At 32.5% G+C, this 57,671-nt stretch carries 49 protein-coding genes (1 of these 49 running past the window's edge); 25 read left to right on the forward strand and 24 right to left on the reverse strand.

Annotated elements, in window-relative coordinates; genetic code table 11:
* Positions 1-312 precede the first annotated feature (312 nt).
* Both AC1DCD_RS04370 and AC1DCD_RS04375 read right to left on the reverse strand, forming a co-directional pair.
* The gene (locus AC1DCD_RS04370) at positions 313-1,068 is read right to left on the reverse strand and encodes a porin family protein (RefSeq protein WP_464640464.1); all 756 of its coding nucleotides are present in this window, start codon (positions 1,066-1,068) and stop codon (positions 313-315) included.
* A 25-nt stretch (positions 1,069-1,093) separates the two neighbouring features.
* A complete protein-coding gene (locus tag AC1DCD_RS04375) occupies positions 1,094-2,233 on the reverse strand; it encodes a PCMD domain-containing protein (RefSeq protein WP_464640462.1) in 1,140 nt (379 codons plus the stop codon).
* A gap of 324 nt (positions 2,234-2,557) precedes the next feature.
* On the opposite strand from AC1DCD_RS04375, the gene panB reads away from it, so the two are divergent.
* On the forward strand, positions 2,558-3,376 hold the full coding sequence (panB, locus tag AC1DCD_RS04380; RefSeq protein ID WP_464640460.1) for a 3-methyl-2-oxobutanoate hydroxymethyltransferase: 819 nt from the start codon (positions 2,558-2,560) through the stop codon (positions 3,374-3,376).
* Positions 3,377-3,449: 73 nt separating this feature from the next.
* Positions 3,450-4,625 carry an MFS transporter gene (locus AC1DCD_RS04385; RefSeq protein WP_036856644.1) on the forward strand — a complete coding sequence of 392 codons (1,176 nt, stop codon included), beginning with the start codon at positions 3,450-3,452 and terminating at the stop codon, positions 4,623-4,625.
* A 27-nt stretch (positions 4,626-4,652) separates the two neighbouring features.
* Here AC1DCD_RS04385 and ispE read toward each other — a convergent pair whose 3' ends face one another.
* A complete protein-coding gene (gene ispE / locus AC1DCD_RS04390) occupies positions 4,653-5,495 on the reverse strand; it encodes a 4-(cytidine 5'-diphospho)-2-C-methyl-D-erythritol kinase (RefSeq protein WP_464640458.1) in 843 nt (280 codons plus the stop codon).
* Positions 5,496-5,644: 149 nt separating this feature from the next.
* On the opposite strand from ispE, the gene dnaB reads away from it, so the two are divergent.
* The 7 genes from dnaB (at position 5,645) to AC1DCD_RS04425 (ending at position 13,762) form a co-directional block, all read left to right on the forward strand.
* Positions 5,645-7,162, forward strand: coding sequence for a replicative DNA helicase (dnaB, locus tag AC1DCD_RS04395; protein WP_019036626.1), 1,518 nt, complete (start codon positions 5,645-5,647; stop codon positions 7,160-7,162).
* A gap of 377 nt (positions 7,163-7,539) precedes the next feature.
* The gene (locus tag AC1DCD_RS04400; protein WP_464640456.1) at positions 7,540-7,992 is read left to right on the forward strand and encodes an NfeD family protein; all 453 of its coding nucleotides are present in this window, start codon (positions 7,540-7,542) and stop codon (positions 7,990-7,992) included.
* Between the two features lie 44 nt (positions 7,993-8,036).
* Entirely contained in the window at positions 8,037-8,990 is a 954-nt protein-coding gene (locus AC1DCD_RS04405; RefSeq protein ID WP_008449913.1) for an SPFH domain-containing protein, read from the forward strand.
* A gap of 18 nt (positions 8,991-9,008) precedes the next feature.
* Positions 9,009-10,124 carry a UDP-N-acetyl glucosamine 2-epimerase gene (locus AC1DCD_RS04410; protein WP_464640454.1) on the forward strand — a complete coding sequence of 372 codons (1,116 nt, stop codon included), beginning with the start codon at positions 9,009-9,011 and terminating at the stop codon, positions 10,122-10,124.
* A 51-nt stretch (positions 10,125-10,175) separates the two neighbouring features.
* Positions 10,176-11,540: an MATE family efflux transporter gene (locus AC1DCD_RS04415; protein WP_464640452.1), complete on the forward strand. Its 1,365-nt coding sequence runs from the start codon at positions 10,176-10,178 to the stop codon at positions 11,538-11,540.
* Positions 11,541-11,602: 62 nt separating this feature from the next.
* Positions 11,603-11,818 (forward strand): cation transporter, encoded by a 216-nt coding sequence (locus AC1DCD_RS04420; protein WP_353585656.1) that lies wholly within the window; start codon positions 11,603-11,605, stop codon positions 11,816-11,818.
* A gap of 24 nt (positions 11,819-11,842) precedes the next feature.
* Positions 11,843-13,762 carry a heavy metal translocating P-type ATPase gene (locus AC1DCD_RS04425; RefSeq protein WP_464640450.1) on the forward strand — a complete coding sequence of 640 codons (1,920 nt, stop codon included), beginning with the start codon at positions 11,843-11,845 and terminating at the stop codon, positions 13,760-13,762.
* A gap of 39 nt (positions 13,763-13,801) precedes the next feature.
* On the opposite strand, the gene AC1DCD_RS04430 is transcribed toward AC1DCD_RS04425, so the two are convergent.
* The 4 genes from AC1DCD_RS04430 to ahpC all read right to left on the reverse strand — a co-directional run bounded on the left by AC1DCD_RS04430 (position 13,802) and on the right by ahpC (position 21,022).
* Positions 13,802-16,354, reverse strand: coding sequence for a DUF5686 family protein (locus tag AC1DCD_RS04430; RefSeq protein ID WP_464640448.1), 2,553 nt, complete (start codon positions 16,352-16,354; stop codon positions 13,802-13,804).
* Between the two features lie 369 nt (positions 16,355-16,723).
* Positions 16,724-18,127, reverse strand: a complete 1,404-nt coding sequence (gene dnaA / locus AC1DCD_RS04435) for a chromosomal replication initiator protein DnaA (protein ID WP_464640446.1) — start codon at positions 18,125-18,127, stop codon at positions 16,724-16,726.
* Between the two features lie 622 nt (positions 18,128-18,749).
* On the reverse strand, positions 18,750-20,312 hold the full coding sequence (ahpF, locus tag AC1DCD_RS04440; RefSeq protein WP_008449936.1) for an alkyl hydroperoxide reductase subunit F: 1,563 nt from the start codon (positions 20,310-20,312) through the stop codon (positions 18,750-18,752).
* Between the two features lie 143 nt (positions 20,313-20,455).
* Entirely contained in the window at positions 20,456-21,022 is a 567-nt protein-coding gene (ahpC, locus tag AC1DCD_RS04445) for an alkyl hydroperoxide reductase subunit C (protein WP_008449895.1), read from the reverse strand.
* A gap of 231 nt (positions 21,023-21,253) precedes the next feature.
* Between ahpC and AC1DCD_RS04450 the strand changes: the two genes are divergently transcribed.
* Positions 21,254-22,192, forward strand: a complete 939-nt coding sequence (locus AC1DCD_RS04450; protein ID WP_353585660.1) for a hydrogen peroxide-inducible genes activator — start codon at positions 21,254-21,256, stop codon at positions 22,190-22,192.
* Between the two features lie 168 nt (positions 22,193-22,360).
* Here AC1DCD_RS04450 and AC1DCD_RS04455 read toward each other — a convergent pair whose 3' ends face one another.
* Positions 22,361-23,221 (reverse strand): patatin-like phospholipase family protein, encoded by an 861-nt coding sequence (locus AC1DCD_RS04455; RefSeq protein ID WP_008449918.1) that lies wholly within the window; start codon positions 23,219-23,221, stop codon positions 22,361-22,363.
* 90 nt (positions 23,222-23,311) lie between these two features.
* On the opposite strand from AC1DCD_RS04455, the gene AC1DCD_RS04460 reads away from it, so the two are divergent.
* The 7 genes from AC1DCD_RS04460 to AC1DCD_RS04490 all read left to right on the forward strand — a co-directional run bounded on the left by AC1DCD_RS04460 (position 23,312) and on the right by AC1DCD_RS04490 (position 33,681).
* The gene (locus AC1DCD_RS04460; RefSeq protein WP_019036202.1) at positions 23,312-24,718 is read left to right on the forward strand and encodes an aminopeptidase P family protein; all 1,407 of its coding nucleotides are present in this window, start codon (positions 23,312-23,314) and stop codon (positions 24,716-24,718) included.
* An 86-nt stretch (positions 24,719-24,804) separates the two neighbouring features.
* Positions 24,805-26,010, forward strand: a complete 1,206-nt coding sequence (locus tag AC1DCD_RS04465) for a C1 family peptidase (RefSeq protein WP_464640442.1) — start codon at positions 24,805-24,807, stop codon at positions 26,008-26,010.
* Between the two features lie 91 nt (positions 26,011-26,101).
* Entirely contained in the window at positions 26,102-27,826 is a 1,725-nt protein-coding gene (gene recJ, locus AC1DCD_RS04470) for a single-stranded-DNA-specific exonuclease RecJ (RefSeq protein ID WP_464640440.1), read from the forward strand.
* 40 nt (positions 27,827-27,866) lie between these two features.
* Entirely contained in the window at positions 27,867-29,762 is a 1,896-nt protein-coding gene (locus AC1DCD_RS04475) for a RecQ family ATP-dependent DNA helicase (protein ID WP_464640438.1), read from the forward strand.
* Positions 29,763-29,910: 148 nt separating this feature from the next.
* Positions 29,911-30,897 carry a Gfo/Idh/MocA family protein gene (locus AC1DCD_RS04480; RefSeq protein WP_308532691.1) on the forward strand — a complete coding sequence of 329 codons (987 nt, stop codon included), beginning with the start codon at positions 29,911-29,913 and terminating at the stop codon, positions 30,895-30,897.
* Between the two features lie 80 nt (positions 30,898-30,977).
* Positions 30,978-32,114: a DUF4421 domain-containing protein gene (locus tag AC1DCD_RS04485; RefSeq protein WP_353585665.1), complete on the forward strand. Its 1,137-nt coding sequence runs from the start codon at positions 30,978-30,980 to the stop codon at positions 32,112-32,114.
* A 1,120-nt stretch (positions 32,115-33,234) separates the two neighbouring features.
* Complete coding sequence (locus AC1DCD_RS04490) at positions 33,235-33,681, forward strand: helix-turn-helix domain-containing protein (RefSeq protein WP_060932703.1); 447 nt, start codon at positions 33,235-33,237, stop codon at positions 33,679-33,681.
* Positions 33,682-33,823: 142 nt separating this feature from the next.
* On the opposite strand, the gene AC1DCD_RS04495 is transcribed toward AC1DCD_RS04490, so the two are convergent.
* Entirely contained in the window at positions 33,824-34,567 is a 744-nt protein-coding gene (locus AC1DCD_RS04495; protein ID WP_464640435.1) for a nitroreductase family protein, read from the reverse strand.
* A 97-nt stretch (positions 34,568-34,664) separates the two neighbouring features.
* Here AC1DCD_RS04495 and AC1DCD_RS04500 point away from each other — a divergent pair, with 97 nt between their 5' ends.
* The 4 genes from AC1DCD_RS04500 (at position 34,665) to AC1DCD_RS04515 (ending at position 40,040) form a co-directional block, all read left to right on the forward strand.
* Positions 34,665-37,271, forward strand: a complete 2,607-nt coding sequence (locus tag AC1DCD_RS04500; RefSeq protein WP_464640433.1) for an adenosylcobalamin-dependent ribonucleoside-diphosphate reductase — start codon at positions 34,665-34,667, stop codon at positions 37,269-37,271.
* Positions 37,272-37,393: 122 nt separating this feature from the next.
* The gene (gene folB, locus AC1DCD_RS04505; RefSeq protein WP_464640431.1) at positions 37,394-37,804 is read left to right on the forward strand and encodes a dihydroneopterin aldolase; all 411 of its coding nucleotides are present in this window, start codon (positions 37,394-37,396) and stop codon (positions 37,802-37,804) included.
* 25 nt (positions 37,805-37,829) lie between these two features.
* Positions 37,830-39,053 carry an N-acetylmuramoyl-L-alanine amidase family protein gene (locus AC1DCD_RS04510; RefSeq protein ID WP_464640429.1) on the forward strand — a complete coding sequence of 408 codons (1,224 nt, stop codon included), beginning with the start codon at positions 37,830-37,832 and terminating at the stop codon, positions 39,051-39,053.
* A gap of 6 nt (positions 39,054-39,059) precedes the next feature.
* Positions 39,060-40,040 carry an MlaD family protein gene (locus AC1DCD_RS04515; RefSeq protein ID WP_019036194.1) on the forward strand — a complete coding sequence of 327 codons (981 nt, stop codon included), beginning with the start codon at positions 39,060-39,062 and terminating at the stop codon, positions 40,038-40,040.
* 194 nt (positions 40,041-40,234) lie between these two features.
* Here the strand turns inward: AC1DCD_RS04515 and lpxB are convergent, their stop codons facing one another.
* On the reverse strand, positions 40,235-41,383 hold the full coding sequence (gene lpxB / locus AC1DCD_RS04520) for a lipid-A-disaccharide synthase (RefSeq protein ID WP_353585670.1): 1,149 nt from the start codon (positions 41,381-41,383) through the stop codon (positions 40,235-40,237).
* A gap of 62 nt (positions 41,384-41,445) precedes the next feature.
* Positions 41,446-42,207, reverse strand: coding sequence for a 5'/3'-nucleotidase SurE (gene surE / locus AC1DCD_RS04525; RefSeq protein WP_464640426.1), 762 nt, complete (start codon positions 42,205-42,207; stop codon positions 41,446-41,448).
* Positions 42,208-42,321: 114 nt separating this feature from the next.
* Here surE and AC1DCD_RS04530 point away from each other — a divergent pair, with 114 nt between their 5' ends.
* The 4 genes from AC1DCD_RS04530 to AC1DCD_RS04545 are packed head-to-tail and all read left to right on the forward strand — an operon-like array spanning position 42,322 to position 47,219.
* Positions 42,322-43,086 (forward strand): ParA family protein, encoded by a 765-nt coding sequence (locus AC1DCD_RS04530; RefSeq protein WP_008449946.1) that lies wholly within the window; start codon positions 42,322-42,324, stop codon positions 43,084-43,086.
* Between the two features lie 23 nt (positions 43,087-43,109).
* Positions 43,110-44,021: a ParB/RepB/Spo0J family partition protein gene (locus tag AC1DCD_RS04535; RefSeq protein ID WP_019036191.1), complete on the forward strand. Its 912-nt coding sequence runs from the start codon at positions 43,110-43,112 to the stop codon at positions 44,019-44,021.
* 52 nt (positions 44,022-44,073) lie between these two features.
* Entirely contained in the window at positions 44,074-44,868 is a 795-nt protein-coding gene (locus tag AC1DCD_RS04540; protein ID WP_019036190.1) for a DUF5683 domain-containing protein, read from the forward strand.
* A 59-nt stretch (positions 44,869-44,927) separates the two neighbouring features.
* Positions 44,928-47,219, forward strand: a complete 2,292-nt coding sequence (locus AC1DCD_RS04545; protein ID WP_464640423.1) for a RelA/SpoT family protein — start codon at positions 44,928-44,930, stop codon at positions 47,217-47,219.
* 93 nt (positions 47,220-47,312) lie between these two features.
* On the opposite strand, the gene AC1DCD_RS04550 is transcribed toward AC1DCD_RS04545, so the two are convergent.
* From AC1DCD_RS04550 to ffh, 13 genes are all read right to left on the reverse strand, one after another.
* On the reverse strand, positions 47,313-48,080 hold the full coding sequence (locus tag AC1DCD_RS04550; protein ID WP_019036188.1) for a lysophospholipid acyltransferase family protein: 768 nt from the start codon (positions 48,078-48,080) through the stop codon (positions 47,313-47,315).
* Between the two features lie 16 nt (positions 48,081-48,096).
* Entirely contained in the window at positions 48,097-49,290 is a 1,194-nt protein-coding gene (locus tag AC1DCD_RS04555) for a metallophosphoesterase (RefSeq protein WP_464640421.1), read from the reverse strand.
* An 89-nt stretch (positions 49,291-49,379) separates the two neighbouring features.
* Positions 49,380-50,729 (reverse strand): dihydroorotase, encoded by a 1,350-nt coding sequence (locus AC1DCD_RS04560; protein ID WP_464640419.1) that lies wholly within the window; start codon positions 50,727-50,729, stop codon positions 49,380-49,382.
* 37 nt (positions 50,730-50,766) lie between these two features.
* Positions 50,767-51,615, reverse strand: coding sequence for a DUF4369 domain-containing protein (locus tag AC1DCD_RS04565; RefSeq protein ID WP_008449959.1), 849 nt, complete (start codon positions 51,613-51,615; stop codon positions 50,767-50,769).
* A 108-nt stretch (positions 51,616-51,723) separates the two neighbouring features.
* Positions 51,724-52,143 (reverse strand): hypothetical protein, encoded by a 420-nt coding sequence (locus tag AC1DCD_RS04570; protein ID WP_008449923.1) that lies wholly within the window; start codon positions 52,141-52,143, stop codon positions 51,724-51,726.
* Positions 52,144-52,147: 4 nt separating this feature from the next.
* The gene (locus tag AC1DCD_RS04575) at positions 52,148-52,477 is read right to left on the reverse strand and encodes an FtsB family cell division protein (protein ID WP_008449938.1); all 330 of its coding nucleotides are present in this window, start codon (positions 52,475-52,477) and stop codon (positions 52,148-52,150) included.
* Positions 52,478-52,699: 222 nt separating this feature from the next.
* The gene (locus tag AC1DCD_RS04580; RefSeq protein WP_008449901.1) at positions 52,700-53,242 is read right to left on the reverse strand and encodes a 2-oxoacid:acceptor oxidoreductase family protein; all 543 of its coding nucleotides are present in this window, start codon (positions 53,240-53,242) and stop codon (positions 52,700-52,702) included.
* An 84-nt stretch (positions 53,243-53,326) separates the two neighbouring features.
* Positions 53,327-54,094 (reverse strand): thiamine pyrophosphate-dependent enzyme, encoded by a 768-nt coding sequence (locus AC1DCD_RS04585; RefSeq protein WP_008449961.1) that lies wholly within the window; start codon positions 54,092-54,094, stop codon positions 53,327-53,329.
* 9 nt (positions 54,095-54,103) lie between these two features.
* On the reverse strand, positions 54,104-55,192 hold the full coding sequence (locus AC1DCD_RS04590; RefSeq protein ID WP_019036184.1) for a 3-methyl-2-oxobutanoate dehydrogenase subunit VorB: 1,089 nt from the start codon (positions 55,190-55,192) through the stop codon (positions 54,104-54,106).
* Between the two features lie 3 nt (positions 55,193-55,195).
* A complete protein-coding gene (locus AC1DCD_RS04595; RefSeq protein ID WP_008449875.1) occupies positions 55,196-55,429 on the reverse strand; it encodes a 4Fe-4S dicluster domain-containing protein in 234 nt (77 codons plus the stop codon).
* A gap of 12 nt (positions 55,430-55,441) precedes the next feature.
* On the reverse strand, positions 55,442-55,621 hold the full coding sequence (locus AC1DCD_RS04600) for a tetratricopeptide repeat protein (protein WP_008449925.1): 180 nt from the start codon (positions 55,619-55,621) through the stop codon (positions 55,442-55,444).
* A 16-nt stretch (positions 55,622-55,637) separates the two neighbouring features.
* Complete coding sequence (gene folD, locus AC1DCD_RS04605; RefSeq protein WP_008449920.1) at positions 55,638-56,522, reverse strand: bifunctional methylenetetrahydrofolate dehydrogenase/methenyltetrahydrofolate cyclohydrolase FolD; 885 nt, start codon at positions 56,520-56,522, stop codon at positions 55,638-55,640.
* Positions 56,523-56,539: 17 nt separating this feature from the next.
* Positions 56,540-57,671: the 3' portion of a signal recognition particle protein gene (gene ffh / locus AC1DCD_RS04610; protein WP_008449905.1), read on the reverse strand. 239 nt of this gene lie beyond the right edge of the window; 1,132 of the gene's 1,371 nt are visible here — the last part of the coding sequence; its start codon lies beyond the right edge, outside the window — the gene reads right to left on this strand; the stop codon is at positions 56,540-56,542.

A 57,671-nucleotide genomic window follows, 5' to 3' on the forward strand; every position in this document is an offset into this window, starting at 1 on the left:
TATATTCTCTAATATATATATATTATCTTCATAGAAATTAATAAAAAAAGTATTGAATAATTATTTATAGTAAATTAAGAGCTTTTTATTTAATAAAAAGGGCTGAATTTATCCATATATAAAATGGTATTCAGCCCTTTTCTTTTTAGTTATTTATTGCATTATCTATTTGTAAGAATCTATATTTGTTTACATTATCAAATTATGAAAAGCTTTCGTATATAGATGTTTTTTTTTATAATCTTACAAAGTCTTTATTCGATTAAATATTATTCTTTTATATCTTAAAGCTCTATATATATATATAAATAATTATATTCTATACCCGACACCTAAATTTAAATAAATAGGGTATAGGTTAAAACTAATTGTTTTAAAATCTTTTTTAAATATATTAGAGAAAGTCCATGTAAAGTCTGCATTAACCCAGATGCGTTTAGCTGCTTTCCACGATCCACCTAACTGTGCTCCACAGTGGAATTTGCTAAGGTTATTGCTAAAGTTATAATCAGCTTTACTATCATTTTCAAATTCTATTTTAACTCCTATTGGTGTGCTTTCACGTAAATAGCCATCTGAGACGTAACCATCAAATTTACCATATAATCTAATAGACCCAAATATTCCTGCACGTATCTTCCAACTATCTGATATACTATAATTTGCCAATACTGGTATAGTAAGCATAGTCTCGTTATAATTTGTTTTTACGAATCCTGTATAATAACCGCTTATACTTCCTTTCCCCTGAACAATGTCAGTATGATAATTCTTCACAGTTGCTCCAGTTCTCATACCTTTTTTCTCAAGCTTTATACCGATGGAACCTCCCCATTTCTTAGATGTTCCAAACCATCGTGTAATAGTCCCTTCTATAGAGGCATTAAGCTGTGGGCTATAGTCTTCTATTTTTCTAATCTCTTGAGGCATAGGTAAAGGAGCTGCTCCACCTATATTAACACCTAATTTTAAATCTATTTCTAAATTATTGTTTGTAACAGTTTGGGCTTTTAAAGAAATTGCATTAATTGTTGCAATTAATATAATTATAAACGATCTATATAGCATAATACTATTTTTGTTAATTTATTATTTACTCTGAAAACAATTGTAATTCATCTACATATAAAGTGCTGCCTACTGCACCTTGGAAAGTAGCACCATCACGACTCGATGACATTATAATAGCCAGACTATACTTACCGTGAGCTAACTTGTCTTTGTCTACTACCTTTCCTTCTTCAGCCTTAAATGGAATAGTAAATTTCACCCATTCACTGCTTTCTTTTCTCTTTTTTAATTCTGCTTTCAGAATAATATTACTGCTTGTCAAAGAATTGGTACCGTCTAAATAAGGAGTTTTTTCTGTTCTTTCAAAGAAGACAGCATATATAGCAAAATCATCTTTCTTATTTGGTACAGATTTGTTTTTTTTATCTGTATAAACATCGCCAGCTTTATATTTATAATACCCTACAAGCATTTTTGGCATTTTGTAAAAGATTTCTCCAAAGTGAGTAGCAAGAGCACCCTTAAGCATCTGATTTTCATCAAAAGTACCCATAAATAAGTTTCCTGCGGCAATAGGCATACCAAAACCTGCACCAAAAGGACCTGTACTTATTGTCTGTAGCTTCACACATTTACCTTTAAAGCCGTTAGGATCTTGTACTGTAGGGTAGTGATTAGGATCTTTATCGTTATTCAGCAATAAAGCTAACTTTGCTCCAGCATTGCCACTTCCCCATGTCATACGTTGCCCTGCATCATTCTGCTCATATAGTATATGAAAAAGATTTACCTCATTTCCTGAAGTGTTTTTTGCTTTTTCCCAATCTAAGTTTTCAAAATGATAATTTGTAGCAATATCGTTAGTTATAAATGCTACTTTATACTCTTTTTTCCACTGTTTATCTTGTGAAGTAACAGTATAGCATTGATCCGTAGAAAAATCGCGAACGGTACCACTAACAGGTTCTATCGTTGCCCCATGGGTAAGTGTAAAGGTAGGTGCTATGCTTTTAACATCATTCCAACCATTAATATAAATCTGCACTTTATCATTTGTTATTATTGGCTGACGTAATATATCTACATTTTTCACCTGCACTGAGATAATATCCGCTTCGGCATTTAAAGCCTCATCACTAATACATGAATCTAATAAAGAAACTCCTAAAAACAAAGTTATAGATACCTTTATGGTATTCTTGCTCATCATCTTTTTTATCATTTTAGAAAATATAAATTCATTGCAAAAATACTAAAAAAGAATTAAATATAATGCTTTTTATCAATATTTTTACAATATATAGTATGTTGCTTAATATGAAAGAATGAAAAAGTTAGGGTTAAGCTACTTTTAGAATAATATTTAAATAAGTATCATTATCATGGCATAGAGTAAAGGATATTATTATTATAACAATGTTTGTACTTGTAATAATATTATGTTAGTTTTGATAAACGATTAAATTAAAGTACCTTTGCAAATAGTTTTAATGATAAAAATCAGATATATTGTACAATATATAAAGAGATATATTAGCTTACTATCATGGGTTATTTAACAACAGATAAAAAAAAGATAACAGTAAAAACCATCCTTGCAATGAAGGGTTCTGGTGAGAAAATATCGCAGCTTACAGCCTACGATTATACGACAGCTTGCATATTAGATGAGGCTGGAGTAGATAGTCTTTTAGTAGGTGATTCTGCATCTAATGTGATGTCTGGTAATATGTTTACTTTACCTATCACCATAGAGGAAATTATTTACCATGCTCGTGCAGTAGCTAAGGGTAGTAAGCATAGTTTAGTAGTATGTGATATGCCATTTGGTAGCTATCAGATTAGCAAGGAGGAAGGTGTACGAAATGCTATTCGTATAATGAAAGAAACTGGTGTAGATGCTTTAAAGCTGGAAGGTGGTGTTGAGATTATAGATACTGTGAAAGGTATTATAGCCGCAGGTATTCCTGTAGAAGGGCATTTAGGGTTAACTCCTCAGAGCGTAAATAAATTTGGCGGATATGCTTTAAGAGCAAAAGAAGAGGCTGAAGCAGAAAAGTTAATATTAGATGCTAAATGTCTTGATGACGCAGGTGTTTTTGCTATAACTTTAGAAAAGGTGCCAGCTGTTTTAGCAGCAAGGGTTACCAAAGAGGTTAAAGCAGCTACAATAGGTATAGGAGCAGGCAATGCAACAGATGGTCAGGTGCTTGTTTATGCAGATGCTTTGGGTATGTCGGATAAGTTTAAACCTAAATTTTTGCGTCATTTTGCTAATATGAAACAGTGTATGATAGATGGCGTACATGAATATATTAAATGTGTAAAAGACTCTTCTTTTCCTTCAGAGGCAGAGTCTTATTGAAAGAAATGTGCATTGTAGCTTTATTTTTATAGCTATGTTATTATAATTAATAAAAAACAAGATAGTTAGAATAATGGATACTCAAAATACTCTTATGCATATTAGGTTATGGAATAGGCATTTTTGGAGATTAGCTTTGTCTAATTTTTTTTTAGCGATATCTGCTTATATGCTTATACCATCATTGGCTCGATATTTTTCCAGTAAAGGTTATAACAATAATAGCATCGGGTGGGTAATGTTATGTTTTGCTTTAGGAGTTTTTGTGTTAGGTGGCTTTTCTGGTTACCTGATTCAGCGTTTTCGTCGTAATGTTGTATGTATTGTATCTATTTTATTAATGACAGTATGTACAGGAGCTCTTTATTACTTTGAAATACTAAAGAAAGATGCAATAAGCTATAATACATTGTTATTATTACGTTTAGTGCAAGGAGCTTTTTATGGATTGGCTCAAATGGTGTTATTGGGTACATTAGTGATAGATACGGTAGAGGCTTCTCATCGAACAGAGGCAAATTATAGCGTAACGTGGTTTGGTCGTTTAGCTTTGTCTGTTGGTCCTTTAGTTGCATTAATGTTATATAGGCAATTAGATTCTGGTAGTGCTTTCTTAGGCTCTTGTATTAGTGGGTTAATAGCGATGTTGTTGGTTTTATCTGTAAAATTTCCTTTTCGTGCTCCAGAAGAAACTATCCATATATTTTCTTTAGATAGGTTTTTGTTAATACAAGGTGGCTGGCTGTCGGTTACTTTAGTTTGCAGTGCCATGTTAGTAGGTATGGTGTTGTCTGTCTCGCAAACGCCTTTATTTTTTATCTTATTAATGATAGGTTTTTTGTTGGCAGTGTTAGCAGAACGCTTTGCTTTTGCAAATGCAGATCTCAGAAGCGAAGGCGTTACAGGATTATTATTAATAGGTATGGCTATGTTGCTAATGCTTACTCGTACACAGCATGTGGTAGATCTCATTGCTCCAGCTTTTATAGGTTTAGGTATTGGGCTGATAGGAAGCAGATTTTTATTGTTTTTTATTAAGCTTTCTAAGCATTGTCAGCGTGGAACAAGTCAAACAACTTATCTTTTATCTTGGGAGCTTGGTTTAGGGTTAGGCTTGTTCTTTGGTTATAATTTGTTAGATATGCAAAAAGAAATGATATTAGAAATAGGCATAGGCATAACAATTATAATATTATTGTTATATAGGTTTTATGTACATTCTTGGTATGTTCATCATAAAAATAGATAAGAAAAGTCTTTAGGTAAATATATTTACCTAAAGGCTACAATTATAAATAAAATTTCCTTTAAATATTTGTTCTACATTCTTAGGCTTTTTATCAAATATACCAAATATAGTACTTCCACTTCCAGACATTTGTGCATAAAGCGCCCCTTCTTCATAGAGCCTCTTTTTAATATCTTTTAGTTCTGTATATTTGGTAAAGAGAGGTTCTTCAAAGTCGTTTTTCAATTCTTCTTTCCAAGTACTTATAGGTTGTGAAATAATGTCTTTGCAACATTTTTTTGGTTGTTGCGGTTTTATGTTTGAATATGCTTCAGCTGTAGATATAGCAATGTCGGGTTTTATGAGTGTAAGGTAACATCCTTTCAAAGCGTTAATTTCTGTTTTTATAGGGGTTAATTCGTTTCCTATTCCTGTAGCAAAGGCAGCTTTAGCATTTATAAAGAAAGCGCAATCAGCACCTAATTTAGCAGCTAATTGCTGCATTTCGTCATTGCTTATTTTTAGCTGAAAGTGTTCGTTTAGCATTTTTATCATATAGGCAGCATCTGCCGAGCCTCCGCCTAATCCTGCTTGTGAGGGTATTTGTTTATAAAGATGAGCATGTATACGTGGCAAGTAGAAGTGTTTTGCCAACAGATTATAGGCTTTAACTACAAGGTTATTTTTATCTTCACAATTATTTAGATATGTCCCTGTTACCTTAATATCACAATTTAGCATAGAAGGGAAATCTTCGTGCATTTTATTTATTTCTATAACATCGTGTAAGGGAACTGGATAAAATATAGTTTCAATGTTATGGTATCCATCTTTTCGCTTGTTTACAATGTTTAAGCCGAGATTTATTTTACAACAAGGATATGCTATCATTACTTTTTTGTGATTTTTTAAATAGGTTGTTTTATATTAAATCATTTTTTTTATTTCCCAAAAGGAATAATCTGTTTCGTGCAAAGGTAAGAAAACTTATATGAGGAATATGAGTTTTTTCATAGTTTTTTTGTAATTTTGTTGCTTATATGGCAGATAAGAAAATAACCAAAAATATAAAAAAGCATCAGGCTGCACCTATAGATAACTCTTATGGGCATTTGCAACCACAAGCAATAGAGATAGAGCGTGTTGTGATAGGAGCACTGTTAATAGACAAAGATGCTTTTACTGTAGTATCAGAAATAATTCGTCCAGAAACCTTTTATGACCCTCGTCATCAGAAGATGTATGCAGCTATACAGCAGTTAAATTATGATGAGCGTCCTGTTGATATTGTTACCGTACAAGAAGAGTTGCGCCGTCTTGGTACATTAGACGAAGTTGGGGGTATAGATTACCTGGTAGATATTAGTTCTAAGGTGGCTTCTTCTGCTCATATAGAGTATCATGCACGTATTTTAGCTCAGAAGTTTTTAGCTCGTCAGTTGATAAAATTTGCATCAATGATAGAAACAGATGCTTTCGACGAAACTGTAGATGTTGATAATCTGATGCAAAAGGCGGAAAGAGAGCTTTTTGAGCTTTCACAGAAAAACATGGCACAAGATTTCGTACAGATAGATCCAGTTATAGAGGAGGCGCATAAGATATTGATGCGTGCTTCTGAAAATAAGGGGGGGCTTACTGGTGTGCCTACAGGATATACTAAATTAGATGAAATAACGTCAGGGTGGCAGCAGTCTGATCTTATTATTATAGCGGGTCGTCCTGCCATGGGTAAGACTTCTTTTGCTTTAAGTATAGCTAAGAATATAGCAGTGGATCATAGGCTTCCTGTAGCCTTTTTCTCGTTAGAGATGAATAAGGTTCAGTTAGTAGATCGTTTAATGTCAAATGTTTGTTCCATTCCCGGTAGTAAAATATTAAGTGGGCAGTTAGATGATTCAGAGTGGAAACGTTTTGATGATAAGATACGTTACTTACAAGGAGCCCCTATCTATATGGACGATACCCCAGGATTATCTATCTTTGAATTGAGAACAAAAGCACGTCGTTTAGTGCGAGAGCACGACATAAAAGTAATCATGATAGATTATTTACAGCTTATGAATGCTAATGGCGCACGTTTTGGTAGTAGGCAAGAAGAGGTTTCTACCATCAGTCGTTCTTTAAAAGGTTTAGCAAAGGAGCTAAATATCCCTATTTTAGCATTGTCTCAGTTAAATCGTTCTACAGAACAGCGTGAAGGATTAGAGGGTAAACGCCCACAGTTATCTGACTTACGTGAGTCTGGTGCTATTGAGCAAGATGCCGATATGGTGTTATTTGTACATCGTCCTGAATATTATCATATATATGCGGACGAGAAAGGACAAGACCTTCATGGCATGGCTCAAATTATTATTGCTAAGCATCGTAAAGGTGCAACAGGAGATGTTTTATTAAGTTTCCGTGGAGAATTTACTCGCTTTGCTAATCCTGAAGATAATGATTATTCTTTGCCTTTACCAACAGATGCTTTAGAAGGAGAAATTATAAGTAGCAGAATGAACAATGACCCTTCTAATGCTTTTACCCCTATTGATGGTGAGGTACCTTATTAAGACTTAGTAAAAAATGGCTATCTGTTTTATAATAAATTACTTTTATAGAAAGTAAAAGCCGTCTTTTGTTGAGGGAAAGATTATCTTTCTAAAAGAAAAATAAATTATTTTTATTGCATTTTTAATCTATTTTTTACATAAAAATAGATTAAAAATGTCTCATAGAGATTTCTTTTTTATTGTAAAATACGCTTATTTTTAGAATAAATACAGAACGTTTTTACTAAAAATCTAATGTTATTTTACTGCAATGATATGTTTATTTTGGTAATTATATCATTTTTATTATATTTATAAAAATCACTTTTTAAGAAAAATCTTTGTTTAAATAGTTTTTTTTCTTAACTTTACAACGTAACATTAATTATAACTGTTTTATGATGGATTATTTTGTACAAAACATTTGGCTGATATGGTCGCTTGTTTGCTTACTTTGCCTAATTTTAGAGCTTACTTCAGGCGACTTCTTTTTAATGTGTTTTGCTATAGCCGGTTTACTTACAGCTATATTATCTTGTTTCATAGATAGTATTGTTTTTCAGATAATTATCTTTGCGGTATGTTCTGTTTTGAGCATTATCTTTGTGCGCCCTATTATATTAAAATATTTTCATCATAATGAGAAGGTACGGCTAAGTAATGCTGATGCGCTTATTGGTCGTAAGGGGCTTATTACAGAGCCTATAAAAGCAGGAGGAGGTTTTGGTAGAGTACAGATAGATGGCGACTATTGGAAGGCATATAGCATAAGTCCTACAACAATAGAGGTAGGAGAGCAGGTGAAAATAGTAGCTCGCGATTCTATTATTGTTACTGTTGAGCGTTGTTGATAATATTCAGAAAGAAAAAATTATTCATTAAAACTTTATTTAATATGGACATTACAATTTATATCCTTATTGCTATAATATTATTAGCAATAATCATAGTAAAGAAATCGTTAGTTATTATCTCGCAAAGCGAAACAAAGATAATAGAACGTTTAGGTAAATATCATGCAACTCTGCAGCCTGGTATAAATGTTATTATTCCGTTTATGGATCATGCTAAGGAAATCATTGCGCTACGTTCTGGTAGATATGCATATACTAATTCTATAGACTTAAGAGAGCAAGTTTACGATTTTGCTCGTCAAAATGTAATAACAAAGGATAATATCCAGATGCAGATAAATGCTTTGCTTTATTTTCAGATAGTAGATCCTTTTAAGGCTGTATACGAAATTAACAATCTTCCTAACGCTATAGAGAAACTTACACAAACTACTTTGCGTAATATAATAGGTGAGATGGAACTTGATCAAACTCTTACCTCGCGTGATACTATTAACACTAAGCTACGTTCAGTTTTAGATGATGCTACAAATAAGTGGGGAATAAAGGTTAATCGTGTAGAGTTACAAGACATTACTCCCCCAGAAAGTGTTCTTCAGGCAATGGAGAAACAGATGCAAGCAGAGCGTAATAAGCGTGCTACAATACTTACGAGTGAAGGAGAAAAGCAAGCAGCTATTTTGCAATCAGAAGGAGAAAAAACTTCTATGATAAATCGTGCAGAAGCTAATAAACAGCAACAGATACTAATAGCAGATGGACAAGCTGAGGCTCGCATTCGTAAAGCAGAAGCAGAAGCTATAGCCATACAAAAAATAACAGATGCAGTAGGGCAGAGTACTAATCCTGCTAATTATCTTATAGCACAAAAATATATCCAGATGCTTAGCGATTTAGCTAAGAATAACAATCAGAAGACTGTTTATCTGCCATTTGAAGCATCTAATTTGATGGGGTCTATAGGCGGAATTAAGGATATGTTTAAAGAAAAATAAAAGGTATATAATATATAAATGAATAGAAAATCTTTAAAGATATGTATTTTTTGTGGTGCACGCCCCAATTTTATGAAGGTAGCACCTATTATAAAAGCAATAAGTAAGCAAGAGTGTATAACATACACTCTTGTCTATGCTGGAGGAAAAGATGATCCTACAATAGAGGATAAGCTTTTTGAGGATTTGCAGATAATGCCCCCAACAGAGTATCTTGGTGCAGATAGTGCAAATCTTAATGAGCTAACAGGTCAGGTAATGTCTATGTTTGAATTGTATCTTCAGACACATCCGACCGATGTTGTTATAGTAGTAGATGATCTTGCTTCTACTATGGCTGCAGCTATAGTAACAAAAAAGCAAGCTCTTACCTTAGTACATATTGCAGCAGGTACTCGTTCTTTTGACATTACAATGCCTAAAGAAATTAATCGTTTAGTAATAGATGGATTATCAGATATTCTTTTTACGGCAGGTGTTAGCAATAATAGTATAGCAAATAAAGAGGGGGCAGAGCTATCAAAGGTATATATGGTAGGTAATATTTTGATAGACAATATTCGTAATAATAGAAAATTAATGACAAATATAAATTTGTCCTCAATAAAAGAGCTTGCAAATATAGATATTAAGCAAGGTAAGTATTTGTTATTTACTATAAACCGTAAAAAGCTCCTTAATGAAGAAGCAGAACTCTATAGGCTACTTAAATCTTTAATAGAAAGTTCTCAAAGTGTGCCTATTATAGCACCCTTACGCCCTTCAGCTACAGCCATAGTAAAGGAAATAGCTTTAAAAAATAATATCGATATAAGTAATTTTCATATCATACCTCCTTTAGGATTTTTAGAATTTAGTTATATAAGTGCGCATGCTATGGGTGTAGTAACCGATTCTGGCAATGTAGCAGAAGAAGCAACATTTAATGGTGTTCCTTGTATAACTTTAAATAGCTATACCGAACATATAGAAACTGTTACAGTAGGTTCTAATGTGTTGGTAGGTGAAAATCCTGATACTCTTTCTATAATGGTAAAGAAAATAGTAAATGGAAAATGGAAAAAGTCAGGCATACCAGACCGTTGGGACGGTAGGTCAGCTGAGCGCATTGTACAAATACTTTTAGAGTTGTGATAACTCTAAAAGTATTTGCGCATTATAAGATATATTTTAGGATAACACATTATGCATCATAGCGTTGATAATTATACTTATTTGACAAAAGGACCACTACATAAAGTAATTATAACCATGGCATTACCCACTATGGTATCTATGCTTGTAACAGGATTTTATAATATTGTAGATACTTATTTTGTGGGACAATTAAGTACACAAGATACTGCTGCCGTAGGAATAGTTTTTTCTTTAATGTTCCTTATTCAGGCTGTAGGTTTTTTCTTTGGACACGGATCGGGTAATTATATTTCACGCGAATTAGGAGCACAACATCAAGAAAAAGCATGTGTAATGGCATCTACCGGCTTTTTCTATTCTTTTTGTTTCGGCATACTTATAACCTTATTTGGAGAATTGCTGCGTATTCCTTTAGCTCATTTTTTAGGTAGTACACCTACTACTCTGCCTTATATCTTAAATTTTATGACCATAATACTTATTGGTGCTCCTTTTGTAACATCTTCACTTACATTAAATAATCAGATGCGTTTACAGGGAAATGCTACATATGCTATGTATGGCATTATAACAGGTGTCGTTGTTACTATAGTATTAGATCCTTTTTTTATATTTACTTTAGGAATGGGGATTAGAGGTGCAGCAATAGCTACTGTTATAGGTCAGATAACATCATGGGGGATTCTTCTTTTTATGACACATAGTGGTGAGAATATAGGCATTCAGCTTAATAATATAAAAATATCATATAAAGCTATGAAAGAAATATTTCTTGGTGGTAGTCCTTCTCTTATGCGTCAAGGATTAGCAAGCATAGCTACCATGATGCTTAATGTTGCTGCCAGTCATTATGGCGACTCTGCTATTGCAGCAATAAGCATTGTAACACGTATCTGTATGCTTATCTTTGCAGCTGTGATAGGTTGGGGACAAGGATTCCAACCTGTTTGTGGATTTTGTTATGGTGCAAAACTTTATCGCAGACTTACAGATGCCTTCAAATTTACTGTAGTTATAGGTACTTCTTTTCTGATTATTTTCTCTGTTATAGGATTGTTCTTTAGTAGTTCGTTAATAGGAATATTTAGAGATGATCCTAAAGTGATTAAAATAGGTGTAGTTGCTTTACGTTGTCAGATGATAGTTCTTCCTTTAAACGCATTTATATTAGTTAGCAATATGATGGCACAAACTTGTCGCAAACCATGGCGTGCCAACACACTTGCAGCAGCAAGGCAAGGATTATTTTTTATTCCATTAATAATAATATTACCACAAATATGTGGGTTAAGTGGAGTAGAAATGTGCCAAAGCGTAAGTGATTTTTTAGCATTTATACTTACTATACCTATTATAATATATACTTTTAGAGAGCTTAGATATGAAGATATAGCTTTAACAAAGCGGCAGTGATATCTTATATAAAAGTATATAAAAGATAATGTAAATATAATAAAAAATATAAATAAAGAATTATGATTAAAAAGATTTTTAAAGTAAAAGGCATGAAATGCCAGCATTGTAAGACAAATATAGAAACGGCTGTAAAAAAAATAGAAGATGTAAGTAATGCAGAGGTAGATCTTGAAAAAGGCAGTTTAACAATAGAATATGATGAGAGTGTAATAGTTTCTAATAAACAGATAAAAGAAGCTGTAGAGGGGGTAGGTAGGTTTGAAATAATCTTATAAAAGTATTTAAAAGAAAGCATCAATATGAAACAGACTTTACCTATAGTGGGAATGGCATGTTCGGCTTGCTCTGCAAATATAGAGCGGACACTTTCTTCATTAAAAGGAGTATCTTCGGCAAAAGTATCTTTGATTGGACGTTCGGTTCTAATTGACTTTAATCCTGATATTATTTCTTTAGAAACAATGAAAAAAGAAATAAATAATCTGGGATATGATCTTATCATAGATAAAGATACTTCTACTGAAAAAACAGAAAAAATATATTATACCCGTCTTAAACGTAAAACAGTTCTTTCATGGATATTTTCTATATTTATAATGGCAATATGCATGGGGTGGATATCTATAGGAAATAGACTGATGAATAATCAGCTTGCTATGATAATAGCTTTACTAAATATTTACTATTGTGGTAGACAGTTTTATATCACAGCTTGGCGACAAATAAAGCATCGTTCTGCTTGTATGGATACCCTTGTTACAATATCTACTTCTGTAGCTTTTATTTTTAGTACGTTTAACGTGTTTTGGGGCAATGAAGTCTGGGGGAAAAATAATATAGAATGGCATACATACTTCGACTCTTCTGTAATGATAATTACATTTGTTCTTACAGGCAGATTAATAGAAGAATGGGCAAAAGATAACACAGCATCATCTATTCGAGAGTTAATGAAGATGTCTCCTAAAAAAGCACATGTAGTTAATGGTAATAAAATAGCAGAAGTGCCAATATCTGCTATTGAGGTTGGAGATATAATAGAGGTTTGTCCAGGAGAAAAAGTTCCTGTAGATGGAGAGGTTATATGGGCAGAAAGTTTTATGAATCCTACAGCTTCTTACATTGACGAGAGCATGATAACAGGAGAGCCTACACCTGTAGAAAAGGAAAAAGGAGCAAAGGTTCTTGCAGGCACTATACCCACACAAGGTAAGTTTCGTATGCGAGCACAGCAGATAGGAGAATATACTGCGTTGGCACAGATTATTAATATGGTGCTACAAGCACAAGCATCTAAAGCACCCATAGAACGTCTTGTAGACAAAGTAGCATCTGTTTTTGTTCCAGCAATAGTAAGCATATCATTTATAACATTTTTATTATGGTGGTTTATAGGTGGTAATGCAGTATTGCCACAAGCTATTTTATCTGCAGTATCAGTGCTTATAATAGCTTGTCCTTGCGCAATGGGTTTAGCAACTCCTACTGCTTTAATGGTAGGAATGGGTAAAGCTGCTGAACATAAAATACTTATTAAAGATGCTACTGCTATGGAACAGCTATGTAAGGTTAATGCCCTTGTAATAGATAAAACAGGTACACTTACTATACCAAACCTAAATATAGATTTTACTAAATCGGATAATCTTTCTATTAAAGAGCGTGAAAGTTTAAAGCCAAATGCTCTTAAGGCTATAAAGCTACTGCAAGAGCGTAACATAAAGGTATATATGATAAGTGGAGATACTGCAGAAGCTACACAGTATTGGGCTGATAGGGTAGGAATAAAAAATTACTTTAGTAGAGTGCTGCCACAAGACAAAGGCAACTTGGTAAGCAAATTACAAGCAGAAGGTAATATAGTAGCAATGGTAGGCGATGGTATTAATGACACTCAAGCATTGGCTCTTTCTGATGTAGGTATAGCTATAAGTAGAGGCACTGATGTTGCTATGGATATAGCTCAGGTAACATTAATGGGAGACGACTTGCTATCTATCCCTGAAGCTATTCTTTTAAGCAAAAAAACGGTAAGAATGATTCGGCAAAATCTCTTTTGGGCTTTTCTTTATAATATTATTTGTATTCCTCTTGCAGCAGGGGTTATGTATGCTTTAAATATAAAAATGCAGATTAACCCTTCTTTAGCAAGTCTAATGATGGCATTATCCAGTGTAAGTGTAATACTTAATAGTTTACGTTTACGACTAATAAAATAACTTACTAAATAAATTTAGTTTTTAAGATCGTTTTAGCCATTAGAAAGATAAGTTGAACCCGAAGCGAATACCATTTTTGTTAATGCCATTCCTTCCTGTATAGGTTAGGCGACGAACATAATTTATTTGCAAACACTTAAATATATTATAAACTCCTACAACTAATTCCATGTAAGGGGTATTAGTCATGGTATATGTCTCTTCAGGAAATTTATAGAGGATAGGATCATTAATATTATTAGATGAGAGCGGATTATTTTTATGTGTAAGATCTCCCCACATACTTTTAAAAGCTATATATTCTCGCCACTTTAGTTTTTTAATAAGTGGAATGCGGTTGAATATTTTTCCTTGAATGCGCCATGCAATAGAAATCATAGCATAACGGTCATTTAAGAATTCCATGTTATTCATCATAGAGAAAGTTTGTGCATTCTCGAAATATGATGTATTTATAGGCGGCATAATTAATAGAGGGAAAGGTACTTTGTTCCATTGAGCACCAGCTATAAGTTTCGAGTCTATATTTCCCCAACTACCCAGCCATATACGCTTGTAAGCGGTTATTTCTGTTAAGTTAGAAGAAAAGTTACTACCTAAAAAACCTTTACATCCCAAAGTATGTTTTAATGTGATTTGTAAAGCATCACGATTAACCTCAAAACGGTGTTGTTTAGTATTAATATAATTCTGACCAGGACGATAGCTAAAAGATAAAGTAAATTCTGTACGTCTAATTTTATCAATTATAGAGCCATTCATATGCTGGAATACTAATGTCCCTGTAGGAGTATTACTTTCAGTGCAAGCCTCTATATGTGTTTTTAGTCCATAATCAGTCTCCCATTGAAAATTTATTTTTTGGCGATTGAAAAAGTACATTTTTTCAACCTTGACAGGACGAAAAGTCATAAAGAAATTATCTTTATTATGAATAATAAATTTATCAGAAGGAGATTCAATATCGTTATTTGTTTCTAAAGTAAGTGTTCGAACAGGAAACTCTATAGGCAAATACTCTGGTTTATTAAAAGAGTATATAATTTTAGCATCATAATAATGTTTATTAATTTTTGTACCATAAGCATAATAACCTTCAAAGAACCAGTGAGGATTAAAGTTTGCCGTGGTATGTGCAGAAGCACGTAAGCGATAACCATCTACAAAATTTTTAGAGATGATAGTGTTAATAGGTCCTATATCAATCTTTGAAGGATGTTTTTGTGAACCTGTTTCTATAAAGTTTTCTATTAGTATTTTTGCAGCAAGTATAATCCAATTAAAACCTTTAGCTTTTGTAATATTGTCTACAAAATTATTAATATTTGCTTCTCCTTTTGATAGCTTTATCTTGCGATGTTCGTCCCAATATTTTTTACTACGCTTTTTAGCATTATATTCATATATTATATTAGTCTTTCCTCTAAAAGATTCCTCAGATATTGAGTCAAAACTATAATCATATAATTTTGTAGTACGAATGGCAATGGCGCGTTCTAATAGTTTCGTTAAACGCAATTCTGCTATAAGATTATCATTGGTCATTACCCATTCGTTATTAGGTAGTTTGTTAAATTCTTGCTCAAACCTCATTGATTGTATAAAGTTTACACCAGTGTTTGCGGGTAATTGCATTACACATTTACGAACATGTAATGTGCTATCAGCCAAGACATACAGCTCTCCTCTAAACCCAAAATCTAACTGATTCGCAGGCATAAATTGTAAACGTATACATTTATCTTGGTCAACATAAGTAGTATCATCTATATAAAAATGATAAAAAGATATAGCTGTACTACCTATAGGGGAAGGAAATCGTTTTTGTAGTAACTCTATCTTATCATCATAAATATCTATATCTTTTAGAAATTCTTTTGCCATAATATTAAAAGTGCTACCTGTTTGTAATAGTTTAGACATACCCCGTGTATCTTCTGCTTCGATAATATCCTTCTCTGTTTTAGGACTTTTTCTATATAGATGTTTTATAAGTGTTTCATCTACTGATAGAGGAAGTATTAATTGATTATTATATGGACATACTTCTACTTGTTTTATTAAGAATGGATGCTTTTTAAACATATCAGTCTCTATCTCTTCAGGAGTAATATTATTTATGCCCATTGTTAGCTTCTGGTATTTTTTGTATTGGTAATAGTCATGGTTGTTTAGGTTTGTATGTTTTTTGGCAGCAATAACACGTCGCATAAGTTCTACTGCAGGATTATTTTTTCTACTGTATTTATGTATTTTTTTTCCTTTGACAATAATACCTTCCAATCTTTTTGCTTCACTAATCAATTTGATAGTTAATTCACCTTCTATACTTGAGGTAATCTTTATGCGACGCGGTTTATAGCCAATCTTTGTAACTATTAGGTTTTTTCCAACTTCTTTTTTTATTATAAAAAAGCCTAATGAGTCGCTATAAGCTCTTAATTGTGTGTTAGGATATATTGCATTAGCAAAACTTATATTTTCACCAGTTTGAGCATCTATAACATGACAACGCAAATCTTGCCCTTTACAAGTTATAGTAAAGAACAAAAATACGACTAATATTAATGAATTTTTAAATACTTCTTTCATCTATACGTTACAACTATTTTTCAAAAAATATTTTTGAGAATTACAAATTTATATAAAAAATCCGTATTATAAGATTTTTGAATAAAAACAAAAAAATATATCTCATAAAATTAAATCTATAGTTATAGTCTTATATTTGAAAAAAGTATGCAAATGAAGCCTATAAAATATTATTGCTATTATCTTTTATACGAATAAAATAATTCTTATTCTGGAAAAGGTAGAAAGAAGCTGTACCATAAGGAAAATAGATAAGAAGCCACTTATTATATTTATGAAACAATGTAAAACGATATAATAAGGATTTTAAGTATGAAATGGTAATAGTTGTGTTATCTTCTCTTTCAAAGTAGAGAAGATAACACGTTCTTATTTAAGTTTGAATGAATTTTCAATTGCAGCCAATTCTGCTGTAAAGCTTTTGTCAATTTGTAAGCGATCTTCTATCTTAGTACAACTATGTATAACTGTGCTATGATCTCTACCTCCTACAAGCTTTCCTATGCGACAAGCAGGCATCTTCGTGTATTTCTGCGCCATATACATTGTTACTTGCCTAGCTATCACTATATCTTTTTTGCGTGACCTTGAGTTTACTGCAGCTTGAGTAACATTAAAATGCTCGCAAACCTTTTCTAAAATATCATCTATAGTCAAAGGCTCATTATCTATTTTGACAGCTCTTTTTATAACTCTTTCTGCTAAATTCATATCCACTGCACTATTATAAACAACGCTATAAGCTAATAAAGAGTTAATAACACCTTGCAAATCACGGACACTACCATTAGCTGTTTGAGCAATGAATTGAATTACATCTTCAGGAATAATTAAGCCATCACGTTTTATTTTATTATGTAGAATATCTACACATAGCTGGATATTAGGTTTCTCAAGCTCTGTAATTAGCCCAGCCTTAAATCGTGTCAATAAGCGATCATTCATACCTCTTAAATCTACAGGAGGGCGATCTGAAGCTAAAATTATTCGTTTCCCATTCCTAGAAAGATGATTAAATATATGAAAGAAAGTATCTTGTGTCTTAGTAGCAGTCATCCATTCTTGAATATCATCTACAAGTAAAATATCAATAGTCTGATAAAAATGGATAAAATCATTAGTAGTATTAGTTCGAACAGAATTCGTATACTGTACTTGGAATAATCGCGCAGAAACATATAAAACTCGTTTCTGAGGATAAAGCTTTTTAATCTTTAATCCTATAGCATTTATTAAATGAGTCTTACCGCAACCAGAAGGACCATAAACAAAAAGAGGATTAAACTGATTTTTGTTAGGATGTTCAGCAATAGCTAAGCCTATAGTTAGAGGCATTTTATTGCTATCTCCCTCTACGTAATTATTAAAAGATTTATGAGAATCAAGTTGAGAATCAATATCAGGTAATACGCTATCTATAATAGTAGGCGATTGATTCCCTCTATCTGTAGTTCTTTTTGAATCTATTTGCTCAACACCTTCTGTTTGGAGCTCTTGTGTTAGGTGATGATCTTTATCAGTAATAACACTATAAGTAAGCATTACTCGCTCTCCAAAGACACGAGTAAGAACCTTTTTTAGAAGGTCAATGAAGTGCTCTTCCAAATATTCATATACAAACATACTAGGAACAAGCAATAATAAACATTTGGTAGCTGGCTGATATGATTTAAATACCAAGGGCTTAAACCAAGTGTTATATTGTTGTTCAGATACATTCTCTGATATAAGACAGAGACATTGTTCCCAAAGTGATTTTGGACTTACACTCATTAGTTATTCGCTATTTATCTAAATTCTTCTTATATAGTGAAAGGATAAAACTTTACTATAATAAGATATTGCAAAGATAACGAAAAAAAAACAAAGGAAAAACTATTTATAAAATTACTCGTATCAATTATTATAGTAACTTGCTATATTTACGAGTATTAGCTATTTTAAGAAACTATGAAGAAGTCTTCCACTTTATATATATCTAAATATCTGAAAAACAATATATTTTTTAGTTATTATACATTGTCTATATATATGGTGAAACATTTTATCAAAATTCTCTGAAGTACTTGATATACAAATATAATACGCATACTTTGATAGATATGAAACAACTGTGTTGTTATTTAGACTGTTTTTAAATATGTAAAACTTAAAAAGTATTATTAATTATACATAATAAACAAATAGTAGACTATGAAAATCTTGTCTACCATTTGTTATTTTCAAAAATATATTGTGTGTGTCCGTCTTTAGCAGTTTTATTATATTTGCTCAAAAGAATAATATTTGTACTAAATGAAACAAAAATATTCTGGTTAAGCTGCACTTATGTGGACTCTTATAAAAAACTTACTATATAATTATAAATATAAAATTATACGTAAAAATATTTTATTTATCCTATTATTCCACGTAAACGATCTTCGAAAGCTGATAGGGCGGCCTTAGCACCTTCTCCCATTGCTATGATAATTTGTTTGTAAGGTACATTAGTAACATCTCCTGCGGCATAAACTCCAGGTATAGATGTACGACAATATTCATCTACCTTAATTTCATGTTTGGGTGTAAGTGGCAATTCTCCTTTAAAAGGGTCAGAGTTGGCAGCAAGTCCTATTTGAACAAATACTCCATCGAATGGATATTCTTTCTCTTTATCAGTAATACGATCTTTTACTCTTAAAGCCGTTAGCTTTGTATCGTTACCTATAACATTAGTAGTTTGCGAATTAGTGTAAATATCTATATTTTGCATTTTATGTGCTTTTTCCTGTAATACGTTATCAGCTCTAAGGGTTTCACCAAATTCGAAAACTGTTACATGTTTGCATATACCAGCAAGGTCAATGGCAGCTTCTAAACCCGAGTTACCTCCACCTATAACAGCTACATTCTTTCCTTTATAGAAAGGTCCATCGCAATGTTGGCAAAAGTGTACGCCATGTCCAATATATTTAGCTTCACCCTCAACTCCTAACTTACGCCAAGCAGCACCAGTTGCAATAATTACTACAGGAGCTTTGAAAACTTCGCCACCTTTTACAACTATTTGTTTTTGTATATCTTTTAGATTAATACTTGTAAGTTTACGATGCTCAAATATATCAACATCATAAGTTGTAAGATGTGTTTTTAAGTCGTTAGCAAGTTTAATTCCGTTTGTTTCAGGTACAGAAATTAAGTTCTGTATACTGGTAGTATCATTTACTTGTCCACCAATACGTTCAGCTACTACTGCCACTTTTAATCCTTTGCGAGCTGTATATATTGCTGCTGAAGCTCCTGCAGGACCACCACCAATAACAATTGTATCATATATTCTCTCTATAGGTTTTATATTTTCATCATCTTGAGTACCAACTTTATCCTCAAGCTCTTCAAGTAATATTCCGAGATCTCCTCTACCTATATGAAGAGTTTCATCATTTATATATACTGCAGGTACCCCCTGTATATTATAATCCGTAATTTCTTGTTGAAATAAGCCACCATCTATCATTTCATGTGAGATATTAGGATTAATTAGACTCATAAGGTTTAGAGCTTGTACTACTTCAGGGCAATTAGTACAGGTTAAAGAAACATAAGTCTTGATTTTTAATTTTCCTTTTAAAGACTTTATTCTACGTTGTATTGTTTCATCTGGGAAGTTTTTACCTTGTCCATCTGTGTTTAATATAGCTAGGAGTAAAGAGGTAAATTCATGCCCATTAGGAATTCCACGAAAAGTAATTCCTGTGGCTTTATCATTTTTATATAGTGTAAAATGAAGTTTAGCTCCAGTTTGTTCAATATATTCAACAGATAGCTTTTCGGAAGTAGAAGCAATGTCATTTAAGAAATCGTTTAATTCTTGTTTTTTAACATCGTTAGCATCTGTTGTAACTTTAAATGTAATTTTTGATTTTAAGGAAGCAAAAATATCTTTTACTTGTTCTATTATATTTTTATCTAACATTTTTTCTTTTAAGTATATATTGTTTAATTGGTTTGTTTATAAAATAAGAAAAGAGTCTTATACAAACATTTTAATTGGTTGTAAAAATGCTTTGCATAAGACCCCCACCTATTTATATAATATATTTGTATTGGAAAATATTATTATATTTTACCTACTAAATCAATGCTTGGTTTTAATGTTTCAGAGCCTTCGTTCCATTTAGCTGGGCAAACTTCACCAGGATGAGAAGCTACAAATTGTGCAGCTTTAATCTTACGAACTAACTCGTCAGCATTACGTCCTACACTGTTATCTTGTATTTCCATTAGTTTAACAAGGCCTTCTGGATCTACGACAAAAGTTCCACGGTAAGCTACGCCTTCATCTTCTTTAAACACACCAAAACCTTTTGCTAATACTGCCAATGGATCAGCAAGCATAGTGTATTTAATTTGTTTAATACTATCAGAGGTGTCAAACCAAGCTTTATGTACGAAATGTGTGTCGCAACTTACAGAAAATACTTCTACTCCCATTTTCTGAAGTTCCTCATATTTATGTGAAAGATCGACTAATTCTGTTGGACAAACAAAAGTAAAATCGGCAGGATAAAAGAAAAATACAGCCCATTTACCTTTTACATCTTCATTAGAAACTGTTTTAAATTCACCATTTTGAAAAGCCTGAACCTTAAATTCTGGCATTTGTGTGTTAATAATTGTTTGCATATCTATATTCGTTTTATTATGATTTTAATTTTCTTATTGCAAAGGTATGTATATTATAACACACAAGCAACAGAAAATATTTATGATGTGATAGATTAAATCTATAATAGTTACTAACTTGTTAATATTCAGTATTATATATAGAACTAATTAATTTGTTTTTTTATTTTGATATATTATGAATTAAAATAGGTAACTTTGTATGAAGAAATATAAAGGAGGATTTAGCTAATGACACTACAACAATTAGAATATGTAATGGCTGTGTACCGCCATAAACATTTTGCGCGGGCTGCTGAACATTGTAAGGTAACACAACCAACACTTAGCTCTATGATACAAAAGTTAGAAGAAGAACTTAGTGTGAAGATTTTTGATAGACGTAGACAACCTATTTTACCTACACCGATAGGATTGATTATTATAGAGCATGCGTGGAGCGTGTTGGTACGTGTGAAACGTTTAAAGGAGAAAGTAGAAGAAGAAAAGTTATCTTTAAATGGTACTTTTTATCTTGCTGTTTTGCCTACCATAGCACCATACCTTATTCCACGCTTTCTCCCACAATTAATGAATGATTATCCTAATATGGATATTCGTGTAACTGAATTGAAAACAGATGATATGCGACAAGCTATAACTCATGGTGATATTGATGCTGGAATCTTAGCTAATATAGAAGGGTTAGGTGATTTTGAAACAGCGCATCTTTATAATGAAAAATTCTATGTATATGTTTCTAAAAATGATGAATTATTTGATAAAAAAGCTATACGTACGGTAGATTTAAAAGGTGAATACCTTTGGTTATTAGATGAAGGGCATTGTTTTAGAGATCAGTTGATGAAATTCTGTGCATTAAAATCGGCTGCTAATAGTAAAAGAGCATATAATTTAGGGAGTATTGAGACTTTTATGCGTATTGTAGAAAGTGGGAAAGGAGTTACATTTATTCCCGAATTGGCTATTTCACAACTTACAGAAGAACAAAGTAAATTAGTCCGTCCTTTTGCTCATCCTATACCTTCACGTGAGATAATTATGATGACAGGTAAAAGTTTTGTACGTAATACATTACTTCAGTTTCTTATATCTACTATTCAAAATGCATTGCCACAAGAAATGATAATATCACATAATATAAAAAAGAATAATGTAGTGAAGATATAAAACACTAAAGGTTAGTTTCGTAACTATAGTATAAGGTAAATATAATATCTCTATCTTGAAAGCTTTGTTTTATGGTAAATTAATTTGATTATAGTTAAGGTGAATTTATATAACTATAGTAAACATAAAATAGAAATCTTATAAATATCTGAGTAAAGCATATTTTTATTATTTTATTATATATTTCTTAATAAAGTTCTCGCCTAATTTCACACCTTCATTATATAATGTTTCGAGTTTTATAGTATTCTTTTCTATTCGTCCTACTTCAACTGGTTTTTGAGGACGAATAACAATAATTTTGCCAGAATCTTCTAATTGTTCCACTAACTCTAATTGTTCATTATAGACTTTTATTCGCTGACTTAATGCTTCACGTAAGTGTGGATAATTTCTATATATAAAATTTGGAATTTTTATATCGTGACCAGTAGCTCGCCATCCTTTATTGCGTGTACATATAACAACATTTGTGTCATGCCCTTTACTGATAGAGCGTTTAATAGGGATAGAGTCTATAATACCACCATCTAACATAGGAACACCATCTACATAAATTATTTTACTTACAAATGGCAAACTTGATGAAGCTTGTGCCAATTTGTTAAGGCGTTTTATATTTCCATCTGTTTCAGTTAAGTATTCTGCTTTACCAGATATGCAGTTTGTTGTAACAAATTCAAATGAAAATCCATGATTGATATTGTAAAAATATTCAGTATAGTCGAAAGGTATAAGCTCGAAAGGAAATTTCTCATATAATAATTTTGTATCAAAAATACAACCTTGAGTTATCAAATGGCGTAATCCTATGTAATTGTATTTTGTTAGCAACTCAATGTTTGATATCCTTGAACGACATGGTTGCCTGCTAATATATGAAACTCCGTTACAAGCACCTGCTGATACAGCTACAACATAGTGAAACCAAAGATCATGCATCATAAATGCATCTAAAACTCCAGATGTAAAAACACCTCTCATTCCACCACCCTCAAGGACGAGTCCTGTATTATTATTTATTTGCATAAAGTTTATAAAAATCTAATAGCAAAGTTACATAATTAAAATGAAATTACTTATCTTTGCAGCATAATCAATATTCCATAAAGTTAATATATGTTTAGCAAAGATACTTATATAAATAGACGTAATGAGCTAAAAAAGCTTGTTAAGAGTGGTATCATTATCTTATTCGGGAATAATGAATCGCCTGTAAATTTTCCTGCTAATGGATATTATCCATTTCGTCAAGATTCTTCGTTTCTATATTATTTTGGACAGAAAAGAGAAGGATTAGTAGGTGTTATTGATATTGACAATAATAAGGAATTGTTAATAGGTAATGATATAGAAATAGAAGATATAGTTTGGTTTGGTAGTGTTAATTCTGTAAAGGATATGGCAGAAGCCGTTGGTGTCGCTTCTACAGCATCGATGAAAGAGTTGGATTCTATTTGTCGTGATGCCGTACGTTTACATCGTAAGATACATTTCTTACCTCCTTATCGAGCAGATATTAAGATTCAAATTTTTGATCTTTTGGGTATCCATCCTACTAAGCAAAAAGAATCTTCAAGTTTAGATCTTATAAAGGCTGTTGTAAAAATGCGTTCTGTAAAAAGTAATGAAGAGATAGCAGAATTGGAACGTGCCGCTATTATAGGATATAATATGCATACTACAGCAATGCGTCTTACAAAGGCTGGTCTTACGGAAAAGTTTGTTGCAGGTCATGTAGATGGTGTAGCTAATTCTTTAGGTTCGATGGTATCATTTCCTACTATTTTTACACAACATGGAGAGATTATGCATGGTAATCCATCAATGAATGTTTTAGAAGATGGTAGGCTTGTTTTATGCGACTGTGGTGGTGAAACTATGGAACATTATTGTTCAGATAACACTCGAACATTTCCTGTTAATGGAAAGTTTACACAAAGACAATTAGATATTTATAAAATAGTAGAGGAGTGTCATGATTCTGTATTAAACATAGCTAAGCCAGGTGTAAAATATAAAGATGTTCACTTTGCTGTATGCCATATCATCTTTGATAGAATGAAAGAATTAGGCTTAGCAAAAGGTAATACCGATGAAGCTGTTGCTGCTGGTGCCCATGCCTTATTTTTACCTCACGGGTTGGGACATATGATGGGTATGGATGTTCATGATATGGAAGCTCTTGACCAAATAAATGTAGGCTTTGATGAAGAAACAAGACCAAATTTAGAACAATTTGGAACTAATGCTTTACGCATGGGCCGTCGTTTAGAAGAAGGATTTGTAGTAACCGATGAGCCTGGTATTTATTTTATTCCAGACCTTATAGATAATTGGAAAATAAATAAGCATTGTGCAGATTTTCTGAATTTTGATAAAATAAGTATGTATAAAGATTTTGGAGGGATTAGAATAGAAGATGATATTTTAATAACTCAAACAGGTTGTCGATTTATAGGTAAAAACATAATACCTTATAAGCCTAAAGATATAGAGGAATATATGGCTTCTAATAAGGAGTAAACTCATTATATACAAAAAGAAAGAGGAAAGAATATCATTTTAATATAAAATTATCAATTAATTAAAAATAGGAATAATATAAGATTATGAATAAAATTATTACATTAACAGTAGCTACTCTCATAACGACTTCAGTATGTACTGCTACTAATCAAACAGAAAAAGCAAAGGCTAATAAGCCTGTATTTACAGTAGTAAAGGAAAATCCGATTACAAGTATTAAAGACCAACACCGCTCTGGAACTTGTTGGGATTATTCTACATTAAGTTTCTTTGAAGCTGAAATTTTAAGGAAGACGGGTAAAACTTACGATTTATGTGAAAGTTTTGTCGCTAACAAAAACTATATGGATCGTGCAAAAACTGTAGTTCGTATGCATGGTGATGCTCAATTCTCACAAGGAGGTTCGGCTTATGATGTACTTTACGTTCTTAAGAATTATGGTATTTGCCCACAAGATGCAATGCCTTTCCCAGGTTCGTTAACAGGTGATTCTCTTTTTAATTTTAATGAATTCTTTTCTGTTATGGAGCCATACGTTAATGCTGTAGCTAAGAGTAAAGCTCCTAAAATATCTAATCAATGGAAGCAAGGTTTGCAGGCTATTTTAGATGCTTATTTAGGTAAATGTCCAGATAGTTTTACTTATAAAGGGAAAAGTTATACTCCAAAGACTTTTGCTGAGAGTTTAGGGCTAAACTGGAATGATTATGAAACATTTACATCATATACTCATCATCCATTCTATACTACTTTTCCTGTTGAAGTGCAAGACAACTGGCGTCAACCAGGCTCTTGGAACTTACCTTTAGATGAGCTTATGAAGATTATTGATAATGCTATCATGAAAGGTTATACTATAGCATGGGGTGGTGATGTTAGTGAAATAGGTTTCACACGTACAGGCTTGGCTTATATGGTTGATGGTAAGAAAATAGAAAGTAATAAAGGTAGTGATATGGCTCATTGGTTAGGTCTTTCTGTAGCTAAGAAGAAGAATATAATAGATTCTCTTGGTGTGAATGTTCCAGAGATAAAAGCTACTCAAGAGCAGCGACAAGCACGTTTTGATGGTTGGGAACTAACAGATGATCACGGCATGGTTATATTTGGTATAGCTAAAGACCAAAATGGTAAAGAGTATTATATGGTTAAAAATTCTTGGGGAAAAACAGGAACTTATAATGGTATTTGGTATATGACAAAAAATTTCATTGCAGCAAATACAATGGATTTTATGGTTAATAAAAATGCTGTACCAAAAGATATTCGTAAAAAGTTAGGAATATAAATATTGTAATAATAATAGAAGATATAAAAAGCGTAAATCTTAATTGATTTACGCTTTTTTTTGTAACTTTACACCTTAAAAAATAATAAAGATGCACTTTAAATGGAAATATATTCCCCCAACGCAGCAAGAAGAGATTGCTGCAAAGGAATTAGGAGAGAAGCTAAATATGAGTCCTGTTCTTTCCCTTATTCTTATTAGACGTGGTATTACTACAGAAAGTGCAGCTAAACGTTTCTTTCATCCTCAGTTGTCTGACCTAATAAATCCTTTCTTAATGAAAGATATGGATTTAGCTGTAGATAGATTAAATGATGCTATGGGACATAAAGAGCGTATTCTTGTCTATGGAGATTATGATGTAGATGGGTGTACTTCTGTAGCTTTAGTCTATAAATTTTTACGTCAATACTATTCCAATATCGATTACTACATACCTAACCGCTATAATGAAGGTTATGGTGTAAGTAAAAAAGGCATTTCTTTTGCTAAAGAAACTGGGGTTAAACTAATAATTATATTAGATTGTGGTATTAAGGCTTTAGAAGAGATTGCTTATGCAAAAGAATTAGGTATTGATTTTATTATTTGCGATCATCATGTTCCTGATGAGAAAATGCCTCCTGCTGTTGCTATTCTTAATCCTAAGCGTAAAGATGATACTTATCCTTTTAAACATCTTTGTGGGTGTGGTGTTGGTTTTAAATTTATGCAAGCTTTTGCTAAAAACAATAATATTCCTTTTTCAAGACTTGTTCCATTACTCGATTTCTGTGCAGTAAGTATAGCATCCGATTTGGTACCTGTAATAGATGAAAATAGAATATTAGCATATCATGGGTTGAGGCAGTTAAATAAAAATCCCAGTTTAGGGCTTAAAGCTATTATTGATACTTGCGGATTGTCAGGTCGTGAACTTGAGATGAGCGATATTATTTTTAAGATAGGTCCTCGTATAAATGCCAGTGGGCGCATGGAAACAGGTAAAGAGAGTGTAGATTTATTAGTAGAACGCGACTTTGCAGAAGCGGTAAAGGCAGCTAAACATATAGATGAATATAACGAACAACGGAAAGGTGTAGATAGGCAAATGACCGAAGAGGCTAATAAAATAGTGGAACGATTAGAAAATCAAAAACACCAATCAAGCATTTTCTTATATGATGAGCATTGGAAAAAAGGTATAGTTGGTATTGTTGCCTCACGGCTAACAGAAATTTATTTCCGTCCTACGATAGTTCTCACTAAAGATGGAGAATATGCGACCGGGTCTGCACGTAGTGTTGCAGGATTTGATATTTATGAAGCTATAAAGAGCTGTCGTGATTTATTAATTAACTTTGGAGGTCATACTTATGCAGCAGGGGTAACTTTAAAATGGTCTAAAGTAAAAGAATTTCGTAAACGTCTTCAGCTTTTTGTGGAAAAACATATTCAGCCTCACCAGCAAGAACCTATTTTAAATGTAGATGCAATAATTGATTTTAAAGATATTACAAAGAAAATGCATAATGATTTAAAGCGTTTTTCTCCTTTTGGTCCTAATAATTCTAAACCTATCTTTTCTACAGAAAAAGTGTATGATTTTGGTACAAGCAAAGTAGTTGGTAGAGAGCAGGAACATATAAAGCTGGAGCTTGTAGATTCTAAATCGAATAATGTTATGAATGGTATTGCTTTTGGACAAAGTGCAGCTGCAAGGTATATAAAGTCAAAGCGTTCTTTCGACATAGCATTTACTATAGAGGATAATATTTTTAAACATAATTTGGTGCAATTGCAAATAGAAGATATCCATCAAACGGAAAACGAATAATAAATCTTTTCTCTTTATTATTTTTTAAGCAAAAATACCCATGAGCTATAAAGATATTCTAAAAAAGTATTGGGGGTATGACGATTTTCGTGGCATACAACAGAATATTATAGAAAGTATAGGTGAAGGTAGGGATACATTAGGCTTGATGCCTACAGGAGGAGGAAAGTCTATTACATTTCAAGTGCCTGCTTTAGCAAAAGATGGTGTATGTATTGTTATTACACCACTTATAGCTTTAATGAAAGATCAGGTAGATCACCTAAAGAAAAAAGGCATACAAGCTGCTGCTATATATTCTGGTATGAGTAGAAATGAAATTGTTTCGACTTTAGAAAATTGTATCTTTGGCGGTGTAAAATTGCTCTATATATCCCCTGAACGTATTTGCTCTGATATTTTTCAGACAAAGTTAAAACGCATTAATGTTAGTTTTATTACAGTAGACGAAGCCCATTGTATTAGTCAGTGGGGATATGATTTTCGTCCTTCTTATCTTGCTATTGCAGATATAAGGAGGCAACTCCCTAACATTCCTATACTTGCTCTTACAGCAACTGCTACTTCAGAGGTTATAGATGATATTCAAGACCAACTTCTTTTTGCAAAAAGAAATGTGTTTAGAATGAGTTTTGAGCGTAAAAACCTGGCATATATTGTGCGTAGGACAGATGATAAATACTCTGAAATGATACATATATTAAAAGCTATACCTAAAGCTGCTATTGTTTATTGTAGGAACAGAAAGCGTACAAAAGAAGCTGCAGAGCTACTTATTAAGAGCGGTATATCAGCAACATGGTATCATGCAGGGTTAGAAAATACTGTTAAAGATCAGCGTCAGAAAGAATGGCAAGCCGATAAAACACGTGTAATTGTTGCTACAAATGCTTTCGGAATGGGTATAGATAAACCAGATGTAAGGGTAGTGATTCATATTGATTGTCCAAGTTCGATAGAAGCTTATTTTCAGGAAGCAGGTAGAGCAGGTAGAGATGGGAAAAAATCTTATGCAGTGCTGCTTTATAATGGTCATGATAGAGCAAAGCTTATTAATAGGATAGAAGAAACTTTTCCACCTAAAGAGTATATTAGGCAAGTGTATGATCATTTGTCTTATTTCTTTCAGATAGGTATAGGAAGTGGTAAAGGGTATACTTTTGAATTTCCTATAGATAAGTTTAGTTTCAACTTTAAGCATTTCCCCACACGCGTAAATTCAGCATTACAAATAATTCATCGTGCTGGATATATTAAGTATGACCCTAATCCAAATAATATAGCGCGTGTTCATTTTCTTCTTAACCGTGATGATTTATATCGTTTAGATTCTCTTTCTAAAAATGAAAATAGTGTGGTTACAGCACTTTTACGGTCTTATGGAGGATTGTTTTCAGACTATGGTTTCGTTGATGAAAGTTGGATTGCTCAGCAAGCAGGATTAGATGTGAATAAAACCTATATGGCTTTAATAGATTTAAGTAAAAAGCGCATTATAAGTTTCATACCACGTCATAAAGTGCCACTTATTACCTATTTATATGATAGAATAGATGGAGATGATATAGAGTTGTCTGAACAGGTATATGACATTAGGAAAGAAGAGTTTACAAAACGCATCAAAGCAGTAATATCTTATGCAGAAGAAGATAGTATTTGTCGTAGCAGACAGTTACTTCGTTATTTTAGTGAAACAAAAACGTCAGATTGTAATCAGTGTGATGTTTGCCTTTCTAATGTTCATAAACAAGATAAAATAAAATCATCTAATATAAGAAATAAGATAATGGTCTTGCTAAGTGATAGGAAACAGCATCTCATAACAGAAATAAAAGCAATATTTAATGATGAGGTTACTACTTTAAATATAATAGAAGAAATGCTTGCAGAAGAAAAGATAATAATAGATGGAGAGATGATAAGCATGAATATTTAAGTGATAGGCAGATGTGTTTCTTTTATATAAAAGTTTCTGTTTACTTATATATAGTATGAAAATATTTATAGAATAAGTTGTAAGTTTTGTAAAGTGTAGAAACTTTTAGATTGATATATTTTTGTAAATTTGCAAAAAAGGGACAAAGATGAAACAGATAAATTGGGGTTTTATAGGTTGTGGTGAGGTAACTGAGCAGAAATCAGGCCCAGCTTTTAATTTAGTAGCAGGCTCACATGTGGTAGCAGTGTTTAGCAGAAGTGAACAGAACGCTCGGCGATATGCAGAAAAACATAATATACAGAAATGGTATACCGATGCTCAGGCATTAGTAGAGGATCCCGATGTTAATGCTATTTATATAGCAACACCTCCTTCGTCTCATGCCACATTTGCTATAATGGCTATGCAGTCTGGTAAGCCTTGCTATATAGAGAAACCATTGGCATCTTCGTATGATGATTGTGTGCGCATAAATCGTATATCTGAGCAGACTGGAGTAGATTGTTTTGTGGCATATTATCGTCGTTATTTACCTTATTTTCATAAGGTAAAACAGATGATAAGAGAAGGCGCGGTAGGTAAGGTGCTTACTATTCAGATACGTTTTGCAGTACCACCACGCGATCTTGATTATACACAAAAAGGAGAGCTGCCTTGGCGTTTACAATCTAACATATCAGGTGGAGGTTATTTTTATGATCTTGCTCCTCACCAGCTCGATTTGTTACAAGATATGTTTGGAATTATTGTAAAAGCTCATGGATATACAGCCAATAGGCGAGGTTTATATGAAGGAGTAGAGGATACGGTAAATGCCGTATTTCGTTTTGATAATGGGCTTACTGCAAGTGGGGCATGGTGTTTTGCTGCACACGAGAGTGCTCGCGAAGATAGGGTAGAGATATTTGGTGAAAAGGGTAGATTAGCTTTTTCTATTTATACATATGATCCTATTCGCTTACATACTAGTGCAGGTATAAAAAAAATAGAAATAGAAAATCCTGCTTATGTGCAACTTCCTATTATAAAAGCAGTCATAGAAGATATGCAAGGAATAGGTGTGTGTAAGTGTAATAGTGTTAGTGCTACTCCCACAAATTGGGTTATGGATAGAGTTTTAGGCAAGATTTAAAAGATAAAGATAAAAAGATTTATAATAAATTCTTTTTTAATATTAATGGTGTTGTTTTGCGAATAGTGTTATTATACCTTATGTTGCTTATTTTTGCACAATCCTCTTTTGCTGTTAAAATAGATAAAGGGGATAGTGCTGATTTGTATAAAGATACAGTGAAATGGATGCGAGTAGATACTACTTCTATATGGTATCAGCGGCAAATAAATAAGGCGAGAAAAATAGTATGTGGTTTCAATAAGATAGATACTACATATATAGAACCACAGAGGTATAACTTTACTGTGATGTTACAAAACACTAATACATATGAGCATTATAGTATTAGTAGTTCTTCTAATCAAAGTATTTCGCTTTCTCCAAGTGCAAGCATAAAGGTAGGTCCTTATTTTGGGTGGAGATGGATGTTTTTAGGATATACTATCGATGTGCGTCATTTTAGTTTGTTTAGCAGTAGCAAAGTGCAGAAGCAAGAGTACGATCTTAGTCTATACAGTTCTATGATAGGGATAGATTTATATTATCGCAATACAGGTAGTAATTTTAAAATTCGTCATCTTAATGTAGGTGAGAATATTAATACAGATGTTTTGCACGGTGTAGATTTTGGAGGATTGTCTTCTAGCATATATGGTATTAATCTTTATTATATATTCAATTATCACTATTTTTCTTATCCTGCTGCGTTTAGTCAAAGTACGGTACAACGTCGCTCTGCTGGTAGTCCTCTTATAGGTTTTGGATATACTATACATAAATTATCAGTATCTTGGGACGAACTAAATACGCTAATCCATAATTATTTGCAATATAATTACCCTACAGCAAGGCTTGATAGTACAATCATGTTTAAGCAGCTAAAATATAAGGACATATCTATAAGTGGAGGATATGCTTATAATTGGGTGTTTAAAAAGAATTGGCTTTTAGCAGTTTCTTTGTCTTTAGCTTTAGGATATAAAGCAAGTTCTGGAGAATTAAAAAAAGAGTATAGTATTGGTAATTTCAATTTAGAGAATATTAATATTGACGGCATAGGGCGCTTTGGATTAGTATATAATAATAGTAAATGGTATGCGGGTATGAGCGCTATTTTTCATACTTATAATTATAGAAAAGAAAATTTTTCAACAAACAATTCCTTTGGTAATGTAAATATATATGTAGGGATAAATTTTGGCAGAAGGAAAGTATTAAAAAGTAAAGATAAATAAGCCTTTAATATATATGTGCATGTTTTATTTTAAGAGGAATAGTCATTACTTGTTATATATAGAAACATGTATGTTTATAGTAAAAACTATATTCACTTACCATGAAAAAGAAATCTTCATAAAACATTTTTAATCTATTTTTTATACAAAAATAGATTAAAAATAAAACAAAAATAGATTATTTTTATTTTCTAATACTCATCTTTTATTAATAAATATATAGTCTTTAGTATTTTAAAAGTTATCTTTTACTATGTATATGACTTATATGCTTAATATAGAGAATTAATTTATTTTGCTGAAGTCTATAAATTTTAGTTTTATACGAGTAGTTTGCGAACTTATATCTTTTAGTTTATATGTTTAGGAACTTTATAAACTTTTCATCTAAAGATTATATAGTAGAAGTGGATATATAAATGTGAATAGTGTTGTGTACTTATATTATAATAGCATTTAAAGGTTTATAGTATTTGCATAAATGAATATTGTGAGTTTTATTTTAGAAATATGTAATATAAAAAATATAGTAACGAACTTGTATAAGCATATATAGGTATTTCCTTTTATTAACTTTTACAATCCAATATATTTTGTTTTTAAAATAAAAAATCAAGCAACGGAAGTATAAAGATGTATAGATTTGCAGCAAAATGTTTACGTTTTAGAATTTAAAACATAAAATATAAATAAGCATATACGTTTCAAAACTGCATACATTTTCACACACGAAGCCGTAATATAACTACTTATATATTAGTCTGTTAATGCTTTTAAGTAAAGATGTACTAAAGGTTCTAAGCGTGCCTCTTTAATAAATATAGCATAATTAAAAGTATTTATAGGTTTATAGGAGAGTATAAATAACTGATAATCATCTTGTAGTAAAGTTTAATTAAATAATAAAAGGGACTCTTCTTTTCGGTATTTTATTTACAAAAGTGAATAAAAGGATAAATGTTTAGTTTTGTATTTACATTTTAAAACATAAACAGAATTGCTATAGGTTTTTATTTTTAAATTTAAATGGATTTTATTTTGTAGTTTTCTTTTTTATATTTATCTTTGTAGATATTATATATAAAGAATGGTTTACTTATAGATTATTAAAGATTTTATTATGAAGGATAGAATAAAACTACTTATGGACTTTGAAAAAATGACTCAGCAAGACTTTGCTAATTTTATAGGAATATCTCCTGGTGCTTTAAGTAGCATTTTTAGTGGGCGAACTAAGCCAACACTTAATACTGTAGAAGCTATACACAGTAAATATCCTGAAATTAATCTTGATTGGTTAATGTTTGGAAAGGGTGAAATGTTTTTAAATGCTAATGGTTCAAGAAAAACTAATAAGTCTTGTTATAATAATAATCCTGTATTACCTTTTGATGATTTAGATGTAGATAATTTTGTAGAACAAGATACAAAACCTTCACCAAAAGGTAATTTAGAAAATGTGCATAAAGAAATTAAATATATTGAAAAGCCAGCACGTAAAATTAAAGAAATTAGAGTGTTTTTTGATGATCAGACGTGGGAGACTTTTTCTCCAAAAGAGGATTAGTTTGACAGTAGGAAGCGATTGTTCGAGTTTGTTTATAATTAGCTTTTGATAAATTGATATAAGGTAGTAATTCTATTCCTGTTGTATAAAGAAAAGAAAAAGAAGGCTAAAAGATAACCTTCTTTTTTTTATTAAAGCCGATTTATATATTTAAAAAATCTTGTAGCTTTAAAGTATCAATAATAGATTTTGATAAAGATTCATTATCAGATTTAGTGTATCGTACATCTGTAAATACTTGTGCAAGTGTTTCTTTATGATTGATTTCTACAAATTTTTTATTTTCAGATTTTTCTTCTTTGTCATAATAAAAATGATCAATACGCTTAGGAGAATAATCTTTATATGTTTCCTCATGTATTATACCTTCTAAAGGTAAGCGTTCGCATTGTTTTGGATTTTCATCAGGATACCCAAGGGTTATGGTAGCTATAGGAAACACAAGACGAGGTAGCTTAAGAATATCTATAATAAGTTTTGGTTGATATATTGTTGTTCCTAAGAAACAAGTTCCAAGCCCATTTGCCTCTGCGAGATTACAAAAAGTTTGGCAATATAGAAGAGTATCTGTTGAGGCATTAAGGAAAGATAGAAAATTATTATAACCAGGTGTAGCTTTGCGGTTTAAAGCCCATTGAGTAGTGCGATTAAAGTCGGCACAAAATGTAAGCACAACAGGTGCTTCTGTTATCATAGGTTGATTAAAGTGAGCTGGTGCTAATGCAGCTTTCTTTTCAGGATCACGAGTAATTACTACTGAGTAAAGCTGTAGATTCCCCATAGTAGGAGTATGCATTGCATCGCTGAGTAATTGCTTTAAAAAGTCAATAGGAACTTCTCTATTAGAATATTTTCGAATAGTTTTTCGTTGAGTAATTGTTTTCATTTTTGGAAATTTTAATATTGCAAAGGTATATAAAAGTTTTCTATTTTGGATAACTATTAGTAACTTCGCAACCATTAAGATGAAATAAAGACCGATAATGGAAACCTGTAAAATATATTCTTACGAAGAAGCTTTAGAGTCAGCTTTAAATTATTTTGGAAACGATGAAGTTGCTGCCAAAGTGTGGATAGATAATTATGCACTTAAGGATAGCTTAGGTAATTTATATGAAAAAAGTCCAGAAGATATGCATTGGCGTATAGCTAATGAAGTGGCGCGTATAGAAAAGAGATATGTTAATCCTATCAATGCTGCAAAAGTCTTTGAATTGTTGGATCATTTTCGTTATATTGTCCCTTCAGGAAGTTCAATGGTTGGTATTGGTAATAAATATTTGTTGAGCTCTTTGGCTAATTGTTTTGTAATAGGTTCCGCAGAAGATGTACATTCTTATGGTACAATTATGCATATAGACGAGGAGCAGGTGCAGTTAATGAAGCGTAGCGGCATTGTAGGACATGATTTAAGTTATATTCGTCCTAAGGGTTCTTCTATAAAAGATTCTAAACTTATTTCTACAGGTATATTGCCTTTTATGGAACGTTATTTTAACAGTATGCGTGAAGTAGTACAAGGTGGACATAGTGGAGCTTTAATGTTATCGGTGAATATAAAGCATCCTGATGTAGAGTCTTTAATAGATGTAAATATTAAAAAGGCTAAAGATAATAATGCTAATATATCAGTAAAAATTACTGATGAATTTATGAAGGCTGTTATTAATGAAGAATCATATATTCAGCAGTTTCCTATTATATCTACTAAGCCTATATTTACTAAAGAAATATATGCAAAGCATCTTTTTGAAAAAATATTATATAAAACATATCATGATGCAGAGCCGACAGTGTTATTTTGGGATAATATTTTAAAGGATAGTCTTTCCGATTGTTATGCAGGGTTAGGTTTTCAAACAATATCTATAACCCCTTATTATAAAATTCCATTAAGTCCTTATGATAGCTGTCATTTGTTATCATTAAATCTTTATTCCTATGTAATAGATCCATTTACTAAAGAGGCTCGTTTCGATTTTGATAAGTTTGCAGAGCATGTTCAGATAGCTCAGCGTATTTTAGATGATATTGTAGATCTTGAGTTGGAAAAAATAGATCTTATTTTGTCTAATATAGAAAAGGCTTCGGTAAGTAAAGAAATAAAGGAAACGGAGTATAATTTATGGAAAAAGATTAAAGAAAAGAGTGGTATGGGACGTCGTATAGGAATTGGCGTTACTGCTGAAGGTGATATGTTTGCAGCTATGGGGTTATGTTATGGAACTCAGGAATCTATTGATTTTTCTGTTAAAGTGCATAAAGTAATGGCATTGAATGCTTACCGTTCTTCGGTAATCATGGCAAAGGAGCGTGGTAGCTTTGCTATTTATGATGCAAGTCGTGAGAAGAACAATCCTTTTATTTTACGTCTTAAGCGAGAAGATGAACAATTATTTAATGACATGGAGAGGTATGGTCGTCGTAATATAGCTTGCTTAGCGATAGCTTCTACAAAAACAGTTTCGTTAATGACTCAGACAACACCTGGTATAGAACCAAAATATATGCCAGTATATAAGCATCATGATAATGACAAAATAAATAGTTATAACAAAAACACTAATACAAATACATATTTAGCACACGAATTAGATAATTCGTTTAGGGAACATATTATTTATCATAGTAAGTTCTTAACATGGATGAAAGTAAATGGTATAGAACATACAAAAAAATATTCTCAAGAAGAAATAGATGATTTGATAAAACGTTCTCCTTATTATATGCCCACTGCAAATTATGAAAGTTTGTCTATGATAATACATATACAGGGAGCTATTGAGAAATGGATAGATCAATCTGTTTCTGTTACTATAAATACACCAAGTAGTATTGATGAGGATTCAATAAGCAAACTTTATTTCGAGGCATGGAGGTGTGGGTGCAAAGGTTGTAGCATTATTTCTCATAAAGAATTGCTTGCAGATATGAAGACCTATTTATTAAAAAATAATGATAAGAAGGATAATGTGAATAGAGTTGATAAACAGATTAACTTATATGAAGAAAACCATGATATGCCTTTTCAGCGTCCTGAAGTAGTAGAACATCGCCCAAAAGAATTAGATTGTGATGTAGTTCGTTTTCAGAATAATAAAGAGAAATGGGTAGCATTTGTAGGTTTACTTAATGGTTATCCATATGAAATCTTTACAGGTTTGCAAGATGATGAAGAAGGAATAGCATTACCTAAAAGTGTAACAAAAGGTAAAATTATTAAGCAAACAGAAGAAAATGGACAGCATCGTTATGATTTCCAGTTTGAGAATAAACGTGGTTATAAAACAACTGTAGAAGGGTTATCAGAGAAATTTAATCCAGAATATTGGAATTATGCTAAACTTATTTCAGGTGTGCTGCGTTATCGTATGCCAATAGAACATGTTATGCGTTTAGTAGCTTCATTACAACTAAAAGATGAGAGTATAAATACTTGGAAAAATGGTGTTGAGCGTGCTTTAAAGAAATATTTAGTAGATGGAACTAAGGTTAATGGTTTGAAGTGTCCTATTTGTGGAGAAGAATCTTTGATTTATCAAGGTGGTAATCTTATTTGTAAACACTGTGGTGCATCAAGAGGTATATAATATTTTAAAAATTAGTAATGGAAATGATCGCACTCTTAAAATATATATTCTATTGAAATATAGATAAATTTAGAATTATTATTATTTCTAATTTCAAAATACCATTTATTTCAAATAAAATAATGCTTTTAACATCTTCTTTTATTTATATTCATCATCTTAAGATTCATTCTTATATAGGGGTTTCAGAACAAGAAAAAATAGTGGGAAACGATTACATAGTAGATTTAAAGATAAAGAGAAATATTATAAAAGCTATTATGTCAGATGACGTACAAGACACAATAAACTATGCTTCTGTATATGATGTGATAAAGAAAACTATGTCATATTCATGTAACTTGTTGGAGTATGCTGCTGGTAGAATAGGGGAATCTTTGTTTGAGCAATTTCCTCAGATAGAAGCTATAACCATCTTATTAACAAAAAAAAATCCACCTATGGAGGCAGATTGTTATGGTGCAAGTGTAGAATTACACTTAATGAATGAGAAAAATATTACAAAAAATATAGCTTTATCTAAAAAGAGGTAAGTTATATTTCTATAAACGTGACTGTATGAATAAGAAAATTTTATTATTATTTGCTTTCATTTTTTATTTGACTATTAATAGTTTAGCAAAGACAGGAGATAAGTTTACACTTGTGATAGATCCAGGACATGGAGGACATGATGCTGGAGCTTTGGGAACGTTTTCAAAAGAGAAGGATATCAATTTGAATGTATCTTTAGCTTTTGGAAAATATGTAGAGCAGTACATGAAAGATGTAAATGTTATCTATACTCGTAAAACAGATGTGTTTATTCCTTTGCATACTAGAGCGGATATTGCTAATAAAGCAAAAGCCGATTTGTTTATATCTATTCATACTAACTCTGTTGCTCCTGGACATTATGCTAAGGGCTTTCAGGTGTATACTTTAGGTATGCATCGCGCTAAGGATAATCTTGATGTAGCCATGCGAGAGAATTCTGTAATTTCTATGGAATCGGATTATAAACAAACATATGAAGGTTTTAATCCAAATTCTTCAGAAAGCTATATTATGTTTGAATTTATGCAAAATGCAAATATGGAGAAAAGTGTAGAGTTAGCCCGATTAATACAAAGTAACGTTTGTTCAACTGCAGGTAGGATAGATAAAGGTGTTCATCAGGCAGGATTTTTAGTTCTAAGAGAAAGTTCTATGCCAAGCTGTTTGATAGAGTTAGGATTTATTACAGCTCCAGATGAAGAGGAATTTTTAAATTCTCAAGCGGGTATAAATGCTATGGCTAATGGTATTTATCGTGCTTTTGTCAGTTATAAAAATATGTATAATAATCATTTGGTAGCCCCTTATAGAGGTCCTGATAATCCACGTATATCGGTAGGAAGAGCAGTTCCAACTCCGGTTGTATCATCTGCTTCTATTCAGTCTTTAAAATTTACTCCTAAGAAAAGTAAGATAATACGGAAAATAGAAAAAACAGAAAAGACTCTGCCAGCTTCATCTAATATTGCAGATGCTCCTATTTTTAAAGTACAGATTTTTGCAGCAAGTATGATTTTACCTATTAATAATTTTCAATTGAAAGGGCATAAAGAGGCAGAATACTATAAAGATAATAATTGGTATAAGTATACTATAGGTAGTAGTCAAAATTATAATGAGATGAGGAAATTAAGAGAAAAGTTATTAAAAGATTTTCCTCAGGCTTATATTGTAGCTTTTAAGAAAGGTGTTAAAATGAATATAAATACAGCTATTGATGAATTTTTAAAAAATAAAAGAAGATAAAATATAATGAAAAAATTTTTCTCACCAGAGGTTAAAATCGCGCTTGTCGCAGTGTTAGCTATTATCGTACTCTTTTTTGGATTACAATTTTTAAAGGGATTAAGCTTGTTTTCTAATTCCACACATTATCAGATGAAATTTAATGATATTAGTGGAGTAACCCCCACAACTCCTATATTTGCTAATGGTGTAAAGGTTGGTACTGTAAGAGATATAAATTATGATTATAATAACCCTAATAATCCTATATTGGTAGATGTTAATATTGAGAAAGATATGAAATTACCAATAGATACACATGCTGATATTCTTAGCGATATTATGGGAAATACAAAGGTTAATCTTATTCTTGGTAAAAGTAAAGAAATATTAGCAGAAAATGGATTTATTAATGGTCAGATAAATGATGGCAGTCTTGGACAGATGAAAACAATACTTCCTTCTATAGAAAAGATGCTTCCTAAAATAGATAGTATTTTGGCTAATGTCAATAATCTGCTTGCTGATCCTGCTATGAAAGGAACTTTGCATAATTTTGATAAGATTAGTTCAGAGTTGACTATTTCTGCAAAGCAGTTAAATTTGATAATGGCTAAGGTAAATACAGATTTACCTATATTGAGTTCAAAGGCAAACAACCTACTTATTAATGCAAATAATGTAATGGCAAATGCAAATAATGGTATTTCAGAAGCACAAGAAGTGATGAAAGGAGCTGGAGGTGTAGTAAGAAACTTAAGGAATCAGTTAGATGGGATTGACATATCAGTTACAATGGCTAAGATAAATACTATTTTAGAAGATATTAATACTTTTACAACAAATATAAAAAACAATAAGGGGTCTCTTGGGTTATTAATAAATGATCCAACATTATATTATAACTTAAATAGTACGATGAAAAGTGCTGATAGCTTATTAATAAATTTCAAAAGATATCCTAAGAGATATATTCACTTTTCTGTTTTTGGTAGTAAAAATAAATAATAGTGTGATGAGATATGTATTAAGTTATTTCTAAGTTAAAATATTAATTGGCTGATAGCTGATTGTTTATGATATAATGAAGATTATGATAAATAGAAAATATGTAATATTTCCCATTATTCAACATTGATAGAAATTTTACGAAATAGTGTTAATACGATATATTTTCAAGTAAAGACTAGATAAAAATAATTTTATCTACAGAGATGTTCTCTTAATAATTTTATTATTAAATGAGCTGTATTATCTGGTGCTACTTCGTCTCCAAGCTTTTGTCGTATACTTTTATATTCTTCTAATATACGTTTGCGCTCTATATGTGAAGGTAATAAGCGATAAAGTTCATTAGCTATATTATACACACGGAAGGAATCTGCAAAAAGTTCTTTTATAATTTCTTTGTTAGCAATAAGATTAACTAATGAAATATATTTTACTTTTAGAATATGGTTAAAAGCAAAACGAATAAGTTTAGGAAAAGGTGTTTTATAACAAACAACCTGAGGAACATTAAGAAGAGCAGCTTCTAATGTTGCTGTTCCACTAGTAACTATTGCTGCTGTAGAGTGAGTTAAAAGCTCATAAGTTTGCTTTCTTATTACTCTGATATCTTTATTTTTGATATACATGGAATAGAACGATTCACTTATAGAAGGTGCTCCAGCTATTACTATTTGATAATCTTCAAAATGGCGTGCAGCTTCTATCATTGCAGGCAGGTTGTCTTTTATCTCCTGTTTCCTACTACCAGCTAACAAAGCTAATATAGGTTTATTTGATAGCTTATTATAAGTACAAAAAGTATCTTTACTATCATTATAAAAATGCTTAAAACTATCCACTTCATATACAGTAGGATTACCTACATAATGTACGGGGAAATGATGTTTTTCTTTATAGAATGATACTTCAAAAGGTAATATTGAAAACATCTGGTCTACATCACGTTTTATAGCTTTTATACGTCTTTCCTTCCATGCCCATATTTTAGGAGAGATATAATAGTAGACAGGAATATTTGTTTTTCGGTGAATATTTTTTGCTATTTTAAGATTAAACCCAGGAAAATCTACAAGTATCAGGCAGTCGGGTTTCCATTTTACTATATCTTCTTTGCATTCTTTTAGCATTTTAAAAATAACATGTAAATGTAAAAGTACGGGAACAAATCCCATATAAGATATGTTTTTATAATGTTTTAAACACGTTCCTCCTACCTGTAGCATCATATCTCCTCCTATGAAGCGGAAATCTGCCATAGAATCAAGTGCTTGTAAAGAACGCATGAGATGCGAAGCATGGAGGTCGCCAGAAGCTTCGCCAACAATGAGATAATATTTCATTTAGTTTTGTTTTAAGTATTGAAATACTAAGATTCTAACATGTTTTATTAAGACTTTATATCTTAAAGCTCAAAATTTAATATTTTCAAATCTCCTGTTATGTCGAGTTTTACAGGTGTTATAGCTATATATCCATGCCTTAAAGCCCATTGGTCATTATCTTTTGCATCTGGTTCATCGTTATGATATTCACCTGTTATCCAGTAATAACTATATCCTCGAGGATGTTGTCTCTTGGCTATTTCATTTATCCAACTTCCTTTTCCCATTCTACAAACTTTAATACCTTTGAAAGTATGTGATATAGGGAAGTTAACATTGAGGCAAATTCCATCAGGTAATCCGTTATCTAATACCTTTTTTACTATCATGATTACATAATCGTATAAATGGCTTAAGTTAGCATTTACATCATAATCGCAGCTTGAAAAGGCTATAGAAGGAATATTTTTCATGCATCCTTCTTTGGCTACTCCCATAGTACCACTATAATGATTGTTTACAGAAGAGTTATCTCCATGATTTATACCACCTATTATAAGATCAGGCTTTTGTCCTTTAAGAATCACGTTTATAGCTATTTTTACACAATCAACTGGAGTTCCTGAACATGACCAGACTTCACAATTTGGTATATTATCTTGTTTTTTTAATCTCAATGGTACTGTTGCTGTAAATGCACATGAGAAGCCTGAGCGAGCTTCTTCAGGCGCACAAATGACAACTTTAGCAAAGTCTGTTAAGAAAGAAGCTAATGTGCGAATACCATTAGAACGATAACCATCGTCATTAGATATAAGGATTAATGGTTTCTTAAAATTCATATTTTTTGTTTTGATTTGTCTGCAAATGTACGAAAAAAGCTTTATAATACCTTTGCATTCTCTCTTTTTTATGTATCTTTGTATCCTAAATACATTTATACGAAAAGGATAAAAATGGGAAAAATTATTGCATTAGCAAACCAAAAAGGTGGCGTAGGAAAGACTACTTCTACCATTAATTTAGCTGCATCGTTAGCTACTTTAGAGAAGACTGTTTTAGTACTTGACGCAGATCCGCAAGCCAATGCCTCCAGTGGCTTAGGAGTAAACCTTAACGAAGTGGACTGTTCTCTGTACGAATGTATTATTAACCATGCTGATATTCGTGATGCTATATATACCACAGATATAGAAGGTTTAGATATTGTACCAAGCCATATTGATCTTGTTGGAGCAGAAATAGAGATGTTAAAGCTTGAAGGAAGAGAACGAGTAATGTCTAAGATATTAGATCCCATTCGTGACGAATATGATTATATATTAATAGACTGTAGTCCTTCACTTGGGCTTATTACAGTAAATGCTCTTACTGCAGCTGACTCTGTTATCATTCCTGTTCAGTGTGAGTATTTTGCATTGGAAGGAATTAGTAAGCTTCTTAATACAATTAAGATAATAAAAAGTAAATTAAATCCAAAATTAGAGATAGAAGGATTTTTATTAACTATGTATGATAGTCGTTTGCGTTTAGCTCGTCAGATATATGATGAGGTAAAAAGGCATTTCCAAGAATTAGTTTTTAAGGCAGTTATTCAGCGTAATGTGAAATTGTCAGAGAGTCCAAGTCATGGATTACCTGTAATTCTTTATGATGCCGATTCTACTGGTGCTAAGAATCATTTAGCTTTGGCTAAGGAAATTATAGAAAAAAACAAATAATTATAGAAAGTTATATATAAGAAATGGTAGTTCATAAAAAGTATAATAGAAATATAAAAACTAATGCATTAGGAAGAGGATTAGATGCTTTAATATCTACAGAAAGTGTTAGTACGCAGGGTAGTTCTACTATTAATGAGGTGGCACTTGAACAGATAGAGGCTAATCCTAACCAGCCTCGTCGTGAATTTGATCAAACAGCATTGCAAGAGTTGGCAAATAGTATAAAGGAGCTTGGCTTAGTTCAACCTATAACACTTCGTCAAGTAGCGGATGATAAATTTCAGATAATAGCTGGTGAGCGTCGTTGGAGAGCTTCTCAGTTAGCAGGTCTTAAAGCTATTCCTGCATATATCCGTACTATTAAAGATGAAAATGTAATGGAGCTTGCTCTTGTTGAAAACATACAACGTGAGGATTTGAATGCTATAGAGATAGCTTTAGCTTATGAGCATTTGCTTGAAAAAAGTGGAATGACACAAGAAAAAGTTTCTGAACGTGTCGGAAAGAGCCGGGCAGCTATAGCTAATTATCTACGCTTACTTAAACTTCCTGCACAGATACAAATGTCATTACAAAAAAAAGAGATAGACATGGGGCATGCTCGAGCTTTACTTTCTATAGATTCGCCTTCTCTTCAATTAAAACTTTTTAAAGATATACAAAAGAATGGCTATAGTGTACGTATGGTCGAGGGGCTTTGTCAACAAATTAAAAATGGCAAAGACACACAATCTGCAAAAGATGATGTAACAAAAAGATCGCACCTACCAGAAGAATTTAATCTTCTAAAACAACGGCTTTCATCTTTTTTCGACACAAAAGTACAAATGAGTTATAATGCAAATGGTAAGGGAAAAATCAGTATACCTTTTGCTTCGGAGGAAGAATTGGAGCATATTATGGCTGTTATGGATAAAATGAAGTCAGATTAATTTTATATATAATAAAATAACTATAATATTATTTATAGTGGGAAAATAAGCGATGACTTTTATTAATAAAAAGATAAAAAAAGCGATAATTAAGAGGATATTAATATTTATAAGTATCCTTTTTATAAGTTTTCATGTATATGCGCAAAAAGATACTATAAAGGTGTTATATCCCCAAAATAGTATAAAAAAAGAAGATTCTATAAAAGTGGGCTCGATTAGTGAGATGCAATATGAGCTATTAACACCTGATGATACACATAAAAGAAAAGAATTGGAAAGAATAACAAGTTCTAACTATAATAAAATTAGATATAGTAGAGATTGGTCTACATGGAAACCTAATCCTAAACGTGCACTTTGGTTGGCATTAGTAATACCTGGTGCAGGGCAAGTATATAATCGTAAATATTGGAAATTGCCTATTTTTTATGGTGGTTTTGCAGGTTGTATATACGCTCTTACATGGAATTCCCAAATGTATCATGATTATGCACAAGCATATAAGGATATAATGGATAATAATGAGAATACTCATAGCTATGATCAATTCCTACATCTTGGTAATAAAATAGATGATAGTAATATTTCTATTTATCAGAATATATTTAAAAAGCGAAAGGATAAATATCGTCGTTGGCGCGACTTAAGCATCTTTGCTACTATAGGTGTTTATGCTTTATCTGTAATAGATGCTTATGTTGATGCATCACTTTCCGATTTTGATATATCAGATGATTTATCTTTACACATATCCCCTACTATATTTAAGGATAATTCATTGACTAATCCTAATCAACCTTTTAGTTCATTTGCTATTGGTATTTTTTGCGAATTAAGATTTTAATATAAGTTTTCTTTTATAGTATAATTATCATCTAAACAATATTTTATAGAATTTTGCTTATGGACACAAAGATACAGCATATTGATACTAAAGAAAAGTTAGAAGAAAAAAAAGTAGATGATGCATTTAACGAGTTAATAAAAATTTATCTTGCTTCTCGCCATCGTAAAAAGGTAGATATTATAAAAAAAGCTTTTAATTTTGCTCGCCAAGCTCATAAAGGTGTTCGTCGTCTTTCTGGGGAACCATATATATTACACCCTATTTCTGTAGCGCGTATTGCTGCTGAAGAGATAGGCTTAGGATCGACAAGTATTTGTGCAGCTCTTCTTCATGATGTTGTAGAAGATACTGATTATACAGTAGAAGATATAGAAAATATATTTGGGAAGAAAATAGCACAAATTGTAGATGGATTAACTAAAATTTCTGGCGGTATCTTTGGCGAACGTGCTTCTGCTCAGGCAGAGAATTTTAAAAAGTTACTTCTAACAATGAGCGATGATATTCGTGTTATTCTTATAAAAATATGCGATCGTCTTCATAATATGCGTACACTTGCATCGCAACCTGCAAACAAGCAATATAAGATAGCTGGTGAAACTCTTTATATTTATGCCCCTATAGCTAATAGATTAGGATTAAATAAAATAAAGACAGAGTTAGAAGACCTTAGTTTTCGTTACGAGCATCCTGAGGAATACGCATCTATACAAGAAAAGATTGCTTCCACACAAGAACAGCGCGATGAACTCTTTACACTTTTTACAGCTCCTATTAAAGCAGAACTCGATAAAATGGGGTTTTCATATAAGATAAAAGCACGTGTAAAAAGTCCTTATTCTATATGGAATAAAATGCAAGCAAAACATATTTCTTTTGATGAAATTTATGATATTCTTGCAGTACGCATTATTTATGAGCCCAAAAAGCCACAAGATGAGATAAATAATTGTTTTCAAATATATGTTGCCATAAGTCAGATTTATAAGAGCCATCCTGATCGTTTACGCGACTGGGTGAATCATCCAAAGGCTAATGGATACCAGGCACTGCATGTTACCTTAATGTCTAACCAAGGTAGATGGATAGAGGTGCAGATAAGATCGGAGCGAATGAACTATATTGCGGAACAAGGATTTGCTGCTCATTGGATTTACAAAGATGGTACAAAGATGACTGATGAGGAAGGAGAGTTAAATGATTGGCTTCGAACTATTAAAGAAATATTAGACGATCCACAGCCTGATGCTATGGATTTTCTTGATGTTATTAAGCTCAACCTTTTTGCTTCAGAGATATTTGTCTTTACTCCAAAAGGAGAAATAAAAACTATGCCTGCTGGCTGTACAGCTTTAGATTTTGCATTTCAAATACATACCTTTATAGGAAGTCATTGTATAGGGGCAAAAGTTAATCATAAATTAGTGCCATTAAGTCATAAATTAAAAAGTGGTGATCAAGTAGAAATTCTTACATCGATGTCTCAGCGTATAGATCCGTCATGGGTAAATATTGTTTCTACGGCAAAGGCTAAAGGTAAGATACAAGCTTTATTGCGCCGAGAAGGACGTGAAATACAAAAAGCTGGAGAAACAGCCTTAGAAGAATGGTTGAAAGCAAAAGGTTTCAGTTTTACCACTTCTATACTTGATAAGCTTACAGAAATACACCATTTCAAAAAGCATGACCAGCTTTTTGAAGCAATAGGAAGAAAGATTATTATTTTAGGTGATGCCGATATAGAAGAATTAGAAGGTAGAAAAAAGAAAGAAACAAAAAAAATATCTACTAATTGGCGTAAATACGTACCATTCTTACATCCTAATCAAAAAGAAGAAGGGACAACTGATTCTATAAATATAGCCAAAGGACTTATTGTTGTAAATAAAGATATAAATAAGAAAAAGCCTATTTATATTAGTGAGGATAATATTGGGCAATTTATCTTTCCGACATGCTGCCATGCTATTCCTGGCGATGATACACTTGGTTATATAGATAATAATAACCATATAGAAATACATAAGCGCGCTTGTCCTGTAGCTGCAAAATTAAAAGCAGGATATGGACCACGAATATTAGATGTAAAATGGGATATGCATAATCAGCTATTTTTTGATGCTACTATTGATATTTGTGGTATTGATCGTCCCAAAATACTTCGTGATGTAGCCGAGGTTGTATCTGATCAACTTGGAATTAATATACGCAAAACAACTATATCGAGTGAGCGGGGTATCTTTGAAGGGTCTCTTGAATTACAAGTGCATGATCGTAAACAAGTATTTCTCATTATGGAAAAACTGCGTCAGATAAGTGGTATGCAAACAGTAAGACAGATTTTATAATTTATTTTTGCTATTTGTAGTAAATGGTAAAAGTAGTTATAATTTTTTATTTACAGTAAATATAAATTTATAGCCATTGTAGAATATAAGCCTTTATTGATCAGGATTATTAACAAAGCCTTGACATTCCTTTGTAAGCCCTTCCATGATAACAGTATAAGCTTCCTGCATAGCTTGCTTTTCAAATCTTGTATCTTTACCTTTAGGTATAATAGGCTGATGAATAGTAAGCCGTAAATGATGCCAATGAGGGAAAGCCCAATCTTTAGTTCGAGGCATAATGTCAAATGATCCATTGATTGTTAAAGGGCAAATGGGTAGCTGGAGTTCATCAGCAAGCATAAATGCACCACGCCGAAATATTCCCATGTGTCCCGTAAAAGAGCGTGCTCCTTCAGGGAATACAACAAGAGACATACCCTCTTGTAGAATATCACGAGCATGATCATAAGTCTCTTTTATCTTTCTTGTACTACTTTTATCCACAAATATATGATGAGCACTTGCACATGCTTCTCCTACAAAAGCTATCTTGCGGAGACCTTTTTTCATCATCCATTTAAAATTTCTTCCTAAAAAACCATATATCAGAAAGATGTCAAAAGCTCCTTGGTGATTACTTACAAAGACATAACTCTGCCCAGGTTTTAGATATTCTCGTCCCTCTACCTTTACAGGAAGTAATAGTAAGCGAATAGTAAGATATGACCATATCTTACCAGGATAATATCCCCAGAAATGACCATCACCTAACCTGCATCCTATTATAGTTATAAAAGCAGTAACTATTGTAAATAATAGGAATAATGGAAGAAAAATAAATAAAGAATACAGACAATAAAAAAAACGTAAAACCTTCATTTGTAATAAATATTAATTAATAATGAGAGGAGTGAAGAGTGATAATAGTTATTTCGTTAGGCATATTAATCCGTAATGGTATTAATCCTCCTAAGCCCGTAGTTACATAAAGATAACGATTATTTTTTTTATATACTCCTTTATCTTCTAATCCAAAGATACTAGTAGGACGAAGTCCAAACAATTGCATCTGACCACCATGTGTATGTCCGCTAAGAGTAAGGTCGGCATGAGTTTTAGGTAATACAGACCGTTTCCATGCAGATGGATCATGTTGAAGCATTATAGAAAACACTCCTTTTTTCATTCCTTTAGTAGCTTTCTTATAATCTGCTAAATTAAGCATTTTATTATTATTAGAGTCATATTCTGTACCTATAATATAAATAGAGTCATTTTTTGCTTTAAGTTGTTTATTTTCCTTATATAAAGGAATATGCTCGTTTTTAAGTAATCTCCAGTGAAGACTATCTTCTATAATTGATTGCAAGTTATCAGTCTGTTTCTTTTTTGCAAGGGTTGAGGCTTTAAGCATATAGTTACCATAATCGTGATTACCACGTACAGCTATTACATTAGGTAAACGTTTTTTAAGTAAAGAAATGAAAGGGATTAATTCTTTGGCTTGTACATTTTCTAAATCGCCTGTAAAACAAATAATATCAGGTTTAGCTGCTTCTATAGTATCAAGTTCTGAAAGAAGAATTTTTTTTCGCCAACCATTAAAAGTTCCAATATGCATATCAGATATATGAACTATCTTATAACTATTAAAAGAAGCAGGGAGGTTATTAAAAGTTAAGTTTATATGGCGTGTAACTACTTTTGTTATCCCAAAGGTAAAGCCATAAATATAAATTATCACAATAGCTAAGGCAGATAATCCTCCTAACAAGTTAATATAAGTATTATTAATATTAAATACATAGTGTGAAAGTATTTGCAAAAAAAGGGTAAATAACATAAATACCACTTTAGGCAAAACAAATATGCCTAATAGAATAAAGTATGTGTTTTGTAAGGTTAAATTATCTGTTGTAAAATTAGATAATGACGCCATCCATATAGTATAGGCTACTATTATAATCGTAGGAATACAATATATCAGCTTCCAACTTTTTTTAAAACAATACAAATTGAAGTGTTTATAAACATAAATATCTGATAATGCGATAATTACTAATAAAGGTATTACTATTCTTGCAATCATACTTTTCTTCTTAAAATATTATGTAAAAAATCATTTATCTTTAAAAAGTAATACTCACATATATTATTAACTATAAAAAAGAATTCTTTTTATTCTCTAAAGAAAAGTTGCTCTCCCCTACTTTCGTCATCAAATATTCCCTTATTATATATATGATGCCCATTACAAATAGTATGTTCTACTTGCCAATTAAAGGTTGTACCTTCAAGAGGAGACCATCCACATTTGCTTTGTATAATATCTTTGGTAACTTGCCAGGGAGTTGTTCGACGAACAATAGCTATATCAGCCTTATACCCTTCACGTAAAAAGCCACGCTTTGCAACATGAAATAGCTTAGCAGGATTATGCGACATTAGCTCCACTACCTTGGTAATAGGTAAGTATCCTTTATCCATCAATGTTAACATCATTATTAATGAAAACTGTATCATAGGCATACCAGATGCAGCCTTGTAGCAGCCTCCTTGCTTTTGTGATAATAAATGAGGAGCATGATCGGTACCTACAACATAAACCTTACCATTAGTAAGTGCTTGTCGTAAAGCTAATTTGTCATTATAGGTTTTTACAGAAGGATTACACTTTATAAGTGCTTTTTTAGATGTATAATCATTATTATCAAACCATAAATGAGCCATGCAAGCCTCTAAAGTAATTAATTCATTATTAGGCTGAGGTACTAAGTTGAGCTCATCTGCTGTAGATATGTGGGCTATATGTAAGTGTGTGTGATAACGGTGAGCTAGGCTTATAGCTAATAGAGAAGAAGCTACACATGCTTCACGACTACGAATTTGGTAATGATATTCTATAGCAGGGTCTTCGCCATATTTTTTCTTATATAGCTCCATATTTTCAGAAATAATTTTCGAATCTTCGCAATGTGTCATTATAGGAAGATCTAAATCGTGAGCTGTACGAAAAATATTATTAAGCTGGTCTTCTTTATCCACTAACATATTTCCAGTAGAAGCTCCCATAAAAAGCTTAATACCGGGAATAAGATGACGATTGAGCTGGCTAAAAATAGGATAATTCTTATTACTTGCTCCAAAGAAAAAGCTATAATTAATATGGCTTGATAAAGCTCCTCTTTGCCACTTATATTCTAAAGCTTCTATAGAGGTAGTTGGTGGATTAGTATTAGGCATCTCCATAAAAGAAGTAACACCACCATAAGCAGCAGCTCTTGTTTCACTTTCTATATCTGCTTTATCAGTAAGTCCGGGCTCACGAAAGTGGACATGGTCGTCTATAACACCTGGCAAAATAAAACAACCTGTAGCATCTATGACTTCATCATACACCTCATCAGGCTTTTTCACACTCTTATCTTGTTGTAAGGATACTATTTTATCATCTTCAATAACTAAATTACCCACAAAGGAGTAACCCTCATTAATTATAGTACCACCTTGTATTAGTATTCTCTTCACAACCCTTTTATTTTATTTTCTTTGTAAGGTGTTTTTATTATTTAGCTTTAGCAGAGTCGCCAGCTAAATCCATTGGGGTAGGTACAGCTACATGAGAACCTAACTTTGTGGTAGGATCTGTCCCTATAGCAGGGGTTGCTGTGCCATTCATCTCTTTTTGTGTTTGCTGAAAACGTGCATAAAACTCTTTGACATGCTTATTATTCTTAAACTGCTCAGTAGCCTTTGCCATAATATATTCCACCCAAGAAGGTAGCTGATTCATAGCATTTGCATACATAACCTCGTCCATCCACACAGGATAAACATTTGGTGTACTATCATAACCTATACGGGTAAGAAATATCCAAGGACCAAGTATATTATCGAAATTGTCTATGACATACTTTGTAAATAGCTTATCACTTTTAGCATATATTCCTAAAGCCTTTTTTATAAGCTGCGCATCTACCTCATTTTCATCATGACCATTTAGTATAGCAGCACTTTCTTCATGATCAATCTCACCATACTGACTACGAATCTGATTAAATTTAGACCAAAAAGCATTTAAAGATTCATTCAAGGGAGTACCACCAACACGCTGCTGTATGTTATCAAGTCGCACTGTAATATTACCTTCTTCTAAAACTACAGGAAATTGAAGGTCGATATCGTCCATATAGATTTGAGCCATACGTACACTGTCCATTTGCCCATGAAAAGCAAACTGTCCATGGATAACGTCACAAGAGTCTATACTTATCAAAGAGTCGGCTTGATCTGTTTTAAGATAAAGTTTTCTGCCGTCTAAGCTAGAAACATTTGATGTGCCCTTGATGTCGTATGATGTAGCACAAGATGCTAAACAAACTATTAATAACAGAGCTAAGAGTATTTTATACATAAAAAAAATATTTTCAGTTTCACAAATATACTACCTTTATTGCAAGCTTAGAAAATTTTTGATAGAATTTAATCCTATAACATACCTTTTAGCGTTTTTTTGAATTATCTATTTACTTTTTTTTAGCTCACTATTTATCCTTTGGGTAGAATATAGCTCTAACACAGCGCCTATAAGCAGCAGTACTACCCAGTTGTGATGAAACACCTTAACATAAAGAGAGTAGCTACCAAGCCAGTTACTTGCAAAAGACTTTAAAAAATGGTAAGAATCTTCCAGCATAAAAGCTCCTGCTGCTATTAAGCAGACAGAGGAAAACAACATTATACGGCGTAAGCGGCACAACACAAGCTCCTTGCCTAAATACTTTTGCTTATATTGCATAGCAGAGAACATCACAGCCCCTATAAGCATTACCCAGCAACTTATTTTTGGGATAAGAAACATTGCATAAAGTATTGCACCTACTACCATAAGCAAACTACCTAAAAAATATATATATTGCTGTAATTGGTTGAGTTCTTTCATTATATTATTTTTTCGTGTTTTCTATCTGAGCTTCATCATCGCTCAAAACAAAAATGTCTTCGTCATCGGCTTTCATAAAATAACGTTCCCGTGCTATACGAGATATAGCTTTAGGATCACGCTTTATAGCACGCAGCTTATTAGTATCCTCCTTATATTGAGCATTATATTTTTTAATGCCAGCCTTTAGGTCTTCTATCTGATAATGATAACCAATGAGCTTGATAAAACTGTTGCCATCTATTACACCAACTAACAACAAGCCTAAAAAAATGGTTATTGCAAACTTAAATCTACTTAGGAAACCTAATATATCTCGTGTTACTTTGCTCACTATTTTATTTTATTTTCTGCAAAAGTAAGCAAAACTTTTCACATTAATATATATGTCCTACCCTTTTTGAGCTAATTAACAAATAATATATAAAAAAAAGAACTTACAAAAACAAATATATAATAACAGAAAATTATTGCTGTATGGTAAAGTTTTTTTCTCTTTATAAAAGAGATTGTTTTCCACCTTTTATCTACCAAACAGCAATAATTTATAAATAGGTTATTGTTTACGTATTATTTTCTTTCCTTCATCTACAGCTTGCATATTTAAAGGAATAAGACCATGATGGCGTTCGGGAAGAGTCTTATATAAAGCTTTCTCTAAACCATTGTTGCTCACTACTGGGCAAACTCCTAATAAGCCGCCAAGCACTATCATATTAAAAACTTTAGAGTTTTTTAATTCTGCAGCCTTCTCTACAGCATCTATACGATATATTTCTATATCTGTGCGAGTTGGAGGGTTAATAATACCATTACCTTCATAAATAAGAATGCCTCCAGGCTTAACCTTTTCTTCAAATTTATCTAAAGAAGGCTGATTAAGAACTATAGCTACATCATATTTACTTAGGATAGGAGAAGATATACGTTGGTCGCTCACTATAACCGTAACATTGGCAGTACCTCCACGCTGCTCAGGACCATAGGCTGGCATCCATGTAACTTCTTTATCTTCCATTAATCCAGAATAAGCAAGAATTTTCCCCATTGATAAAACTCCTTGACCTCCAAACCCACTTATAATGATTTCTTTCTTCATTTCTATGTCTTTATTTATTAATAGTGCTGGCTCTATATTAAGCTATACTTTATTAAGGAAAGCACTACTTAAAAAAAATCTATATTAAAGTCCTGTTGTATCTTTGAGATCTCCTTTTACATATTTAGGATACATATTATCACGCATCCATTCATTAGCTTTAATAGGAGAAAGTTTCCAACCACTATTACATGTAGAAACTATCTCTACAAGAGAACTACCTTTTCCTAACATGCTTGAGGTAAAAGCTTTTCTAATAGCTTTCTTTGCTTTAATGATAGCAGACATCGTTTCTACACTTTGACGTGAAACGAAACAAGTACCTTCAAGCCCACTTGCTATTTGGGTAATATTTAGTGGATATCCATGAATTTTAGGATCGCGACCATAAGGACAAGTGGCTGTCTTTTGTCCGATTAAAGTGGTAGGAGCCATTTGACCTCCTGTCATACCATAAATAGCATTATTAATGAAAATAATACTAATGTTTTCTCCCCTATTTAAAGCGTGAATTGTTTCAGCTGTACCTATACAAGCTAAGTCTCCATCGCCTTGATAGGTAAATACCAGCCTGTCTGGCCATACACGCTTAATACCTGTTGCTAATGCAGGAGCACGACCGTGAGGAGCCTCTTGCCAGTCTATATCTATGTAGCGATAAGCAAACACTGCACAGCCTACAGGTGATACTCCTATAGCCTTATCTTCCATGCCCATCTCTTCTATTACTTCTGATACTAACTTATGCACAACACCATGTGAGCAACCAGGACAGTAATGCATTGTTTCGTTGTTTAACAACTTTGGCTTTTTATATACCAAATTTTCTGGTGCAATAATATTATCTGACATAAAGCTCTCCTATTTTTTTATTAATTTTTCTTTGAGTGCAGCTATAACTTCTTCAGGATCAGGAACTATACCACCTAAACGTCCAAAATGTTCCACAGGGATAGCACCATTTATAGCAAGACGCACATCTTCTACCATTTGTCCTGCATTAATCTCGCTTGTAAGCACTCCTTTCATGTTTTTAGCAACCTTTGCTAACTGCTTAGAAGGGAAAGGCCATAATGTTATAGGACGGAACAGACCTACCTTAATACCCTGCTTACGAGCTAAACTTATAGCTTTCTCACCAATACGTGCAGCACTACCAAAACTTACTATCAGATATTCTGCATCTTCACAGTTAATAGTCTCATAACGACATTCTTTTTCTTGGATTTCTTCATACTTCTTCTGAAGATGAATATTCCTTATTTCCATTACCTCTGGTTTTAGTTCCAAAGACGTAATAATATTAGGAGTACGACCACCTTTCCTCCCATAAGTGGCCCATGGGCATTCTTTTATAATTTCTTCTTCTGTTCGGCGAGGCTTCATAGGAGGTAAAATAACTTTTTCCATCATTTGCCCAATCACACCATCAGATAAAATCATTGCAGGATTGCGATATTTAAAGGCTAACTCAAAAGCTAAATCGACAAAGTCTGCCATTTCTTGTACTGAATTAGGAGCTAAGACTATAACATAATAATCGCCATTACCACCACCACGAGTAGCTTGGAAATAGTCACTTTGACTAGGCTGGATAGTACCTAATCCAGGACCACCACGCTGAACATTTACAAAAACTCCAGGTAGCTCGGCACCTGCTAAATAGCTAATACCTTCTTGCATTAATGCGATACCAGGAGAGGACGAAGATGTTAACACTCGTTTGCCCGCACCTGCTCCGCCATATACCATATTAATAGAAGCTACTTCGCTTTCTGCTTGTAGAACCACCATTCCTGTTGTTTCCCAAGGTTTTAAAACGGCAAGAGTTTCGATTATCTCGCTTTGTGGAGTAATAGGATAACCAAAATAAGCATCAGTACCACATCTTATGGCAGCATGTGCTATAGCCTCATTACCCTTCATTAGTTTTATTTCTTGTTCTGCCATAATTTATTCCTCTACTTTTTTCCTATAAACTGTAATACAACCATCTGGACACACCACTGCACATGATGTGCAGCCTATGCAGTCTTCTGGCCTCTCAGAAACCATATAAGCATAACCATGTGTGTTTACTTTCTTCTTGACTATCGCTATAACATCTTTTGGACAAGCCACAAGACATAGCTGACACCCTTTACAACGGTCAGTATCTATAACGATAGCACCTTTAATCTTGCTCATTGTTTTTGAAATTTAAGGATTATAAGCGTCTTTATTATAGAAATTAAACATATCATCTAACATCTGCTTAGCTTCTACCGCAGGAGAATTAGCATCAAGCTCTATTGCTTCCAAATAGCAATTCATAGCGTTTTGCCAATCACCACGCCTTCGGTAATCATTACCTAATCGATAATATTCTTCTGCTGTCATAATTTCGCTTGCGTTTTTATTTATAATATTCTTTCTTCCCAGCAGATAAGGTATTTTTCATAAGGGAACATATAGTCATAGGACCAACACCTCCAGGTACTGGAGTAATGTAAGAGCAAAGAGGTGCAACCTCATCAAACTTAACGTCCCCTGTTAATTTAAATCCTTTTTTAGCTGTAGAATCAGGAACTCGCGTTGTACCTACATCAATTACTATGGCACCTTTTTTTACCATATCTTTTGTAACAAAATTAGGTACACCTATAGCTGCTATAATAATATCTGCTGCACGACATTCCTCTTTTAATGTTTTTGAATGAGAATGGCATACCGTAACAGTAGCATCTCCTAAATGTTTTTGCATCATTAGTTGTGCCATAGGTTTACCCACTATATTACTTCTACCCAATATTACACACTTCTTACCTGAAGTAGAAATATTATAATAATTTAGTAATGTGAGTATTCCCAGTGGCGTTGCTGAAATAAAACATGGAAGCCCTATTACCATTCTACCAACATTGATAGGGTGAAAACCATCAACATCTTTTCTATAGTCAATGGCCATTATGATTTTTTGTTCATCAATGTGCTTTGGCAAAGGCAACTGAACAATGAATCCATCTATATCATTGTCATTATTCAATTGATCAACGCAAGCAAGCAACTCTTCCTCTGTTACATTTTCTTCGAAACGGATTAAAGTAGATTTAAAGCCACATTGCTCGCAAGCAATAACCTTGTTTTTTACATAAGTTTCGCTGCCTCCATCATGCCCTACAAGAACTGCTGCTAAATGAGGCTGCTTGCCACCTTTAGATAATATTTCTTTTACTTCTGCTGCTATTTTTTGCTTTATAGCATAAGCGGTAGCTTTACCATCGATCAATTGATATTCCATAGTTATATTTTTTAGATTTATAATTTATTCAAATTTGGCAAATCAGGCATATTTGACATATTCTTTAAACTTTTCATTCTGCTCATCATACCTGCCATTTTAGAACCAGTAACCATCTTCATCATTTTACGAGTTTGGTCAAACTGCTTTAGCAAGCGATTAACTTCCTGAATGTCAGTGCCAGAACCTTTTGCTATACGACGCCTACGTATGTTATTAAGTATTTCCGGGTTAGTACGCTCTTTAGGAGTCATACTTTGTATGATAGCTTCTATTCCTTTAAAAGCGTTGTCGTCTATGTCAACGTCTCTAATGGCTTTACCTACACCAGGTATCATAGAAGCTAAATCCTTTAAATTACCCATTTTCTTAATCTGCTGTATCTGATTGTAGAAGTCGTTAAAGTCGAACTTGTTTTTTTGTATCTTCTTTTGTAAACGTTTAGCCTCTTCTTCATCAAACTGCTCCTGGGCACGTTCAACAAGAGAAACAACGTCTCCCATACCTAAAATACGGTCTGCCATACGTTCAGGATGGAACACATCAATGGCGTCCATCTTTTCGCCTGTACCTATAAACTTGATAGGCTTTGTTACTACAGTACGGATAGAAAGAGCTGCACCACCGCGAGTATCACCATCAAGCTTGGTAAGAACAACTCCGTCAAAATCTAATCTGGAGTTAAATTCCTTTGCTGTGTTTACTGCGTCCTGACCAGTCATAGAATCTACCACAAATAAGGTCTCATCAGGGGTGATATGATTTTTCAAGCTTTCTATCTCGTTCATCATATCCTCATCAACAGCTAAGCGGCCTGCTGTGTCGATAATTATAACATCATTTCCCTTACTCTTTGCTTCTGCTATTGCATGAGTAGCTATTTCGTTTACATTCTTATTGCCAGCTTCGCTATATACAGGTACATCTACTTGCTCTCCTACAACTTTCAATTGATCTATAGCTGCAGGACGATAAACATCGCATGCAACAAGCAAAGGCTGCTTATGATTTTTTGTCTTAAGCATTTTAGCTAACTTGCCCGCAAAAGTAGTTTTACCAGAACCTTGCAAACCACTCATTAAGATTATGGCAGGACGGTTTTCCAAACTCATTCCTACTGCTTCGCCACCCATTAAAAGAGCTAACTCA

This window comes from Prevotella sp. C0209C1 (genome assembly GCF_056583855.1).

Coding starts and splice junctions, on each gene's coding strand:
- AC1DCD_RS04375 (WP_464640462.1), bottom strand. CDS start 2,233: ATGATAAAAAAGATGATGAGCAAGAATACCATAAAGGTATCTATAACT.
- AC1DCD_RS04585 (WP_008449961.1), bottom strand. CDS start 54,094: ATGTCAGATAATATTATTGCACCAGAAAATTTGGTATATAAAAAGCCA.
- AC1DCD_RS04555 (WP_464640421.1), bottom strand. CDS start 49,290: ATGATTGCAAGAATAGTAATACCTTTATTAGTAATTATCGCATTATCA.
- AC1DCD_RS04590 (WP_019036184.1), bottom strand. CDS start 55,192: ATGGCAGAACAAGAAATAAAACTAATGAAGGGTAATGAGGCTATAGCA.
- AC1DCD_RS04430 (WP_464640448.1), bottom strand. CDS start 16,354: ATGAAAGAAGTATTTAAAAATTCATTAATATTAGTCGTATTTTTGTTC.
- AC1DCD_RS04550 (WP_019036188.1), bottom strand. CDS start 48,080: ATGAAGGTTTTACGTTTTTTTTATTGTCTGTATTCTTTATTTATTTTT.
- dnaA (WP_464640446.1), bottom strand. CDS start 18,127: ATGAGTGTAAGTCCAAAATCACTTTGGGAACAATGTCTCTGTCTTATA.
- dnaB (WP_019036626.1), top strand. CDS start 5,645: ATGGCAGATAAGAAAATAACCAAAAATATAAAAAAGCATCAGGCTGCA.
- AC1DCD_RS04420 (WP_353585656.1), top strand. CDS start 11,603: ATGATTAAAAAGATTTTTAAAGTAAAAGGCATGAAATGCCAGCATTGT.
- AC1DCD_RS04450 (WP_353585660.1), top strand. CDS start 21,254: ATGACACTACAACAATTAGAATATGTAATGGCTGTGTACCGCCATAAA.
- lpxB (WP_353585670.1), bottom strand. CDS start 41,383: ATGAAATATTATCTCATTGTTGGCGAAGCTTCTGGCGACCTCCATGCT.
- AC1DCD_RS04425 (WP_464640450.1), top strand. CDS start 11,843: ATGAAACAGACTTTACCTATAGTGGGAATGGCATGTTCGGCTTGCTCT.
- AC1DCD_RS04485 (WP_353585665.1), top strand. CDS start 30,978: ATGTTGCTTATTTTTGCACAATCCTCTTTTGCTGTTAAAATAGATAAA.
- AC1DCD_RS04400 (WP_464640456.1), top strand. CDS start 7,540: ATGATGGATTATTTTGTACAAAACATTTGGCTGATATGGTCGCTTGTT.
- surE (WP_464640426.1), bottom strand. CDS start 42,207: ATGAATTTTAAGAAACCATTAATCCTTATATCTAATGACGATGGTTAT.
- AC1DCD_RS04415 (WP_464640452.1), top strand. CDS start 10,176: ATGCATCATAGCGTTGATAATTATACTTATTTGACAAAAGGACCACTA.
- AC1DCD_RS04385 (WP_036856644.1), top strand. CDS start 3,450: ATGGATACTCAAAATACTCTTATGCATATTAGGTTATGGAATAGGCAT.
- AC1DCD_RS04410 (WP_464640454.1), top strand. CDS start 9,009: ATGAATAGAAAATCTTTAAAGATATGTATTTTTTGTGGTGCACGCCCC.
- recJ (WP_464640440.1), top strand. CDS start 26,102: ATGCACTTTAAATGGAAATATATTCCCCCAACGCAGCAAGAAGAGATT.
- AC1DCD_RS04535 (WP_019036191.1), top strand. CDS start 43,110: ATGGTAGTTCATAAAAAGTATAATAGAAATATAAAAACTAATGCATTA.
- ahpF (WP_008449936.1), bottom strand. CDS start 20,312: ATGTTAGATAAAAATATAATAGAACAAGTAAAAGATATTTTTGCTTCC.
- folD (WP_008449920.1), bottom strand. CDS start 56,522: ATGGAATATCAATTGATCGATGGTAAAGCTACCGCTTATGCTATAAAG.
- AC1DCD_RS04465 (WP_464640442.1), top strand. CDS start 24,805: ATGAATAAAATTATTACATTAACAGTAGCTACTCTCATAACGACTTCA.
- AC1DCD_RS04595 (WP_008449875.1), bottom strand. CDS start 55,429: ATGAGCAAGATTAAAGGTGCTATCGTTATAGATACTGACCGTTGTAAA.
- AC1DCD_RS04600 (WP_008449925.1), bottom strand. CDS start 55,621: ATGACAGCAGAAGAATATTATCGATTAGGTAATGATTACCGAAGGCGT.
- panB (WP_464640460.1), top strand. CDS start 2,558: ATGGGTTATTTAACAACAGATAAAAAAAAGATAACAGTAAAAACCATC.
- AC1DCD_RS04580 (WP_008449901.1), bottom strand. CDS start 53,242: ATGAAGAAAGAAATCATTATAAGTGGGTTTGGAGGTCAAGGAGTTTTA.
- AC1DCD_RS04515 (WP_019036194.1), top strand. CDS start 39,060: ATGAAAAAATTTTTCTCACCAGAGGTTAAAATCGCGCTTGTCGCAGTG.
- AC1DCD_RS04510 (WP_464640429.1), top strand. CDS start 37,830: ATGAATAAGAAAATTTTATTATTATTTGCTTTCATTTTTTATTTGACT.
- folB (WP_464640431.1), top strand. CDS start 37,394: ATGCTTTTAACATCTTCTTTTATTTATATTCATCATCTTAAGATTCAT.
- AC1DCD_RS04480 (WP_308532691.1), top strand. CDS start 29,911: ATGAAACAGATAAATTGGGGTTTTATAGGTTGTGGTGAGGTAACTGAG.
- ispE (WP_464640458.1), bottom strand. CDS start 5,495: ATGATAGCATATCCTTGTTGTAAAATAAATCTCGGCTTAAACATTGTA.
- AC1DCD_RS04565 (WP_008449959.1), bottom strand. CDS start 51,615: ATGTATAAAATACTCTTAGCTCTGTTATTAATAGTTTGTTTAGCATCT.
- AC1DCD_RS04460 (WP_019036202.1), top strand. CDS start 23,312: ATGTTTAGCAAAGATACTTATATAAATAGACGTAATGAGCTAAAAAAG.
- AC1DCD_RS04570 (WP_008449923.1), bottom strand. CDS start 52,143: ATGAAAGAACTCAACCAATTACAGCAATATATATATTTTTTAGGTAGT.
- AC1DCD_RS04530 (WP_008449946.1), top strand. CDS start 42,322: ATGGGAAAAATTATTGCATTAGCAAACCAAAAAGGTGGCGTAGGAAAG.
- AC1DCD_RS04540 (WP_019036190.1), top strand. CDS start 44,074: ATGACTTTTATTAATAAAAAGATAAAAAAAGCGATAATTAAGAGGATA.
- AC1DCD_RS04495 (WP_464640435.1), bottom strand. CDS start 34,567: ATGAAAACAATTACTCAACGAAAAACTATTCGAAAATATTCTAATAGA.
- AC1DCD_RS04370 (WP_464640464.1), bottom strand. CDS start 1,068: ATGCTATATAGATCGTTTATAATTATATTAATTGCAACAATTAATGCA.
- ahpC (WP_008449895.1), bottom strand. CDS start 21,022: ATGCAAACAATTATTAACACACAAATGCCAGAATTTAAGGTTCAGGCT.
- AC1DCD_RS04545 (WP_464640423.1), top strand. CDS start 44,928: ATGGACACAAAGATACAGCATATTGATACTAAAGAAAAGTTAGAAGAA.
- AC1DCD_RS04455 (WP_008449918.1), bottom strand. CDS start 23,221: ATGCAAATAAATAATAATACAGGACTCGTCCTTGAGGGTGGTGGAATG.
- AC1DCD_RS04490 (WP_060932703.1), top strand. CDS start 33,235: ATGAAGGATAGAATAAAACTACTTATGGACTTTGAAAAAATGACTCAG.
- AC1DCD_RS04500 (WP_464640433.1), top strand. CDS start 34,665: ATGGAAACCTGTAAAATATATTCTTACGAAGAAGCTTTAGAGTCAGCT.
- AC1DCD_RS04475 (WP_464640438.1), top strand. CDS start 27,867: ATGAGCTATAAAGATATTCTAAAAAAGTATTGGGGGTATGACGATTTT.
- AC1DCD_RS04405 (WP_008449913.1), top strand. CDS start 8,037: ATGGACATTACAATTTATATCCTTATTGCTATAATATTATTAGCAATA.